The sequence below is a fragment of the Paenibacillus lautus NBRC 15380 genome (assembly GCF_004000945.1).
Classification (GTDB): domain Bacteria; phylum Bacillota; class Bacilli; order Paenibacillales; family Paenibacillaceae; genus Paenibacillus_AQ; species Paenibacillus_AQ lautus.
Map to the genome: position 1 here is coordinate 288,358 of NZ_BIMF01000004.1, position 57,671 is coordinate 346,028.

Sequence of the window (57,671 nt, forward strand, 5' to 3'; positions counted from 1 at the left end):
TTCCCGCGTGTTCTCAAAATAAGTATCGCCTGTAACAAACACAAAATGTACGCCCGGCAGCTTCTGTATGAACGGCGCCATCCCGATCATCGCGTTATTGATCGCCTTGGCCCCCCGGCTTCCGCCGACGATCAGTACGACCTGACTGTCCATCGGAATGCCGAGCGTAGCAAATCCACGTTCACGATTGGCGGATAATACCGTTGTCGCACGTGGATTTCCTGTATATACCGTTCTTTTGGCCTTAGGAAAAGAAGACTCCGACCCCTCAAAGCTGACGGCAACCGTATCCGCATATCGACTGAGGAACTGGTTGGTGAGGCCCGGGATCGCATTCTGCTCATGAATCATGGTCGGTATTCCGAGCTTGGCCGCTGCATAAACCACCGGACCGCACACATAACCTCCGGTACCGATCACGACATCGGGTTTAAACTCCTTCAGGAGGGCCTTCGATCGCTTCACGCCTTTGAAAAAACGCATGATTGTCTTCACGTTATCCAGCGACAGCTTGCGCCGGAACCCCGTGATATCGATGCTCTCAAACGGCAGCTTCTCTTGGGGTACCAGCTTGCTTTCGAGACCCCACTGGCCTCCGATATATAAAAACTCCGTTTTCGGATCTTCCTTTTCACATTGTCTTGCAATGGCAACGGCGGGGTAAATATGCCCCCCCGTTCCGCCGCCGGTCAATACGACACGCATACCCTTCACCTCGCATAACGGGAAATATTTAATAGAATGCCCAGCGCCGTCAGCATCAGCGTCAGTGAGCTGCCTCCGTAACTGATGAGCGGCAGCGTAATCCCTGTCACCGGCATTAAACCGATAACGACACCGATATTGATAACGACCTGGATGGCGACCATGCCTACGATACCAACAGCCAGCAAACTTCCAAAACCATCGGATACGGTCATAGCCACCCTCATGCCCCGCCAAACCAAGGCAGCGAACAAGAGCAGGACAATCAAACCGCCAATGAACCCAAGCTCTTCGGCCAAGATCGAAAAAATAAAATCAGTCTGCGGTTCAGGTACATAAGCGTACTTCTGACGGCTCATGCCAAGTCCGAGTCCGCCAAGTCCGCCCGGCCCTATGGCATAGAGGGATTGGATGATCTGATAGCCTGCGCCAAGCGGATCGGACCATGGATCAAGAAATCCGGTTATCCGCTTCAGCCGGTAAGGGGCTGCCAGAATCAAGCCAATGAAACCGGCTACCCCGCCTAATGCGAGAAAGCCCAGATGCTTCATCTGTGCCCCTGCGGTAAATACGATCATCATCGCAGCTCCGAGCATAACGGCGCCCGTACCCAAATCAGGCTGCAGCATAATCAATCCGAAGGCCAGACCGATTAAACCAAGCGGCGGCAAAAGCCCCTTGGTAAAAGACGTAATATCATAATCTTGCTTACTAAGCCAGCGCGATAGAAACAGAATCATGCCCAGCTTCATAAACTCGGAGGGCTGAATGCCAAACGAGCTGATGCCGAGCCAGCTTCTGGCTCCGCCGCGAACAACGCCGACCCCTGGAATAAGTACGATAATCAGCATAAAAAAGCAGACCAGCAGTACAAGCTTGCTGTATTTCTTCCAAACGCGATAGTCGATCCTCGATGTGAAATACATGGCAGCAAGCCCCAGACAGGCAAAAAACAGCTGACGCTTTACAAAATAAAACTTATCGCCGTAGTCATGAAAGGCGAGGACGGATCCTGCACTGTATACCATGACGATTCCGATGGCCAGCAGGGCCAAAATACAGATAAGCAGCCACAGATCGGGCGCCTGGCGGTTCTTGTTCATGGAAAGGCCACCTCGTACATCCTTAGTAGGGGCTTATCCACCCCCCTACTTAAAGGTTATGCACCGCCTCTTTAAAAATGCGTCCTCGTACCTCATAGGAAGGAAACATATCCCAGCTCGCACATGCGGGAGACAGTAGAACAATATCCCCGCTCTCTGCCAGCCCGGCAGCCTTCTGGACAGCCGAGGTCAAAGTCGCGGCGGCGTCCTTTCCATTATCGACGAGGATGATGTCCTTTAATCCGGCTTTGGCTGCAGCATTCGCGATTTTCTCCTTGGTTTCGCCAAGAAGCACAACGGCTTTCACCCGTCCCTGCATGGAAGGAATCAATTCCTCGTAATCCGACCCACGATCAAGCCCGCCTGCGATTAATACGATAGGCTCCTTGAACGAAGTCAATGCCATGTGCGTCGCCTTGGAGTTCGTTGCCTTCGAGTTATTGTAATAGGATACGCCCTGAAGTTCAGCAACGTATTCCAGGCGGTGTTCAACGCCGCGGAAGCTGGACAAAGCTTCCTCCAGCTTATCGGGAGCAACGCCGGCCGCTATGGCGATCGCACAGGCTGCCAATGCATTCCCTACATTAAATCTTCCGGGCAGTCCGATGTTCTCCACACGGATGATCTCATGCGTAAACCCTTCGCCATCTGTATAAATCACGGTACGTCCTTGATCGTCTTCAATCGAGTCCTGAGCACCGGCAACATATGGCGGCATTACGTGAACCCCTTCACGAAGGCTCTCACTCATCGAAAAAGGCACGATGCGCGCCTTGATATACGGAACAAGGTTTCTGCACACGGGATCATCCCAATTGAGCACAGCGGTATCATCCGCAGTCTGGTTGGCGAACAGCTTGGCTTTGGATGCAACATAATCATCCATACCGCCATGGTAATCAAGATGCGTTTCCGCAATGTTGAGAAGGCAGGCAATGCGCGGCCTGAACTTCTCTGTTCCTTTTAACTGAAAGCTGCTCAGCTCAACGACCATCCAGTTGTTTTCAGTTGCTTCTGCTGCAGCCTCGGATAGAGGCGTGCCGATATTACCGGCTACAATCGGGGAAAGACCTGCGCTTTCCAGCATATTGCCTACCCAGGTTGTCGTCGTTGTTTTGCCATTCGAGCCCGTAATGCCGATCATCGGAGCTTCACACAGGTGATAGGCGATTTCAACTTCGGTCACGACAGGAATCTTAAGCTCAAGCGCCTTTTGGACAGGCGGGACGGAATACGGAATCCCGGGATTTTTGACAAGAAGCGTCACACCGGGATGAATAAGATCATCGGGATGTCCACCGCAAATAACAGAAATACCCAAAGCCTCGAGCTCCGAAGCTTCAGGACACTGTTCTCTTTCCTTTCTATCATTCACAATGACGGAGGCACCGGCTTGATGCAGCACTTTAGCTACCTGTACTCCGCTTTTGGCCAGTCCCAGTACGACGATATTCTTATCCCGATAATCATCTAGCTGCTTCATATGTTACAACCCCTTGTTGATATAAAGTCCGAGTCCCGCAAGTATCAGTCCCACGGCCCAAAATGTAAAGACGACGCGCCACTCCGACCACCCGGATAATTCATAATGGTGATGGATCGGGCTCATTTTGAATATTCGTTTGCCTCTGGTTTTGAAGGAGACCACCTGAAGCACAACGGATAACATCTCAATGACGAATACCCCGCCAATTATGAGGAACAGCAGCTCACTCTTGGTAACGATCGCAATGGCGCCAATAGCACCCCCGATTCCTAAAGACCCCGTGTCTCCCATGAACACCTTGGCAGGGTGAGCGTTAAATACCAGGAAACCGAGAACCGCACCGATCATCGCCGCTGCACAAAATGCCGCCGCGAACGAAGTAGACTGAATCGCCACAATGGCATAAGCGCCAAAGGCAATCGCGCTGACACCGGACAGAAGACCATCCACTCCATCGGTAAAATTGACCGCGTTGCTGATCGCAAGCATCATGACCACGATAAACGGATAATAGAACCAAGGCCCCCAATCAAAGGACCAATCCATCCCTGGAACGCTTATCGCCGTGCTATGCCCGTTGGAGATCAACAGCCAGCACATAATACCGGAAAACAGAAGCTGTCCAAACAGCTTCTGCCTGGCCGTGAGTCCTAATGATCTGCGAAATACGATCTTAATATAGTCGTCAAGAAAGCCGATCAAACCGAAACCGAGCGTCGCTACGATCATCACATAGAAATCAGTATCGACAGGAGAAAACTTAATATAAGTCAGTGTAAAAGCAAGCAAAATCACAACGCCGCCCATCGTTGGCGTTCCGGCTTTTTTCAAGTGGCTCTGCGGACCGTCACTCCTGACCTGCTGGCCGAACTTCATCCGCCGCAGCAGCGGAATGAGCAGCGGAGCCGATATCACCGCAAGCACAAACGCTACACCGATTGTCAATAACAGCAATTGAAAGTCCATCTGCTCACCCCCTCACTCCGTTGTTGCCGCCAGGCAGGGCCTTCAAGGCGTCAACCACGTGTTCCAGCCTCATGCCGCGCGAGGCTTTCACCAATACGATATCCTTCTCCGTTACCCGCTCCAGCAAGGCTTCGATCAGTTTCTCTTTATCCGTAAACGGAAACACAGCCCCTTCAGGGAAGCGATCTTTCGCTTTCTTTGCCGTGTGAAGCGACAATGGGCCGTAGGTGAACACAAAATCCGCATTGTCCGGAGATAAGTAATCTCCAATCTCGGCATGGAATTCCTCTTCCCGCTGACCAAGTTCCAGCATGTCCCCGAGAACGGCAATTCGTCGGTGGTAGCCTTTCATATCCCCAAGCACGTCCAATGCCGCCTTAACCGCGGTAGGACTGGAATTGTAAGCATCGTTCAGCACGGTGACCCCGAACGCAGTCTCCACGGCTTCGATCCGCATGCTCGACAGCTTCAGATTGGCTAACCCGCTGCGAATCGCTTCATCGCCGATTCCCAAATGGGCCGCTACAGCCATCGCTGCCAGCGCGTTGACTACATTATGACGGCCGAGAAGCGGCAGGCTGAAGCCTTCGCCCGCATGCCGGTTCGAAGTGAATATGATTCCTTTTGCATGGAACATGAGTCCCGTCGGATAATCGTCATTGGTTTCTTGATTGCCAAACGTAAACGTTCGCAGTCCTTCTGGCTTCACCGTAGTTTCTTCAGCAAGCACCTGACGGATCAACGGTTCGTCCCCGTGATAGATCAGTAAGCCGCCCGGCTTCATGCCGCTGATGATTTCAAGCTTGGCACGGGCGATTTCTTCACGTGAGCCGAGCTGAAGCATATGCGCTTCCCCCACGTTGGTAATCACCGTCATATCCGGACGCGCAATGGTCGAAAGCAGTTCAATCTCGTGACGTCCGCTCATGCCCATCTCAAGCACGATCATATCGGTATCTTCCTTCATCGCGAGTACGGTTAACGGAAGACCGATATGATTGTTGTAATTGCCTTGCGTCTTGTGAACTTTAAACGTGGTTTCAAGCAGTGCGGACACCATGTCCTTCACGGTGGTTTTCCCGTTACTGCCGGTAATGCCGATCACCTTTGCGCTGCTTTCGGACAAATAGGCGGCCGCAAGCGACTGGAGCGCCGTTAATGTATCCTCAACGAGAATGAGCGGCAGGTCGGGAATCGGTTGATGATCTCTCTGCCAGAGCACTGCGCCAGCTCCGCTGGCGAGCACGCTCTCCGCGAACTCGTGCCCGTCAAATTTCTCGCCAACAATCGGAACAAACAGATTTCCCGGCTGTATGGTTCGGGAGTCGGTACCGACCCCTTGAATGATAATGTTGTCATCTTGGTTACGTGAGAGCGTCCCGCCGCACATGTCGGCGATGCTCTTTAATGATTTATGGATCACTATTGTCTGCCCCTTATCGCGTCTTTGGCTACGATGCGGTCGTCAAAATCTAGCACTTCGCCCGCAATCAGCTGGTAGGTCTCATGACCTTTCCCCGCAATCAATACTACATCGCCCGGGCTTGCCATTTCAATAGCCTTTTCGATCGCTTTCCGGCGATCAACGATGAGCTTGTAGCTTTCTGTTGACACTCCGTCTTCAATCAAGCCGGCTTCGATATCCTTCAGGATCAAATCCGGGTCTTCAGTACGGGGATTATCGGAAGTCACGAATACAACATCGCTATATTTCGCAGCAATTTTACCCATGATCGGCCGTTTGGTCCGATCCCGATCACCGCCGCAGCCGAATACCGTAAGCACCCGGCCTTCAGCAAATTCATTAACGGTTCGCAGTACATTTTCGAGTCCGTCCGGCGTATGCGCATAATCCACGATCACGGCGTACGGCTGACCTTCATCCACGACCTCAACGCGGCCGTCAACTCCGGGTACGGACTCCAGGCTGTTCTTGATATCCTCGAGCGGGATTCCCTCAAGAAGCGCGGCAGCAATCGCCGCCATCGCGTTGTACACGTTGAATTTCCCTACCATTCGAATCGAAATATCCGCACTGCCGCGGAATGTATCCACATGGAACGAGGTGCCTTGAGCGGTGATCGAGATGTTGCTTGCCCGTATATCCGCATCGTCTCCCAAACCATAGGTAATCACTTCCGCCGCGGTCTGCTTGGCAAAATAAGCTGAAGCCTCATCATCCGCATTCAGGACGGCATATTTGCGCGACGATTCATCCTTGGCAAAAGCGTTGCCCAGCCGGGAGAAAAATAACCCTTTGGCCCCGCGGTATTCTTCCATCGTATGATGATAGTCCAGATGATCCTGCGTCAGGTTAGTGAATATAGCTGTCCGGAAATCCGTTCCCTTCACCCGCCCCTGTTCGAGCGCGTGCGAGGATACCTCCATTACGCAGCACTCGGTGCCTGCGTTCGCCATATCGTTCAGATAACGCTGGAGTTCCAGCGCCTCAGGCGTCGTTCTCGGCATCGGGAACGAACGGCCGTCGTATCTCATCTGAATGGTGCCGATCAACCCGGTCTTCAAACCGTAATCGTTCATGATTGACTCGATCAAATACGTTGTTGTGGTCTTGCCGTTCGTTCCGGTTACGCCGATCATCTTCATGCGGGAGCTTGGCTGATTAAAAAAGGCATTCGCCAAACCCGCCATCGCAAAGCGGCTGTCCTTCACAATGACTTGCGGAAGGTCTATCTCAAGCTTACGCTCAACGACCAAGGCCGCAGCGCCTTGGTCTGCGGCCTGGGCTGCAAACTGGTGTCCATCTACCGTATGGCCCGGCAGACAAATGAACAAATCCCCCGCCTTCACTTGTCTCGAGTCTGTTTCAATCCCCGTTATTTCAACATCTCCGGATCCCTCGATAACAGCAGCAGCCAATACGGATGATAATTGCTTCAATTTCATTTGTTATCCCTCTCTCTATATATCTGCACCATCCGTCCTCACTCGTGAATCGGATGATGCCTTAATGTTCGTGCTTGGATTCCTCCGGGTCTTCGCCCATATAAATCCGAATGGTGGACCCTCGCTCCACCCGGCTTCCCGGCTTCGGCGCCTGGGAAATGACCGTGTTGCCTGTTCCGGATTTGGCCAGCATGAAATTCATATTCAGGTCCTCATACAGATCCTGAACGGTCGCTCCGACCAGGTTCGGCACAGTCACGGTTGGCGTCTCGCCATATTTGTATTCACGGGCAAGCTGATCTTTACGCGGCGGGACATTCATGTAATGCAGCGCATCCTCCAGGATGTTCTGTACGATGGGAGCAGCCACGACTCCACCGAACTGAATGCCCTTCGGGTTATCTACCGCCGTGTACACCACAATCTCAGGATCATCGGCAGGTGCGAATCCGATAAAAGATACGATATGCTCGGTTGAGGAGTATCTGCCGTTAATAACCTTCTGGGCGGTACCCGTCTTCCCTCCGACACGATAACCGTCGATGAAGGCCGGGCGTCCGGTCCCTTTGGCAACGACGCTTTCGAGTGCCTCGCGAACTTGCTTGGACGTTTCCTCCGAGATCACTTGTCTGACAAGCTCCGGCTTGATTTCCTCGACCGTATCTCCCGTTTCTGGATTGACCCACGCCTTGGCCACATGCGGCTTAAACAATTTGCCGCCGTTAATGGCGGCGGATACTGCAGCAACCTGCTGGATCGGCGTAACCGATACCCCTTGCCCAAATGCCGTTGTCGCCAGTTCAACGGGACCGACGTTGTCGAGTTTGAACAGGATGCCATTCTCTTCCCCATTCAAATCGATGCCCGTCTTTGCCCCGAAGCCAAAATCGCGGATATACTGAAACAGGCTTTCCTTGCCCAGCTTCTGACCTAACGCCACGAAACCCGGGTTGCAGGAGTTCTGGACAACCTCCATGAAGGTCTGGCTGCCATGGCCGCCTTTTTTCCAGCAGCGCAGTCTCGCTCCACCGACCTCTACCGCTCCACTGTCAAAGAAGTGGTCGTTCTTCAGGTCAACCTTGTCCTCTTCAAGGGCAGCGGCAAGCGTAATAATCTTGAATGTCGAGCCTGGTTCATAGGTCATCCAGATCGGCAGGTTGCGGTTGTACGTCTCGGCTGAAAACTCCTGATAATTGGCAGGAGAATACCCTGGCCTGCTCGCCATTGCCAAAATCTCGCCAGTCTTGGGATTCATGGCGATCGACCAAGCCCCATTCGCCTGATACTTCACCATGGCCTGGTCAAGCTCCCGCTCCATAATGGACTGAATCGATTTATCGATCGTTAGCTCCAGATTCAGACCATCACGAGGCTCGACATACTTTTCCGAGGAGCCCGGCATGATTCTTCCGCCTGCATCGGACAGATAGGATATTCCGCCTTCGAAGCCTTTCAGCTTATCGTCATGCATGGCTTCCAAGCCGGTAAGTCCCTGGCTGTAGGCCCCCGTGAACCCCAAAATATGGGCTGCGAGATCGCCATAGGGATAATACCGTTTGTTATCCTCAGCAACAACGATACCCGGCAGCTTCAAATCACGAATTTCCTGAGCCAGCTCCATCGTAATTTTTCGTCCACCGGGATTTATCCGTTCCAACCTCGAACGTTTCGTAATGATTTTCTTGATATCGGCTTTGTCCATGCTGATTAGCCCAGCCAAGGTTTCGGCCGTATGGTCCGGATCTTTGATTTGTACGGGAATCGCCCAAATGGTCGGTGTCGTTATATTCGTAACCAATGCGGTTCCGTTACGATCCAAAATCTCACCACGCTGTGCCGCAAACGGAATGTCGCGGCGCCAGAGATCCTCCGCCTTCGCCGACAACTCCGCGCCTTTCCCAATCTGCACATAAGCCAGTCTGATAATCAGTGCTGAGAACAGCAGGAGCAGCAGCAGCAGGCTCCAGAGCAGCCTTCTCCGCTGCGATACCTTGGATACTTTCACCTAAGCTTCCCTCCCTGTTTGAACCCGAAAGCTCATGATATGCGTTCTTCACATGAGTATTCGGGACAAACCCGGGTTAGAACAAGCTATTCCCCTTCTGTCTTGCCTTGTCCTTGGTCGGTTGCATCGGCATCGTTATCGGCAGTTCCTTCCGACTCTTTTCCACCGGTTTCTTCCCCGTTCGCATTTTCGTTTCCAACGGAGGAAGTTTCATCAGAACTGCTGCTTCCCGTTATCAACTCTTGAGCCGATTTGAGCGTTAACTGCACGATTCGTTGACCATTCTCCTTGGCTTCCAACTGCGAAACAACGTAGCCCTCACCCTGAACATTAACCTTTACTTTCATCAAAGTGAGCACTTCCATGGCGTCCCTGAGCGATTCACCCTCTAAATTCGGGATTTTCATCGTCGGGCTATCCTCTGTAAGAAGGTAGATCCTTTGACCTGCACTAATGATCGCATTGGCAGGCGGGTATTGCTCCTTCACCGTGTTTCCGTTGCCCAAGGTCTCAAACGCCACTCCATCCTTCAGCAGCTTGGCTTTTACTTCACTCAGCTTCAACCCCGTAAAATCTGGTGCTTTCAGGGAATCCGTCAGCGTTGTTCCTGATTTCGTTTTTTCCTTATCCTGCTTTGCATTCGATTTGGGAACACCCCAATAATTCAATGTTTTGGAGACGATCTCTTTGAATATAGGCGCTGCCAGCGTACCGCCGCCCTTTTCCACGTTCGGTTCGTCGATAATGACCAGCACGGCTATTTTCGGATTCTCGACGGGAGCGTACCCAATGAATGAAACCACTTGTTTCGAACGGTCTTTATATCCGCCTCCGGATTTTATAGCGGTACCCGTTTTGCCGGCAACACGATAGCCGTCAATATATGCTAGCTTACCTGTACCATTTAATTGGTCGGCTACAACCTGCTCAAGGTAAGTCCCGGTTTCTCTTGCTGCTTCAGGAGAAATGACCTGACGCACGACTTCCGGCTCGATTTTCTCAACCTTGCCGGTGTTAGGGTCCTCAATCTGCTTGACCATATGAGGCTTCATGAGCTTGCCTCCGTTGGCCACTGCCGAAATCGCAGCAATCTGTTGAATAGGCGTTACGGATACGGCGTAACCGTAGGTCATGGTCGAAATATCTGAATCATAAGTCATGTTCACGCTGCCTAGAATTTCCCCCGGTAGGTCAATTTCCGTTTTCTGCGTAAATCCAAATTCACGAATATAGTTGGTAAATCGCTCCTTACCAAGCATTTCGTATCCCAATTTTACAAAAGCAACGTTACTTGACTTCTTCACGCCCTCCAAATAGGTGATAGGGCCCCACCCTACGCTGTTAATGTCCCGGTGGGTTCTTCCACCAGCTCTTATGGATCCGGATTGATAAATAGCACCCGGGTTAAACAGCTTCTCCTGAACTGCACTGGCCAGCGTTACAATTTTGAAAGTCGATCCCGGCTCATAAATGGACCGCACGGCATGATTGTTAAAATTCTTTTGATTCCATTTCGAATATGTATTGGGATCAAAAGTCGGCATATTGGCCATCCCCAGTATTTCCATCGTGTTCGGATCCGCTGCGATAACCGTCATACTGATTGGTTTATATTGGTTATACGTGTCGCGCATCGCTTCCTCGATATAATACTGGATTGTATCGTCTGTCGTCAGTACTAAATTTTTCCCATTTATTGCAGGCTGGTATAATTCATCCTCGCTGGGCAGCTTGACTCCCTTCTTGTCGCTCTTGTAAGAAGCGAATCCATCGGTACCCTTCAGCATCTCGTCATAATATTGCTCAATGCCTCCGATCCCCTTTCCTTGACGATCGGTATAACCCAGCATATGTGCAGCCAATGTCTCTTTGGGATAGAAGCGTTTCTGCTCGCGTTGAAAGCCGATGCCCGAATCGGGAACTTTGCCTGCGGCCTTCAATTTATCATTCAAGCTTTCGCTGAACGCTTTGACCTCTTCCATCTTCTCCTTGTCAATCTTCCATCCTTCATTGCGGACTTCCACGCCCTTAAGGTATTCCCCATCCTTGCCTTTGGCTTGAACCATTTCACGAAGCTTGTCCTCATCCTTGCCGAGAGTTTCGTGCAGTCCTTTAACGACCTCATTCTCCATGCCGTTAGCCTGAATGACCGCAGGATTCACAATAACCGTAAATGCAGGCGCATCCATGGCAAGAATATCGCCGTCCCGATCCGTGATCGTTCCTCGCGTGGCCGGAAGATCCTGTTTTCTCGACCATTTCGATAAAGCTTGTTCCTTCCAGAAGTCGTTATCGATGACCTGCAGCCAAAACACCCGACCAATCAATAAAGCAAAAAAGAGGGTTATACATCCCCCTATTAGCACGGTACGCAGTTTGATTTTTTTTATCATCGGTCAAAACCTCACACTTCAATCATTTTGTCCCGAGTCCGAATTCTGTGTCTCGGATGACCCCGAGACCGGTGATAGATGGATTGTATTATTGTCATCAATAGGGACATAGCCCAGCTCTTTCGCCTTGTCCAATATTTGCGTCTCCAGTGTTTGCTTTTCCACCTGAAGCTGATTGATATTCCGTTTAGCTTCGAGTGTCTTATTTTCCGTCGACTGGATCTGCCGGTTCAAATCATAGGAATGAACATGGCTCATGCCAATGACACCCATGACGGCAACCACAAACACCACGGACAACAAATACAACAGCTTTTCTTTTTGCGGAAGCTGGGAACGACGCTTGACGACTTTTGTCTTCTCAAGATAAGCGGACTGCTGCGTTTCCTTCTGTCTCTCCTGTACGGCTAAATTGCCGCGCGTGTAAGCCATGGCTGATTCTCCTTCTTCAGGGATTTTATGTTTCTACAGTTTCTCCGCAATCCGCAGTTTTGCCGAACGCGCCCTTGGATTACTCTCAATCTCTTCCGCCGATGGGATAAGCGGTTTGCGGTTAACCAGCTTCAGATCACCTTGGCCGCCTCCGCATACACACATCGGAAAATCTGGGGGGCACGTACACTTGGGAATATAGCTGTTAAAAATCTGTTTGCATATCCGGTCTTCGAGCGAGTGAAATGTGATAACCGAGACTCTTCCTCCTGGTGCAAGACATCTCACAGCTTGGTGAAGCGCGTCTTTGAATGCGCCTAGCTCATCATTTACCGCAATACGAAACGCTTGAAAGCTTCGTTTAGCTGGGTGGCCGCCCGTTCTCCGAGCTGCGGCCGGAATCCCTTCCTTAATCATTTCGACAAGCTCGCCGGTTGTCTGAATAGGACTCTGTGCCCTTCTTTCAACAATGACCTTGGCAATTCGCCTTGAAAATTTCTCTTCGCCGTATTCATACAATATTCGTGCGATTTCCTGTTCCGGCCATTCGTTTACAATTTTGGCTGCGGTAAGCTCAGCGGATTGATCCATCCGCATATCCAGCGGGGCATCGTGATTGTAACTAAACCCTCTCTCCCCTTCATCGAACTGCGGAGAGGATACGCCCAAATCGAACAGTATACCGTCAACTAGCGGCTGCCCGTTCTCGTCAACCTCCACTTCGTTTCGGAGCACCTCCTCCAAATCACGAAAATTGGTTTTGACAAGAGTGATCCGGTCCACATACGGCTTCATGACTTCCCGGGCGTTATTCAATGCCCAATCGTCCTGATCCAATGCGATTAACCGGCCTTTCGAACTTAGTTGGGAAGCAATAAGCGAGCTGTGCCCTGCTCCCCCGAGCGTACAGTCAACATATATACCGTCTGGTTTAATGCGCAGCCCTTCTGTCGCTTCTTGCTTAAGCACTGTGATGTGATGGAACAAAGCTGCAGCCCTCCATTGTGTCTCATTCATGATTTTAAGTGTAACTTGTCCATTTCAATACGATGTTCCTACGCTTGTCATAAATCAAAATCAAAGTCTACCAGCTTCTCAGCAATGTCGTTGAATGCTTCCTCCGACTGCTGGTAGTAATTCTGCCACTGCTCCTTGCTCCAGATCTCCACTCGGCTCGATACGCCGATGACGACGCATTCCTTCTCGAGCTTGGCGAACTCGCGCAAATTGCCCGGCAAATTTACCCTTCCCTGTTTATCCCATTCACATTCCGTCGCCCCGGAGAAAAAAAACCGTGTGAATGCGCGTGCATCCGACTTCATGAGCGGCAGGGATTTGAGCTTCTGTTCCATGATGGCCCATTCATCTTTGGGGTATACAAAGAGGCAATTGTCCAATCCGCGGGTTACGATAAACGAGGTGCCCAGGAGGTCACGAAACTTCGCAGGGATAATGATTCTCCCCTTATCGTCGATGCTATGTTGAAACTCCCCCATGAACATCAGGCACTCCACCCCTTAACCCCGATTCCCCACTTTGTACCACTTTCCACCACTTTAGGATAATAGATTCGGCGTCAAGAATCAAATACCTTCTAACGAGCAGTTGTTTTTTTGGAACTTTCTCTCAGAACAATCGCATAAAAAACCTCCTTTTCATCCCGCTCGGAGATGGAAAGGAGGTTTGGAAATGATCTAAAGCTGCTGCTGTTTAGTGCTGTGCCCAGCTGTCCAAGTATGACTTCTGTTCAGCGCTCAGGCTGTCGATGGTAATACCTAGACTTTCCAGCTTGTATAAGGCAACCTGTTCATCCAATTCGTAAGGAACATTTACTACGCGGTTACCGATGCTCTTGTACTGATCATTCACGTGTTTGAGCGACAAGGCCTGAAGCGCAAACGTCATATCCATAATCTCTGCCGGATGGCCGTCACCTGCCGCCAGATTCACCAAACGACCTTCGGCAAGCAAATAAATCTTACGGCCATCTTTCAGATGATATTCTTCGATATTGCGCCGAACTGTCCGAACCGATTGAGAGCGTTCTGATAAATCCGGTTTATTGACTTCCACATCGAAGTGACCGGCATTGGATAAAATGGCACCGTCCTTCATGACATCAAAGTCTTCCCCGCTGATGACATCGCGGTTACCCGTGACGGTCACAAAGAAGTCGCCCAATTTGGCTGCTTCGCGCATTGGCATAACGCGGAAGCCGTCCATATAAGCCTCAACGGCCTTAATCGCATCAATCTCGGTCACAATGACGTTGGCTCCAAGACCTTTGGCACGCATGGCCACGCCCTTACCGCACCAGCCATACCCTACGACAACGACAGTCTTGCCTGCAACCACCAGGTTTGTCGTCCGGTTAATCCCGTCCCAGACCGATTGTCCTGTACCGTAACGGTTATCGAATAAGTATTTGCAGTATGCATCATTCACGGCAACCATTGGGAATTTCAGAGACCCTTCTTTCTCCAAAGATTTCAGACGCAGGATGCCTGTCGTTGTCTCTTCCGCTCCGCCTCGAATTCCTTCAAGCAGATCCGTACGCTCAGAGTGAAGGATCGTTACGAGATCCCCGCCATCGTCGATGATCAGATCCGGTCTGGTCTCCAGTGTTGAAATGAGGTGCTGCTTGTATTCCTCAGGATCCGGGTTATACTTGGCAAACACCGTGATCCCGTCTTCCACCAATGCGGCACATACATCGTCTTGAGTGGACAACGGGTTACTGCCCGTAATCGTCACTTCGGCTCCGCCAGCCTGAATGACTTTCGCCAGATATGCGGTTTTGGCTTCCAGATGCAAGGAGATGGCGACTTTCAACCCTTTGAATGGCTGTTCTTTCTCGAATTGTTCACGCACCCGGTTCAATACCGGCATATGCGCCTGGACCCAATCAATTTTCAGATGACCTTCCGGTGCCAGTTTCAAGTCGGTAATATTGCTGGTTTGTATTGATGATGAGCTCATTTAACAGCCTCCTATGATCTGATGATTGAATTCCTGATCGTTATACGTAAACGACCCTGTGAATGCCCGAAGCAACGTATGGGATTTCCATCAGGCGATCCACCAGATTCAATCCATAACGATTCATGTATTCCAGGATGTTGTACACCCTCTCCTGAGGTTTCCCTTCCGGCAGCAGTGTCTGTTCAATGCGCTTCCACTGTGCCAGTGCGGCCTCATGCTGCTGTTCCAAGGCATTCCGGGATTTACTTAACAGGTAATCCATCTGCTCCAATATTTTATCTTTATTGGTTAGACCTAATTTTAACAGTCCACTTTGCATTTTGCCAAGATCTTCTATTAAAGGCTGATACAATGCTTCAAATTGTTCCCGGGTTTGACTGAATCGTTCTTCCAGATTCAACTCATCCTTGCTGGCAAGCCAAGCCTCACGCTTTTCAGACAAGCGAAGCTGAACATCCTCGAAGGACAATCCGTATTTCTCCATAAGCTTATGGACAGTTCCATCTACGATGGAGAATGACATTCTCGGGATGATCAACGGCATCTGCAAACCCAAGTCGGAAAATGCATAGCGTGTAATCGCCCAATAGGAAATCTCGCCTGGACCGAGTATCGTCCCCAGCACAGGCAGCAGCGAATCCTGCATGATCGGACGGGTCAGCACATTGTTGCTAAATCGTTCAGGATGCTGATGCAAATCCCGAAGCAGTTCTTCTTCCGTCAGCTTAACGATGCCTTTCCGGTCTGAGAATACATGTCCTTCTCGGTAAAGCAGCAAGCGTCTGCCTTCATGCAAGTAGAACAAGTTGGCCCCATTCTCCGATACATCAGCCTGGACTTCGTAACCCAGTCCCGCGATATCCCTTGCCGCCTGATGGTACGAAAGTCCCAGGGTTTCGTTGCGGGTAATCAGCGATTCGAATATGGGCACTTCCAACGCCCGAAGTCCCGGGTCGGCGGAATCCAGGAGTATTAGCCCATATTTGCCGAACATACAGCTGATTAGTTTAGCGAATGCCTCGCTGAGCCAAGCCGAACCGTGAAGCGATTCCTTCGCGATTTTCAGCAGATCGGCCTTATATTCGCTGTCTGCCAACTGAGTCTGGAGTGCTGTCAGCATCGCATTCCAATCTTCCTCAGCAACGTCAGTATAACTAACCGACGTCCTGAGTCCGTCCTTGGCATCAAGTTTGATCTTGGACAGCTGCTGATCCTGACTCAGGAAGTACGTATGGTTGACTTCATCCCAATCATGATCCTCCCCGGCGATCCAAAATACAGGCACGACAGGACGATTCAAGCGCTCTTCCGCTTCGCGGGCCGCTTGAATGACGGTAATTGCTTTATATATGACAAGCAGTGGTCCGGTGAACAAACCGCTTTGTTGTCCACCAACCATGGTAACCGTTCCTGGCTGCTCCAGAAGTTGAAGGGATTTATGTACAGCGGGATGATCATTGTGTTTCTGATTGTACGTTCGAAGACAATCTGCCAGCGCTTTACGCTGAATTCGCTTGTCTTCCGAAAGATCCAGCCATTGTACCCGCTCTGCATAGCTGTGCTCGCCGCGGTAATCTTCACCGTAGAACCCGCTTACCCGGTCGAAATGATGAATATAATCCTGAGCGAGACGCGAAGCGAGGGATAATGGTTCCGGAACGATATTCATGAGGTATGCCTCCTATTCTACGTCGCAACCAAATCTAGATTGTGCATGGAATTTAATTTTTTCTATATCATTTTGCCTTTCTTGATTGTACCGAATGTTGGCATTCTGCGTCAAAGGAAAAGAATAGCCGCCGGCACGATGCCAGCGGCTATTCTTGAAGCAGCTTCCTCATATTGAGGTTCGTTTATTCAAGCGTAGGCTTTTGCAACCCAGTGTCCTTTGGACACTTCGACCAATTCCGAATCCTTCACGTCCAGTTGAACCGTTCCGTCTTCGCCTTTGGCAGCCGAGATCGGCCCCTGCGTATCGTCTTCCAGCTTGAGACGCTTTTTGTTAGCCTCAATTTCCGGATCCGGAATCGGAATCGCGGACAGCAGGGTTTTGGTGTAAGGATGGATCGGATTCGCATACAGCTCTTCACTGTCTGCCAGCTCCACCATTTTGCCCAAGTACATAACCGCTACCCGGTCACTGATATGCTTGACCATGGACAGGTCATGCGCAATGAAGAGATAGGTCAGGCCAAGACGATCCTGCAAATCCTTGAGCAGGTTGACCACCTGCGCCTGAATCGAAACGTCAAGCGCCGAGATCGGCTCGTCACATATGATAAATTTAGGGTTTACCGCAAGAGCACGTGCAATCCCGATCCGTTGACGCTGACCGCCCGAGAATTCATGAGGGTAACGTGTGGAGTGGTCACTATTCAAGCCGACCATATCCAGCAGTTCCTCAATCCGCTTCTTGCGTTCAGCCCGGCTGCCGGCCATTCCGTGAATATCCAAAGCTTCTCCGATAATATCCGACACCGTGAATCTTGGATTCAGCGAGGCATACGGATCCTGGAAGATCATCTGCATATCGCGGCGCATCGCCTTCATCTTGCCCGGAGACAGCTTGTATATATCCGTTCCGTTAAAATTAACGCTGCCAGCCGTAGGTTCATAGAGACGGAGAATCGTCCGTCCTGCTGTTGATTTACCACAACCCGACTCTCCCACCATGCCAAGCGTTTCGCCTTCACGAATATAGAAGTTCAGATCGTCAACCGCTTTAAGAACCTGGCCTTTGCCTACGTTGAAATACTTCTTCAGGCCCTTTACCTCAATCAAGTGGTTATCCTTCATGAACCTTGCGCCTCCTTCGCCATCGGATGCAGATTCCAGCAGCGCGCCATGTGCGTGTCACTAAACTCTGTTGCGCCCGGATCCACCCGTTCACAAATTCGCATAGCTTCATCACAGCGGGCGGCGAACGGACAGCCTACAGGCGGTTTAATAAGGTCCGGAGGTGTTCCGATAATCGGAATCAGCGGTTCGTCTTTCTTCTGATCCAGACGCGGCATGGAACGAAGCAATCCTTTGGTGTAAGGATGCTGCGGATTTTTGAAAATCTCCCATTTCGTTCCCGTTTCCACCACTTCACCTGCATACATCACGATGACACGGTCACACATGCCGGCAACAACGCCGAGATCATGCGTGATCAGAATAATCGAGGTGCCCAAGCGTTCCTGCATTTCCTTCATAACATCCATAATCTGTGCCTGAATGGTCACGTCGAGTGCTGTCGTCGGTTCGTCCGCAATCAGCAGGGTCGGCTTACATGCAAGCGCAATGGCAATCATCGCACGCTGCCGCATACCGCCGGAGAACTCATGCGGATACTGATTGAAGCGCTCCTCCGCATTTTTGATACCTACCAGCTTCAGCATTTCAATGGCGTGCTTTTTGGCTTCGGAGAAAGACATCCCCTGGTGCTTGATCAGCACCTCCGTGATTTGTTTACCTATTCTAATGGTCGGATTCAGCGACGTCATCGGATCCTGAAAAATCATCCCAATATCCTTACCGCGAATCGCTTCCATCTGTTTATTCGTTTTTTTGAGAAGGTCTTGTCCTTGGAAAATGACCTCACCCTTTTTTATTTCTGAGGGCGGGGACGGAATCAATCGCATAATGGTCTGGGCGGTAACACTTTTACCGCTTCCGGACTCACCGACGATGGCAACCGTCTCCCCCTTGCCGACTTCAAAATTCATGCCGCGGACTGCCTTTACTTCACCGCCGCGAACACGAAACGATACGTTGAGGTCCTTCACCTGCAAGATCGGTTCCATACCTTCCCACCTCCTATTTTTTCAATTTCGGATCAAGGGCATCACGCAATCCATCACCGAAAATGTTAAATGCTAACATCGTCAAGCTGATAAATAGAGCAGGGAACAACATCCGCCATGGATAGTACATCCATCCGGACAGGGCATCATTAATCATGGAGCCCCATGAAGCAACCGGTGCTTGAACTCCAAGACCAAGGAAGCTCAGGAAAGCCTCGGCAAAGATCGCACTTGGAACCGACAGGGTCAATGTAACGATAATCGGCCCCATTGCATTCGGAATCAAATGCCGGAACAATAGACGCGCAGTTCCCGCACCCATCGAACGTGAAGCGAGGACATATTCTCTGCTCTTAAGCTGCATAATCTCGCCCCGCACAATCCAGGACATGTTAATCCACCCGGTGATGGTTAAGGCGAGTATGATCGTTCCTAAACTTGGTTCAAATACAACCAGCAGCAAAATTGTAACGAGCAGATAAGGAATGGAATACAAAATTTCTGCAAACTTATTCATGAACTCATCGACACGGCCACCGAAATAACCCATGATGCCGCCATATATTACACCAATCATCAAGTCAATCGCAGCTGCTGCAAGACCAACGGTCAAGGAAATCCGAGCTCCCATCCAGGTACGTACAAAAACGTCGCGGCCCAGATCGTCGGTTCCAAACCAATGTTCTGATGAAGGCGGCATATTCGTATTCATCAAATCATTCGTTTCATAATCATAGTTAGAGATCATCGGGCCGATAATGGCCATGATGACAATCAGAATCATAATAACCAAGCCCGTCATAGCAAGCTTGTTCTTGCGCAATCTTTCCCAGGAATCTCTCCAGGAGGACAAACTTTCACGCTGTATTACCTCGGATTGTTTCTCATCAGGACCAATCTTCTGAAAATCTTCAGGCTTCAAGTTGAGTGCCGCAGGATGAGGCATACGTTGTTCTTTCTCCATGTCTACCTCTCCTTTCCGCCGGTCAATTTAATGCGTGGATCCACAAATACATACACGATATCTGTAACGAAACGCGCCAGCATCAGCAAGATGCCGTAGAATATGGTAATCCCCATAATGACTGTATAATCGCGGTTTGTGATACTTTCAACGAACTGCTTGCCAATGCCGCCAATACCGAAGATCTGTTCAATAACGACCGAACCGGTAATGATGTTCGCTGTCATTGGGCCGACGTACGTTACGACCGGCAAGATGCCGTTACGGATAACGTGACGGAACATAATGGCGAACCAGTTAAGGCCCTTGGCCTTCGCCGTCTTGATATAATCCGAATGCAGTACTTCCAGCATGCTGGATCGCGTTAATCGCGCGATAAATGCAATCGGTTGAGCAGATAGGGCCATTACAGGAAGCACATAGTCAAGCGGTCCTTCAAAACCCATAACATTGAAAATGCCCGCTTTCTCTGCGAGAACGAATTGCAACAATGACGCGAGTACAAAACTCGGTACTGCGATGCCGAGAACCGAGATAATCATGGCGATGTTGTCAATCAGCTTGCGGTGATACAGAGCTGCAAGCATCCCCAGCAGGACACCCACGATAACGGATACTACGATCGCGATAAGACCCAATCGGAGTGAAGGGCCAAATGTATCAACAATAATATCAGTGACGGATTGCCCCTGTTTCTTCATAGACAAACCAAAGTCACCCTGAACGATATTGCCCAAGTATTTCGTATATTGCTGAAATACCGGTTTATCTAAATCATACTGCTCCATCAGCCTCGCCAAAATTTCAGGCGATGGCTTTTTCTCTCCCATAAACGGATCGCCCGGTATGGCTTTCATAAGAAAAAAAGTGGCTGAGATCAGTATGAACAACGATACAAGCATATAAAAAAACTTACTCGCCACATACCTCAGCATTTCGCTAGCCTCCTGATCAGTTGTTCTAAACCAAGCCGTCTATATAATTGTATTATTCTAGAACGGACCTGGCATCCCTTAACTTTCACCAACGGACACAAGATTTGGAAACCTTGTGCTCATACAAAAAAATCGGGATATATATGAGGTTTAAATGCCCCACATATATATCCCGAACCGTAACCTTTTATAAATGGCTTACAAAAGACTACTCGATATATGCACGTGTGAAATCGATATCACCCTTATAATCCAGATGAAGGTTCTTCACCCATGGTTTAACCAGGGACACGCTAGAGTAATAGTAGATCGGCATTACAACTTGGTTGTCTTCAACGAGAATTTTCTCAGCTTTGGACATCAGCTCCATGCGTTTAGCGTTATCGCTGGTTGCATAAGCATCCTTCACAAGTTTGTCATATTCTTCGTTCTTGAAGCCAGTATCGTTGTTACCGCCGTTGGATGTCCACATATCGATATAAGTCATCGGGTCGTTATAGTCTGCTCCCCAACCGGAACGGGCAATTTGATAGTTCAAATCCGTACGGTTCTTCAGGAATACGCCCCACTCTTGGTTTTGTACCTTCACAGTAACGCCGAGGTTATTCTTCCACATATCTGCAATAGCAAGCGCAATTTTCTTGTGGTTGTCATCAGAGTTATGGATTAGAGTAACTTCCGGTAATGTGGTATAGCCTTTTTCCTTCATACCTTGCTCGAGCAGTTTCTTAGCTTCTTCAAGATTTTCATCGAAGTAAGTATCCGCTACCTCTTTACGGTACTCGTCGGACTCACCCTTGATACCAGGAGGAACAAATCCAAAGGCAGGAAGCTGTCCACCTTGTGTGATTTTCTCTACAATCGCCTTACGATCAATCGCCATGGCGAATGCTTTACGGATGTTCACATTGTCAAACGGTTCTTGAGTTGTGTTAAAGATATAGAAATACGTCGATGAAATACCTTTGATCATCAGTTCATCGCCCAATTCCTTCTTGATCGCATTCAGCTGATCCGTCGGAATATTTCCTGTTGGATGTCCTGCATAATCCAATTCATCGTTACGGTAGCTTGAAAGTTCCGTTGCAGAGCTGTTCACGATACTCATTTGAACTTTTTCAAGTTTGATTGCATCCTTATCCCAATATTGGTCGTTCTTCACAAGCTCGATCTTTTGACCTTTGGTCATTTGTGAAACTTTGAACGGACCATTACCGATCAATGTATCCGGTTTGGTTGCCCAAGAAGCATTACCTTCAACGGAGCTGTGAATCGGGAAGTAGGTTTGGAATGACATCAAGCTGAGGAAGTATGGCGTTGGGTTTGCCAGCGTAACTTCGAGCGTATAATCATCGGTTGCTTTTACGCCGACTTCATTAGCGTCTTTGATCTCTCCAAGATTGTAAGCTTCAGCATTTTTGATGTAATAGAGCTGATACGCATATGGTGATGCAGGAGTAAAGTTCGGATCAAGTACGCGTTTCCATGCATACTCAAAATCTTTTGCCGTTACTGCATCGCCGTTACTCCATTTGGCATCTTTGCGAAGGGTGAAGACATATTTCAATCCATCTTCAGAAACCTTCCATTTTTCGGCTACGCCAGGCTCTTCAGAACCATCTGCACCCTTGCGAACCAAACCTTCAAATACAGCACTGATTACCGTATTCGACGTATTATCCTGAGCCAAGCCCGGATCCAATGTAGGAGGGTCGGAAGCAAGGTTCATCCGGAAGACTTGCTCTTTAGGCTTGTCCGCCGTTCCGCCGTTATTGGCGCCTTCGTTCTTGTCAGCTCCACACGCTGCCAAAACTGAGCTGAAAGCAAGAATTAGCGTCATGAGAAGCAGTAATTTCTTTTGTTTCTTCATCTTGCGGTATCCCCCTCATAGATTTTAGGTATATGCTTATCGATTATACAACCAGTGGTCAAAAAAATCCAGAAATCAATAAATTGAAAAATCTGCCTGACCCAATGATCAAACAGATTTATCATATAATTCTAGTTATTAGATTGTTCTTACATCATCTTAATTATGTAGGAGAGGATGCCAAAAAATGTGAATATGATGTACCCGAAGCTCATGCTGACAAACCCGAGACGCCACACGGCGCGCAGCAGCCTTTTACCGTTAACCTTGCCTTTCCAGCGGTTCTGCGCACTGCCGATCAGCCCCGCTGCAATGAGCAGCATGAGGAGAATGAGATAGAAACCGAATTTGGACTGGAATATATTATTAAACAAGGCGGAGACCGAAAACAGCATAAAAAATGTGGTGACATCCATGGCCAGCTCCAGCGCTTGCTTTCGATTTTTATTTCTTTGCAAGACAATGAAATAAACCAGTAAAAACGGAATGAACGGAAAAAGACTTAATGTATGAAACAGCCCCTGCAAGAAACCCATGCTAAGACCCCCTATGTATTCATCCCCTCGATGAGCTGCGTTATCAGCTCGTGTGTTGGCACTGAAACGCCATATTTTTGACCCAGACGGACAATACTGCCGTTAATCCAGGCAACTTCCGTCGTTCTGCCGTCCATTGCATCCTTAAGCATGGAAGACGTGTTACCTGAAGTCGATTGGCAGACGGATACAATCCATTCCCACAGCCCGCTTCCATAAGGAATTCCACCCGCGTCATATACGGCGATCCCTTCATTATATAACTGCTTCATAAGCCTGACTCGTTCAGGGGAAGATAACAGCTCTCCGTTAGGAATCCGCCACAATGCAGTCAAAGGATTAATGACTGCGTTCATCAGCAGTTTGCGATAAATCATCTCATCCATTTCATTCGACAAAAAAGCTTCAAATCCTGCTCTATTCAGCTGTATAACAAGCTCAATTTCATGATCTTCTTTAGAGAAAGCATCTAATGGGCTCCCGGCGGGCATCATTTTGCCGATTGTCGTCGTTCCCTGACCAGCGTGCAAAACGGAGACGCTGCTTGTACGCTTGGCCCCTTCCGTAGTAATGGCTGCGTAGATCGTCCACATCGGCAGCAGGCCTTGAAGCCGCTCCAAATGGCCTGTACCGTTCTGAAAACATAGGAGTCTGCGGTGATCTTGCCCAAATAGAGCCAGCATCTCCGTTGCCATCTCTTCGATCCCTTGCTGCTTCAACATGAGGAAAAGATAATCCGCATCCGCCGCGCCACCCGACTCGGAAAAGGTTGACCATGAGCAGACCGAAAAAGTATGGGCGTCAACGACCTGGTGCTGACCAGTGTCTTCGATGGTTATGCCGGAAGCCCGAAGCTTGTCCGCCTGCTCCTCGCTGCGGCACCATAACGTGACACGGCAGCCTGATGCCGCAAGTTTGCCCGCATATAATAACCCCAATGAGCCAGCTCCGATAATATGGATATTCATGATAATCCCCCATTATTGTAATCGAACACGAAGTACTAGTCCTAGTATATATCAGAATAATCTCCTATACGCACAAATAACCCGCCAAAGCGCATGAAATGCACTAATGCGGGTTACGGCTAGAGCAAGATAACCTTTACCTATTCAATTCGTTCCAGATTACCGTTTGCGTCCATTTTGAAGCGCGTCTTCAGTTCCTCGTCTTCTTCATTTAAGAAAGCAAGCCTGCGTGCCCGATCCATAATCTGAATCAGTGCCTTATAATCGTCATTGACCACATGATAGTCCGTTTTCACTTCGCTGACTTCCTTCAATAACCGTTGATTCTCACTGCGGAGCCTTGAAAGCTCTTCCTCTTTTTCACGCAAATTCTTCTCGAGCAATTTATACTGACGTGAACTTTCCTGAAGCCCGCCCTTCCACTGCCGAAGGAAACGGATAACGGCATCGATGGACAGTGTCTCTTCACTTGCACCATCATTCTTATAGACATCGTGCTCCAGTTCCTGAGCAGCCAAGCCGGCAACCTGCGGTCCGCTTACCGAAGGCTGTTTTTTATAATAACTTCTCTTTTGACGCTGAGATTTCGCCAAGCTGATGGCATCCTCATATTTCTTGCGAACACAGCTATTCCAACGAAATCCACAAGCTGCCGATGTCCGGCCGATTCTTTCTCCCACTTCCTCAAAGGCAGCCAATTGGGTGCTGCCCTCACGAATATGACGAAGGGTCACCTCCGCCAATATCAGGTCGTCCTCTGCACTCCATGCATCCTGTCTCACTGCTGACATACCATAAAACCCTCCTAACGACATCCTAAAATAACCGTCTTCAATACCGTAAATCGGCTGCTGAATAGGGTATAAAAACTGCTTAATTCATTTCTATGCCTCTCATAGAGTTCATAGAATCTATTTGATACTAAAATGTATTTCCATTTTGATTACAGATCATACTCTTACGAAGGGAAAAGGGAAGATTCGTCCAAATTTATTCACGAATTCAATGTCTTGTTTGTGGTTAATAATAAAAAATAAAGGGTTTTCTTGAGTTAGGCGTTTACACGTTTTTCCCATAACGCTATAATGTTCATAGCAGCATTATGTGCGTACATACGAGAGGAGGATATAATCGTGGCACGGATGTTTCGAGTCCTTGGCTTTTTTACCCTGACCATCGGGTTGATGGCCTTTGCCGGAGATCATATTGAAATGGCACTGCTTTTCTTCCTGCAGACTGCATTTTTCGTGATCCTGGGATATTTGAAATTCACGGAGAGAACCTATATTCTTCTCTTCTGGGCTTATATGATCGTGACCTTCACAGGCTTTAGCTATTGGACGGTCTTCATTATGGGCAAACCACTCTAATAGGTAAACCATGCAAGCGATGCTTGAAATCCGCCGGCTCAACTTGGACAAACTGAGGAACGCTGGTGGTTTTTCCTTGCAATTAGAGAACGAGAGTACTTAAAAGAGCGATCAGGTGCTTTAGCTGCCGGATCGCTTTTTTAATGCCTAAAGGTTGATAATTGAGTCGTATACGTCATATATTGGTTAAAATGAAGGGACAAACAGCGGTTGGATTCCTTTCGACTAACAACCATTCAAGGAGGACTCCCGTTTGAATGTACGAGTAAAAAAACCTCTCCTCCCGGTCATGCTGTGTATAACCCTGTTGTTCTGCTTCATAGGGACGCCCGCTTCCGTATATTCCGAGCAGGAACTAAGCCCGGTTATGCCTGATTCGGAAGAGGCGCGCAAACTTCTGGAGGACAGCCTCTCCATCGTGGAGATTGATCATGAAATCGAACGGATAACCAAACGCATCGCCGAATTGCAGCTTCTCCAGAGCGAACTGCAAATCAAAATTCAGGACATGGGCTTGCGTATCGAAGACCGCCGCGATCGGGCGGGAGCTGTTCTTCGGTCTTATTACATGGGTGAACGGGATCATTTATTCTTCATGCTGTTGTCTGCAAAAGACGTAGCCGGTTTTTTCCGGATCATGGACTTTTACGATATTATCATTCAAAACGACCGGGATACCCTTGCGGTATATAACAATCAGTACCGCTCACTTGCCTCCGCTCAGGCTGAAGCGGAACGCAATACAGCTCAGCTCGCCGAAGTGAAGGACAGCCTTGTCAAGCAGCGTGAACGGGTGCTGGCGCTTGAACAGCAGGTTAACGGAGCACTGACAGCCAGCGGTAACCCGGATGCTATGAAGAAGTTGATTGAGGAATTCACCCTCTACTGGGAGAACGTGGGGCTGTACGAAGTAAAGCGTCACTTCCAGGCTCTGGCTAGCGCCATGGAAAATCTGCCGCAATTCGTCCAAGGAAGCAAGAATATGCTGAAGACAAACGGCAAGGAGTACACCATCGATATCCATGAGGATGATCTCAACGCATTTTTAAGATCCGAAGATGAAATCTTTAACAGCTTTGCTTTCCATTTTGACGATGGAAAAGTAATAGCTTCAGGTGAGAGCGGAAATCTATCGCTGCTGATTGAAGGAAAATACACCGTGATTAACGAACCGGAGAATGCCATCATGTTTCAAGTCGACAAACTTGTCTTCAATCGACTGGAATTGCCTGACACCACACGCAAGGCGCTGCAGGAAGAATTCGACATGAACTTTTATCCTAAGCAGTTGGTGTCTTTCTTAAAAGCAACGCAGGTCTCCAGCCAAGAACAACGATTAGTGGTCAAAATGGAGCTGGATTTATAGAAAAAAGCTGCCCCTCGCTGGGCAGCTTTTTCTTTCATGGTTGAGCAGGCTTGTACAATTCTCTATATTCTTCTATCGTGATTTCGCCATGCAGCAATCGATTCGCTGCTTCGCTGTACGTTTGAAAGCCTTCCGAATCGCCGAAATCCAAAGCTGCCGGCTCATTTCGAGAGAGCAGCACTTGGGCTGGAACGGCCGCTTTTTGCCAAATGCCCCGGTCGCTTAGGTTGGTACCCGTGACATACAACTCAGAAATAACGGGAAGCGTTCCTGTCGCTCTGCTCCATTCACGCTGCATTTCTTTGCCAGTCATATACGTAATCCATTTCATGGCAAGCGACGATGATTCCGTGTGTGCTGCTACCGCAAAACTTCGGGTTCGGACAACGGGCGTATCCAGTTGCGCCTTCCCCATCGCCAATGCAAGCGACACTCCATCGGTGTCTTGATCTGAAAAGCTCGAATACGGCTCGATGACCACAGCTGCTTCCGCCTTACTGGAGGTGGTCGACGCTTGGCCGTTATCCTCTGCATCCGTCGCGTCTTGCACGGATTCTGCCCGTGTTCCATGGTTGCGAATCAGCATATCAAGCACCTCATGATCCGGCTTGGAGGGATCACCTTCGAGCAAATGAACCGCCGCACCGAACGCGTAAGGATCATTCCAATCAAATGAGAGGATAGGGCTTACCTTATTCAGCTTCAAATACTCCTGCCATGCCTGACGGCTCTCCGGCACTTTAAATGGTTCGCCGTCCTTCCCCTTGGTCTTCCAGGTCATAATATAGGGGTCTATATCAAACGGCATTCCCCATTGATATCCGTTCCACTGCAGCGGTGGCAGAAGGCCATTTAAGATGTCTTCGCCCGGCATCGTGCCCTGGGAAGAATCAACGGGCAATAAGCATCCATTCATTGCAAGCGCTTTAATAAAGTGTGAATCCGTTAATACAATATCAGGTCCTTCACCAAGAGACATCTCGAGCAGAAACGACTCTTTGTGTGCATCACTGATCACCAGAGGCGTAATTTCAATCTCAGCACCGGTCTCTTCCATAAAACGCTCATTAAGAGCTTTTAGTTGTCTCAGTTCATCCGGGTTTAACTGAACACCGACCTTGATCGGACCCAGATCGGTCTCCGGTACCTCCGGCCTTTGCAACGGAGGATTAGGTTCATCCCCCGGTGGCTCTCGTCTAGTATGGTGAGTGAAGTCAAAGCTGGGAGATAAACTGGATAAAGACAACAGTAAAATGGCAAACAAGAACCAATACTTCTTCCGCTTCATATCCCATCTTCACTCCTTCAATAGTCGCATGTCCTTATTTTACCAAACTTCTAGTGCTCTTGTCCTATCTTTTTTGTTAATAATCTAGTCCAGATTTTACTAATAACGATAGGAAGGAAAAAAGACTGTCCTATGAATCTTGAACAGTCTTTATCCTGCAAGTTATTTTGCCGTAATCATTTCTCGGGAAATATATGATTATAACAAGTCTGCAGCCAGCTGAGCCAGCTTGGATCGTTCCCCTTTTGTCAGCGTAATATGCCCGCTGAGATTTTCTTGCTTGAAGCGTTCAACCACATAGGTCAACCCATTGCTCACAGCATCCAGGTAGGGATGGTCAATCTGCTCCGGGTCTCCCATCAGGATCACCTTACTCCCTTCTCCCGCCCGGGATACAATCGTCTTAACCTCATGACGGGATAAGTTTTGCGCCTCATCCACAATGATGAACTGACCTGGTATCGAGCGGCCCCGGATATAAGTCAGTGCTTCCACCTGGATGCTGCCGAGTCCCATCAATATTTTATCGATATCACCCGATTTTTTGGTGTCGAACAAATACTCCAGATTGTCATATATCGGCTGCATCCATGGTCTTAATTTCTCTTCCTTTTCGCCAGGTAAATAACCGATATCCTTCCCCATCGGAACAACCGGACGCGCAATCAGCAGTTTTTTGTATTTATGCTCATCCTCCACCTTGGAGAGGCCTGCTGCCAACGCCAACAAGGTTTTTCCCGTTCCGGCTTTCCCGGTAATGGTGACAAGCGGAATATCGTCATTCAGAAGAAGCTCAATCGCCATACGCTGTTGGGCGTTACGGGCGCTGATGCCCCATACAGGTTCGTTGCTTAAATGGAGGGGCTCCAATCTGGTTGCGTCCTCATTCACATGAAGGAGAGCTGACTTTCCTGACCCCATCTCATCCTTCAGAATAACAAATTCATGCGGATAAAGCGGATAAGACAATTGAAGAGGTTTAATCGGCAAGTAACGATAGCTGTAGAATTCATCGATCACCGATGGATGTACCTTTAATGTAGAGAATCCAGGATACAATTCACTTGGATCGGCTGTACGGTCCGATAAATAATCCTGTGTTGTGAGTCCGAGCACATCCGCTTTAATTCGAACAAGCATATCCTTGCTGACCAGAACGACGAGGCTTCCGTCCTCCTTCGGCTCCTCCTCCAATTTATAATTTAACGCGACAGCCAAAATTCGGTTGTCGTTGGATGCTTCGCTAAATAACTCCTGTACCTTGACGAAGCTGCGATGATTAAGCTCAACCTTCAATGTCCCGCCATTCTCCAGAAGAACCCCGTCATGAAGATGACCATGTTCTCTTAACCCATCGAGCAATCGGGAGACCGTTCGGGCGTTGCGGCCGATTTCATCAGCATTTCGCTTCTTTGAGTCAATCTCTTCAAGAACCACCGCAGGAATGATGACTTCATGCTCCTCGAATGCATAGATCGACTGAGGATCATGCAGCAATACGTTCGTATCCAGCACAAATATTTTTTTCATCTTATCCCTCCACTGCTTCTTCATCAGGTACACACATAAACCTTTCCGTCCCGGACATAATAAGCGTAGCGACTGGAGTAATTTAGTGAACTCTACTACGAAAGGACAGATCAATCCATGAGAGCTGCTCTATCCATAATACTAGCGGTGTTGTTGCTCGCAGGCTGCGGGACCGCCAATCAGAATGCATCACCCTCTCCTCGTAATCAAACCAATGGAACTACTGCTAACAATGTTCCCAACATGAATGGGAACAGAGGTTATACCACTAACAATGCAGACGGTTGGGCTCCGGATAACACGAATACGGGACGAGTCGGCAACGCAAATGATAACAACGGACAAGTTGACGCTACAACCGCAAATCACCTAAAATCACTAGCCGAGAGTGTGCCCGGCGTAAAAAACGCGAACTGTGTTGTCATGGGAAATACGGCTGTTGTTGGACTTAATGTAGATGGAAATTTAGATCGGGCAGAAGTCGGAACCATTAAATACACAGTCGCGGAAGCCCTTCAATCCGATCCGGCAGGTGCCAATGCACTTGTTACGGCTGATTTAGACGTTACAAACCGGATTGCCGATCTTGGCCGGCATATTCAGGAAGGAAACCCCATTTCAGGACTTGCCAGTGAACTCGCTGACATCGTGGGCCGCATCATTCCTCAGTTGCCTAAAGATGTAACACCTCGAGATCGTAATGCACAAGATAACGGTGCACAAACGGTAAAACCGAATAACCGAAGCAACGCACCAGCCAATCCACACCATAATAAATAGACCCATGTTGAGCGTAAACCCGCCTATAAGCGGAAGACAAATCCGGTCATAACCCGAGTTTGTCCGTCACCCATCTCCAAATTTCATACAAAAAAAGCCCAGTGAAGCTCACTGGGCTTTTTTTAAGGTCATAACAACGCCACTAGCGAGCATTTCTGCTTCGTCAGAGACATGACCCCTATCATATTCAGAGTTTTGTTGTCTGTTCGGTGTGAAATTGACACCCATGTCGAATGAACACGCCTGAGAAGACATGGAATCAGAAGGATGACATTTGAAAGGCTCCCATCCCCAAATGGAATCTGCTCGCACAAATGCATGGGCAAGGTAATCCGTCTGCCGATTACAGATCAATGGGTGTGTCGTATGCATCATAAGGTAGGACATGCCTTCGGCCTCCTGTACAATGATCTCCATCTGATACATTGTATTATAGCATACAATAAAACTTGCCTTCAATTGTCACGGAGTTGTTGCAGAATCCGCTTCTGTCCCCTGCCCGCCAGCGTTATGCTTGCCGGCAAGCTCGTCTTGCAGCGCTTGTTTGGCTGCATTGAGTTCATTGTCGTCAATGTAAACGTTAGGGCTTCTCCACTCACCGGTAATCGGCATAAATTTAACGTCTTCTTTTCCAATATCGTAATATGTCTTCAGAATATTGCGGATCTGTTCCTGTTCAAAATCGGTTGTCATGTTGTCACTAACCGCGTCCAGTGCATTACCCACTTTAGTTACGCCGCCGAAAGACTTCATTTTATCGAGCAGGGAGTGTAGTACCTCACTCTGACGAGCATTGCGATCAAAGTCATTGGATTCCTTCGTCTTCGGCGTACAGTTTCTAGATTTGCGGTAACGGACATAATCCAGCGCTTTCTTGCCATCCAGCTTCTGAGGACCCGCCGTAAGGTTGATATCCGTTCCGTCCGCAGAATCGCGATAACACATATTGTATTGAACGTTAACATCCACTCCGCCGAAGGTGTCCACTACGTCACGGAATCCCTGGAAATCGATAACCGTTACATAGTCGATATTAACGCCAAGATACTTGCTCATCATGACTTTCATTTCTTCTTCAGCCGAAATGCCGCTTCCCGGTTCCTTTTTCTCGGCAGCATTGTAAGCCGCTTTAAATCTTGGGTAATAAGCGTTCAGTTTCGTCGCTTTATATCCTTCGAGTTCAATCAGCGTATCCCGCGGCAAAGATACCAGCGTCGACGTATTGGTTTCCGGGTGCATGGAGGCGACCATGACCACGTCCGTCAGATAAGTCCCCGTCTCCGGACGATGATCCGTTCCCAAGAGAAGCACCGTAATTGGTTTTTCCTTAGCGGATTGCCCTGGAGCTACAGGTTTGTCGATCCCGCTTTTTTCAATGACCTCATTGCCCTTGATGTACAAATATCCGGCATAACCTGCTGCAGCCAGAACTGCAATTAACAAGACGATAAGAATAAGTTTAAAAAATGATTTCCATACGCTTTTTTTCTTTTTTGGAACTGGCTGTTTCTTGCCCTTCCCCCCACTTTTGGCTCTCGGAGGGAGATTGGTATGAGTAGGATTCATATCATAACACCTGATTTCATTCAAATTAGATGAATGTCCGATAAACGCTTCAAATTTCGAAGCATTTACCGGACCATGGTTGACTTCTCTCTCTTATAAACGATGGGGACTGACAAAAAGTTGCCGTATTGTTGTTACCTGAGTTGCTAAAATTCTACAAAGCTTATGACTTCGGCTCGGCTTGAGCCTTCTTCTTCTGACGATCTTCAACAAAATATCGAATACGCACCATCAGCATCAATGCCACAGCTACTAACAAGCACTGGATAATCGGCAGCTTATCAATCTGAAACACAAGCAGTATCGCCGAACCCAAGGCCATCAAGATATACAGGAGAATCTCCTTCAACAGAGGGAGCTTCTGCTTCACCCGGAATACCTTGTTGTAAACGTAGGTGATCAGCACAAAAATCACGATATAAGAGATGAGTGGGTGCGCGGCAAACCATTCTTGCATGATAGGTTCACTCCTTTTGGACAAGTAGATCTCTATCTATTATAGATTTGCTTGCGCCATTTTACGATGTTTTTCTGCACGTTCGCGCTCACTCTTGTTCAAAATCTTCTTGCGAAGACGAACGGACTTCGGCGTAATCTCACAATACTCGTCATCGTTCAAGTATTCCAGTGCTTGCTCCAGTGAGAAAATAACCGGTGTTTTCAATTTAACCGTGTCGTCCTTCGTTGCCGAACGAACGTTGGTCAATTGCTTTTCTTTACAAATATTAACGACGATATCGTTATCGCGGGTATGCTCCCCGACGATCATGCCTTCATAAATCTCAGTCCCCGGTTCCAGGAACAGGGTTCCGCGGTCTTCCACCGACATCATGCCATAGAACGTTGAAGATCCGTTCTCCGTGGAAACCAGCACGCCTTGGTGACGTCCACCCACTTGACCGCCGATAAGCGGACCGTAGCTGTCGAATGCGTGGTTCATAATACCATAACCGCGTGTCAGAGTCAGGAAATGGGTACGGTAACCGATAAGTCCGCGAGCAGGAATCAGGAATTCCAAACGCACTTGTCCATTTCCGTTATTCACCATGTTCACCATTTCAGCCTTGCGTGTTCCGAGGCTTTCCATAACAGAACCCATGCTTTCTTCTGGTACATCGATCATAAGACGTTCGATCGGCTCCATTTTGACGCCATCAATTTCTCTAACGATAACTTCCGGCTTGGATACTTGAAGCTCATAGCCTTCACGACGCATATTCTCAATCAAAATACTGAGGTGAAGCTCACCGCGTCCCGATACGATATAAGCATCAGGGCTGTCCGTCTCATCCACTCTCAAACTTACGTCTGTTTCCAGTTCTTTGAAGAGACGGTCACGCAGCTTACGGGATGTTACCCATTTGCCTTCGCGCCCGGCAAAAGGACTGTTGTTAACAAGGAACGTCATTTGCAGGGTTGGTTCGTCAATTTTAAGGACAGGGAGTGCCTCCGGATGCTGTGGATCCGCAATGGTCTCTCCAATGTTGATGTCTTTGATCCCTGCGATAGCCACGATGTCGCCGGCGCCTGCTTCGGCAACCTCGATCCGCTTCAGTCCCTGGAAGCCGAACAGCTTCTCGATACGGGCATTCTTGGTGGAGCCGTCACGAAGCATAACGGTTACCGGTTGGCCTTGCTTAATAACACCGCGGTTCACGCGGCCGACGGCGATACGGCCCAGATATTCATTGTAATCCATCAAGGTAACGAGGAACTGGAGAGGCTCGTCCACTTTCTCAGTAGGGGAAGGGATATGGTCAATAATGGTTTCATAAAGAGCAAGCATGTTATCATCTTGCTTCTCTGGATCCATGCTTGAAGTACCGTTTAAGGCTGATGCATATACAACGGGGAAGTCCAATTGGTCGTCATTCGCTCCAAGCTCAATGAACAGATCAAGCACTTCATCGATCACTTCTGCTGGGCGGGCGGCCGGACGGTCAATCTTGTTCACAACGACGATTGGAGTCAAGTTATGTGCAAGAGCTTTACCAAGAACAAACTTGGTCTGAGGCATACATCCTTCATAAGCGTCAACAACGAGCAGAACGCCGTCGACCATTTTCATAATACGCTCAACTTCACCACCGAAATCGGCGTGTCCAGGTGTATCCACAATGTTAATCAAGAAATCTTTATACGTAATAGCCGTATTCTTGGCTAGGATGGTAATTCCGCGTTCGCGCTCCAAATCATTGGAGTCCATCGCGCGTTCCTGCAGTGTCTCATGCTCCCGGAAAATACCGGACTGCTGCAGCAGTTGGTCTACAAGTGTTGTTTTGCCATGGTCAACGTGAGCAATGATGGCAATGTTGCGAATCTGATCTCTTGATTGCATAAATATATCTCAAATCCCTTCTGTTCGAATGAGCCACAAAGAAAGCGCCGGACGACATGCCGACGCTTCAACATACATCCTATAATATAGGTAAACGAGCGGGAAAATCAAGTCTTTTCAGAAAACTTCCAGCAACTTTTACCTCTTATCAACTACCAACCTCTGCTCCATTTATTATTGCGCCCGGAACGATTGCGGCCGAAGATCATCCAAATGCCCGCTGCGATCAAGATCAGGGCAATAATGTAGAACGCCCCAGTCTCCAGCCAGGTAAAGATGAAAATCAAAACGGAAAGCACCGTCAGTCCAAGCGCAACCGGCAGAACTGCGCCAGGTCGCGGGCTCTCGTACAGATAATATTCATACAAGCCGACAGCCACGCCAAGAATCAAGACAGGCCATAAAGAAGCCATCAGTCCCCATCCCCCAATATTACATATGAAGAACAGAAGGCCATATACCGTCAGAATTCCGCCTGGAATGAGAATTGCAGCAGAGGCACGGCGACCAAAAAACATGATATGCAAAAAAATACCCGGCAGCAGCAGGACGAGCGGCCATAACGTTCTTCCCAGAAATCCAAACACACCAAGCTTACCGAGCAAAATAACAACTCCAGCAACAACGATGAAAATACCCAGCGCCAAATCTTTTCTGGAGGACATTTGATCACCCTCTCTTCAATATATGTATCACCAAAAATAGCGGTTTCTAAAAGAAGCAGTTACGTTAATTTTAGCCCAAACCGACAAAAAAAACCATATCCCGAGCTTGTTCCACTTGAAATAACCTTGGCCCGTCCCATATACCCGCATGAACCCAACAAAAAATGGACGACTGCACGAAACAGTCATCCATCTTTTCCTACGCACTCCCTTACGCCAATGGGTTGTTTAATAAAATCCCGTTACGTGCCGGGCCGTCTTACTGTCTGTAATCCGCCAATGAAAACGACAGCCCCTGCAATGACAATCGGCAGCAGACTGTGCGCATATGGCATCCAGTAAGCCAGAATCAGCCCTACGCGGGAATCCTGTATGAGCATTTCGCCTGCTGTAAAAGCTAGAATACCGGCACCTATGTAAAGCAGCACGGGAAACTTGTGAAGCAGGCTGGAGATCATCCCGCTTCCCCATACAACGATGGGAATGCTTAATAATATTCCGATGACAATCAAAGCGAGATCGCCTTTTGCCAGCCCCGCAATGGCCAAGACATTATCCAGGCTCATCACGAAATCAGCAATCAATATCGTATTGACTGCGGCCCATATCGTTGAAGCTTTGGCCAAGTTTGCATGGTCATGCTCCTTTTGCATCATGAGTTTGACTGCGATCCAGATCAACAGCAAGGCGCCGCCAGCCTGCAAAAATGGAATTTTCAGCAGCAAAACCGCCAAAAAAGTCAGAATACACCGTAAAAGAACAGCCCCTGCAGTCCCGATCCAGACCGCCCGTCTGCGGTGTATTTCGGGAAGGTCTTTGCTGGCCATCGCGATGACCAGGGCATTGTCGCCACTGAGTACAAGATTGATCATCAATATCTGTCCCAACAAAAAAATCGTCTCCACCAGAACAACACCCCCACTCTACACATATGTGGTAATTGTCCAGGCTATGCTTGCACATCGGGAAAAATAGGCCTATAATAAATCCACTTTGTTTAAGTGGTGGAACCGTATTCTAAGAGGAGTGACATTCATGGAAACCACAGCCGCTGAATTTTTTCTCGCATTAATCAACATTGTATTTTTGGATCTGATCTTGGCCGGGGATAATGCCATCGTGATCGGTCTTGCAGCACGCAATCTTCCGAAGGAAACCCAGAAAAAAGCAATTATCTACGGTACGGCCGGAGCTGTTATTCTTCGTATCATTGCCACCATCCTCGTTGTCTGGCTGCTTAACATCCCGTGGCTGCTGCTTGTGGGAGGAGTACTCCTGATTGGCATTGCCTACAAGCTGATGACCGACGACAATGAAGACCACGGCAATATAAAGGCCGGCAAAAGCCTCGGTGCTGCCATTCGTACCATCATTGTAGCTGACGCTGCTATGGGTCTTGATAATGTCATTGCCGTCGCCGGCGCAGCCAAACACAATATGATCCTTGTAACACTGGGCCTGCTTATCAGCGTACCTATCGTGGTATGGGGCAGCACTCTGTTTATCAAACTGATCAACCGTTTCCCATGGATTATCTATGTAGGCTCTGCGGTTCTTGCGTACACAGCGTCCTCCATGATTACCGAGGAGAAGCATTTTCTAGGATATTTCGAAGCGCACCAGATTATAAAATATCTGTTCATTGCTGCCATCATTATCGGTGTGCTGACTGCAGGACATCTGAAAAAAAGATCCGCTGGACGCCGTCATTCATCCAGCCAGTCATAATTTAAATCCATGAGCACAACAAAACACCCCAAGGCTTCCGAGAAGCCTTGGGGTGTTTTAAGTTAGGAGATCATCGAACGGTGCACATTCGTTCGCTTCGCCGCAACATAATGTTGACCTTCGTTCGATACTCGATTAAAACCAGTCTTCGTTTACCACGGGCTCCGCATGCTTCTCGCCAAGCTCACCGATTGTACTATCCGGGGTTATGATCACGGTCTCCGTACCTTCAATCGCTGCCTGGATCCGTGCAGGAAGCTCCGTAATGGAAGCCTCCACCTTCTCGATGATCTTCAAATTCGGATTCGTGGTGGGCGATTTAGGCACAAACAACGTACAGCAATCCTCATACGGCAAAATCGATGTCTCGAATGTGCCGATGTCCATCGCGATATTGATGATGTCGTTCTTATCCATCATGACGAGCGGCCGCAGCAGCGGCAGCTCGGTGGCTCTGCCGATCACATTCATGCTCGGCAGCGTCTGACTGGCGACTTGTCCGAGACTGTCCCCCGTCACGATCGCCAATGCCCCTTCCCGCTCAGCAAGCGAGGAAGCAATCCGTAACATCGCTCTGCGCATAAACGTAATGATCAGATTATCCTGGCCGATGCCGACAAATGAAGTCTGTACATCGGTAAACGGAACGAGGTGCAGCTTGATTTTGCCCGTGTAGCCTGATAACAGCCTTGTTAACTCCATTACCTTTTCCTTCGCTAGTTGGCTGGTGTAAGGGAAGCTGTAGAAGTGTACACACTCAATTTCAAGCCCTCTGCGCATAGCCGACCAGCCCGCTACAGGACTGTCAATCCCGCCCGAGAGGAGCAGCATTGCCTTCCCATTCGTACCAATCGGGTACCCGCCGGCGCCGGGAATCACTTCATAATAGAGATACGTCTCGTTCTCCCGAATTTCCACACGAAGCTCCATATCGGGCTGCTTTACCTTTACTTTAAGCTGGGGATAGGTTCGCAGCAATGGCGATCCAACTAAATGGTTCATCTCCTGCGAGGAGTGAGGGAATTGTTTCCACACCCTTCTCGCGTTGACTTTGAAGGTCGACGGGTCTGCTAGTTCCTTCTGTCCCACAAAATCAACCGCTGTTTCGATAATGCGGTCAAGTTCGGAAGGACATACGCGAACTGGACTGATGGACACAAGGCCAAATACTTTTTTAAGGACATGGATCAGAGCCTCGGGAGACTCCCCGTTAAGCTCGACGTACAAGCGGCCGTACTCCTTAACGATTTTCGCTCCCGGAAACGGTCTTAGCACGCTTCGAATATGATTCAATACCGATCTCTCGAATCGGTTGCGGTTTTTGCCTTTTAGGGTAAATTCGCCAAAGCGAAGCAGCAGTTTATCGTAAGTCATCATTTCCGGTTACCCTCTCTTTCTATAATGGGACGCAGGTTCCCGCAAACTTTAGCCAAGACTTCGACTAGTCGCGCTGCATCGCCCAGCTGATGCTCTTTGCCAAGACTGATACGAAGTCCAGAGGATGCAACGTTCATGTCCTTCCCCATCGCTAACAGGACCCGGCTCGGTTCGCTTAATTTAGAGGAGCAAGCGGATTTGGTCGATACGAGCATCCCCATCTCTTCCAGAGCATGGACCATCACCTCGGGTTTTAATCCCGGATACGAAAAATGGATGATATGTGGTGCAGTCTGCTCGCTGCTGTTTAAGACCAACCCCGGAATTTTTTCGATGCCCTGAAGCAGAAGCTCCCTTAATTCCGTCATCCTTGCATAAAACTCGGGCTGACGTTCTCTGGATAATCGCATGGCCTTCGACATCGCTACCGCTCCGGCAACATTCTCCGTTCCTGCCCGGTGCCCATTCTCCTGCGATCCGCCCGATACCAACGGGAACAACTGCACGCCTTGCTTGACGTACAGCACGCCCATTCCTCTCGGACCGTTGAATTTATGTGCAGACAGGCTGTATAAGTCGGCCTGCCACTGGGAAAGTGTCGCCGGCAGCTTGCCAAATCCCTGTACGCCATCGATATGCAGCAGCGTTCTTGAATTTCGCTCCTTGACGATACGCCCCACTTCAGTCAGCGGCTGAACGGTCCCCGTCTCATTATTGACATGCATGATGCTGACGAGCACGGTATCTTTGCGCACAGCTTCCGTCAGGGCAGTCAGATCCACCACGCCGGCGGCATCAACCGGCAGATAGGTCACTTCCCATCCGAGTGTTTCCAGCTGCTTGCAGCATTCATATACGGAAGGATGCTCTGTCCCCGTTGTGATGATATGCCGGCCCCGGCTGCTGTACTGCATCGCAGCCCCTTTTATCGCCATGTTGTTGCCTTCGGTTGCCCCGGATGTGAATACGATCTCCGTCGGCTGAACGTCCAGCGCGGCTGCACACACCTCTCTTGCCTTTTTCAGCAGTTTAGCGGCAGCTTCGCCTGAACGATGAAGTGCTGACGGATTAGCATAATGCATCTTCATCACTTCCGCCATCGTGTCCACTACTTCATCATAGGGAGGGGTCGTTGCAGCGTGGTCCCAATATATCAAGGTAATTTCCCCTTTCCATCATACGCATCGCACGTTGTAAAACTTATTATTCCAGACCTTTATATTTACACAAAAAGACCAAACGGTAAAGCCGCACTCCATCTTTAGATCGGACAAAGTGGCGTTTATCGTTTGATCCTCTATCAGGTTACTATTGATCCCCATGCGGGTTTTATAAAGTGTATTTGGATTGTGCATTCATGACTTTACCAATGTATGCTTGGGTTTCCTCGGGTAATTCATGTGCAACGGACATCAGCTCTTCATCACTGGAGACACCCAAATTCGCGATACGGGTTGGACCAGCATTATACGCTGCGAGTACCATAGCCATTTCTCCGCCAAACCGCTGAATCAGATTGGACAGATATTTAGTACCGCCTTCGATGTTCTGAGCCGGATCAAAAGGGTTGCTTACCCCAAGTCCCCTTGCTGTTCCGTCCATCAGCTGCATCAGCCCCTTGGCTCCCGCGGAGGACACCGCATTCGGATTAAAGGAAGATTCCGCATCAATGACCGCTTTGATCAGCGATACCGGCACTCCGTATCGTTCCCCGGCCGCCGTAATTAAATCCTCAAAGGTCGTTGGCTTTGTTGCCCCCGTGTCATGCATGGCCCCCTCGATTGGTAAAGACGAAGCGGACTCATCCACAGCACCCAGCTGCTGCCATAACAGTCCATCCTTAAAGGTTACGCCAGGCGCAAGCTGTGTAATCGAACGTTCAACCGGCTTGGAGGCGGAATCTTCGGTAAGCAGGCTGCTTAGCACATTGACAAATCCGGTTGCCGACTCGGTGGAATTCGTATTCATCTGTGGTATATCCGTCATTTGCTTCCATGATATCGGATCTATTTGCATCGTTTAACTCACTTTCTGCAGCAAAATTTCAAACTTGTCCTTTATTTTATCATGGAACTGGAACAATCTGCTATACCTATTCGGCAAAAAAAATAAGCGAATCAACCGTTCTGACTAGTTGACCCGCCCATATTTTCATCATTACAAAATGAATTATCTACTGAAAGGAATCAAGATAAAATAACTGAGCGTTGCCAATATGCCGAGTCCGATCGACCACGCGCCTGTCGTTCTGCTGCCTTTGCTGTAAGCGTAATATCCAACAACGGCTGCGATTGGCCCCAGAATTACCGACCACATGAACAACGAGGCAATGCCTAATACCAAGCCCACATATCCGACGGTGCGACCCGTAGACACGTCTGCCTTATCCTCGTCTACTCTTCGTGCAGAGGCACCCATAGGGGGAGCAACCTCGGTTGCATATTCTTCACGGTGATCTTTGCGCGGGAAGTCTACCCTGTTTCGCTTGCCTTCAACAACCTTCATTTTATGCTTGCGGTGTTTTTTATCCATAAACTAGCTTCCTCCATTTCCATCATCCTAAAGTGCCCAGCACCCGGACTTTATCCGGCTTATCTCCCGTCAGCCCTTCGGCTTGAAGGTCAAACAGCAGGTCTCGGAAGACTTGTCAGCAACATCCTGATGGTCGTCTACATAAGGCTCTGCTCCATACTCTTCATTGAGTTTCACATTCGCATGACGGTCAATTTCAATCATAATCATCTCCGCATGACATAAGTTCTGTTCTCCCCAGTAATGGCAATTGCTGACACTGCACTTCACTAATGGTTTGGCTTCGTTGGCCATTTTAGCATCACCTCGTCAACATTTTTTCCTTAGTTTACTGCCGGTATGCACAAGAACGATTGTCAGTTGGTGCCTAAGGAGCGAAACGAAAAAAGAGATGCCAATGGTTGGCATCTCTTACGTATTCCTTTATATGCTAGGCGTGGCTTTTCTCTGATTGCATCCGGCGTTCCGTTAAATAATCGCTTTCGTAGTAAGCAAGATCATCACGGAGCTCTTCATAAATCTTGGTAATGTTCATAATGACATCACGGGCAGGACGAACCGGCTTCTTCCGGAAACGAATCGCATCCTGTCCAGTATAGGCGTAACGACCATCTTCGGAATAACTTTCATTTTTGGGATAGAAAAAACTGTTAACACAGCGGTGATACAAATTATACAAAGCCTTCTCGGCAAAATCGATATCAAAATTAGGGCGACGCTGTACAACACCTAGCTTCTCATAGGAAACTTCAGAAAATACAAGCAAATGGCGAACATCCGACAGAAATCCTTTGTAAAAATGATCGGTTTCCTCGTCCTGTTCCGTTACCAATTGGGATAAAGCATGTTCATTCAAAAACGTTTCCATAATCGAAATAGCAGATTTCAACTTTTCTCTGGACTCTGAGCATAATTTCTGAAGATTGTCTGCTGGCATTACGATAGATCCCCCTTAAATGGTCGTGACCCTACAGGTTATACAGCCTGACGGTCGTTATAATATGTACTATCCTAACACAAATTTTGGGATAACGAAATCCCTATCATGAATACACTTACAAGGTTATTTTTAGCACATTTCATTTTGCGCATTCACATCCGTTTTCCTCACGAATTGAACGCATAAAAAGGATTCACTCTTCCCACGCTAAGACTACTTAAATCATGAAATGCGGCGAGGAGGAAAATTTGTGAAATCTCGTACTCTGTGGAGCATCCTAGGTGCAGCGTCAGTTCTTGGCGCGCTTCTGATCTTACTGTTCATCCCCGGTTCGAAACAGCCGGCTCCAACGGCTGAACCAACACAGCCTTTAAGGCCCCAGCAGGAGAACAAGGCCAAGCACTTTACCATGTTAAGCGATATCCATGCAACGGATCAACTAAACCGTCTTGATGCAAAAGGTCACCTGCGGAAGATGCTGAACAATAACTCTTTGCGCAGCCCGGGTCAAATAAAAGCTTATACGCAAAAAGAACAAAAGCTGCACAAGCATTTTCAGCAAGTACGGTGGTATAACCTTAAACAAAACAAAATGACGGATATCCAGGGTCTGCTTCCCAAAATGAACAAAAAAGATAAAAATCTGATTACGCATCATTTTCAAATGGCGCAGCAGAAGCTGAAACGGGGAAAAACTTATGATTCACCCAAGTTCAATGTCGCGGGACAGCCTTATTTTGTAGTTGCCGAGCCGTCAAAGGATGGTAAATATGGCGCGGCCGCATTGGTTAATCAAGGCGTACTGCATGAAGTAAGCAATCACCAGAAGCGGAATCTTCGCTTAATTCCGTACCCGAAGGAAGGAAAATTTCAGGTCGAATCCATTCATGCGGATACCCTCTCCGACATCACCGTCAAAACCGGACATGATAATGAAAAAGCCAGTCACTTTTACGAAAATGAAATTGTGGTGTCCTTTCAAAATGAGCCGTCAAAGCAGCAGCTCCTCGATATCTCTAAGGAAATATCGTGTGAAACTCCAAGGAAACTTGGCTATGCCTATGTTTTTCGTTCCAAGGATATGGATTACCTTAAACTCCGCTCCTATTTCCAGCAGAAGTGGAAAACCAAATATACCGAGCCTCACTATATCTATTTAACCAATGACCGCCCCCCTCAATCCAGGGTAAACTCGGATTCCTTACCGGATGGAGCCAACGCGCAGGTCAATATCCCGAATGATTTGCTGTTTTCTCAATATCAATGGAATTTGCCCGTCATTGAGACGAACCGGGGCTGGGATCTGTCCAAAGGCAGTGAAGATGTGATCATTGCAGTCGTGGATACGGGAGTGGATCTTCAGCATTCCGATTTGGATGGGCAGTTGGTGGAAGGGTACAACATCGTAGAGAAAGACAAAGAGCCGCTGGATGATGTGGGCCACGGGACGCATGTAGCCGGGATCATCGGTGCCCTTGTTAACAACGGTGAAGGCGTTGCGGGAGTTAGCTGGTACAACAAAATCATGCCGGTCAAGGCGCTTGACGGATCCGGATCCGGAACAACCTATGCCGTCGCGGAAGGCATTATTTGGGCCACGGATCACGGAGCCAAGGTGATCAATATGAGTCTCGGCAACTATGCGGACTCCCAGTTCCTGCATGATGCCGTGAAATATGCCTATGATCGCGACGTTGTCCTTGTTGCCGCCTCGGGCAATGACAACACGGAGCGCCCCGGTTATCCTGCCGCCTATCCGGAGGTGCTGGCCGTCGCCGCAACGGACTCCAATCAGAAGCGGGCGGAATATTCCAATTACGGCGACTATATTGATGTGGCTGCTCCAGGGACCAATATCGCGAGCACCTTTCCAGGCAATCAATACGCGGCACTATCTGGAACCTCCATGGCCAGCCCCCACGCAGCCGCCATGGCGGGTCTCATTCGTTCCCTTAACCCTGAACTGACCAATCAGGAAGTCATGGACGTCATGATAAACCAAGCAGTCGATCTTGGGGATAAAGGAAAAGATAAATATTACGGTCATGGTCAGATTGATATTTTCCAATCCTTGAAGGCGGTTGGATCCCCCGACGTCCCTCTCCAGATGTGGCCAGGTCAAACGCTGCAGAATCTGGAGAAGGAGCTTCGCAAGTTAAACGGCTCAGGCTCAAACGAATAAAATTCACGAAATAAAGCAGCTTTCGCCTCCAGCGTTAGCTGCTTTATTCATAATCGGAGGCAAAGAGCCGTTACATTTATTTCTTCCGGCGGGAACGGCCAGTACGTACTGCAGCTTTCTTCGAACGCTTGCCGGATACCGTAACTCCGCCATAGCCTCCAGGGCCCTCTACAACTTCTTCTTCGCTGTAAGTGTACAGATGTTTTTCTACCGGTACGCAGTGAATCTTATCCACCACTTTTATCGGATGAATAACAGGCACGATTTGCGGTACATAATGGTCTCTAACAACAACGATCGGTTCGCATACAATCGGTGACACAGGAGGACATGGGTTTTCGTTATGACAAGACATGTTTTTTGCATCTCCTTTCCCTTGATGATTATAGCTTATTATCCCGGGGGCTATTTGGTATGGACTATTATCCTTAAAGGGCAGATGAACTACCAATATTTTCACGAAACCATAAGAAAAACGTCTATCGACGTACTTACTCAGAAGACAGACCGCGGTTAGAGGAAGTTTTTCTTGCGATATCAGGAAGACCCAAGCTTCGAAGTTTATACTTTCTGATATCTTGAAAAAACGCGCATTTCCTTTACACACCTGACGAGGAATGTAAAGAAAATGCGCGTTTGTACCATTGCGGTATCCGTAAAGCAATATGTTGTTCAGTTGGGAAAGCTTTCCGTAAGCCGGGTTCTGTGCTCTTCGTGGTCATAGCGGGAACTACCCTGCCACCATGAGCGACAATCATCTATCTAGGCCGATCATTACTAATCGACTCAAGCGACCAACCCGGACGCGCCTCGGGCTAAGGCTGTCTCCTCGAAGGAGACTGCGTCCCATTAGGTCTTGCTCCAGGTGGGGTTTACCAGGAACGAAGTCACCAGCGTTCCTCGGGGTCTCTTACACCTCGGTTCCATCCTTGCCTGTGCCGCCCTAAGGCAGCCATCGGCGGTCCATTTCTGTGGCACTATCCTTCAACTCGCGCTGACTGGACGTTATCCAGCACCCTGCCCTATGGAGCCCGGACTTTCCTCTCGCGGCTTGGACGCCGCCAGCGATTGTCTGTCAAACTTTCCGGACAACATTATATATTATACAGTGGTTTGAAGCGGTACACAACCCATTAAACATTAACAATAGCTGATTAATTTCCCAGCACGGATGCGATACTCTTCCTGGCCAACGGTGTCAAAAAGAGACCTCTTTTCCTTGCCTCACAATTCTGTTCTTCAAACGAACTGGAACGGCTCTGTATTGATACGGGAAGCAACCACCCGGGTTTCGTACTTATGTTCCTGCAGCTTCTGCTCCATCCACTCGGCAACTTTGACCTTCATGATCTTCTCGGCATTATGACCCGGATCAATGATCGTAAGTCCTGCTGCGAGCGCATCCTGTGCCGTATGATAATCCACATCTCCCGTTACCAGCACATCAGCCCCACGGAACAGTGCTTTCATCATGTAGCGTCCTCCGGAACCCCCTATGACGGCCGCCTTGCGGATGGTGCGGTCGAGTTCTCCCACGACACGAACATGAGGGACCTCCAGCTTCTCTTTTACCACGTCTACCAGCTCAGCCAACGTCTTAGGCTCTTTTAACTTGCCAACCCGGCCAAGACCAAGGGATCTCCCCTTTAGGTCCATGGCATACAGATCATAAGCAACCTCTTCATAAGGATGTGCCTTTAGCATCGCCTGGATCACTTTATTTCGGATGGCATGAGGAACAATCGTCTCGATTCGAACCTCATTTGCACGTTCCATCTTGCCTTCCTGACCTTGAAAAGGATTACTGCCTTCTCGCGGGACAAAGGTGCCAAAGCCCTCGATGTTGAAGCTGCAGTGGCTGTAATTTCCGATCCAGCCTGCACCGGCGCCGAGCACGGCATCCAGCACCTCTTGATGATGGCTCTTCGGAACAAATACCACCAGCTTGGACAGCTGTTCATTATGCATGTCATGAATAGGCGACGTATTCTCGATTCCCAAGGCCTCCGCCATCCAATCGTTCATCCCGCCTTCGGTTACGTCCAGATTGGTATGACTTATATATACCGCAATGTCGTGTTTGATCAGCTTTTCGTATACCTTGCCCATCGGCGTATCCGTCTGCAGTTGTTTCAGCGGACGGTATATAATCGCATGATGGGCGATAATCAGGTCAGCCCCAAGCTCAATGGCTTCATCCACCACTTCATCATTAACATCCAATGCAATCAGCACCGTTCGAATGTCCTTTTGCAATGTTCCAAGCTGGAGTCCGATCCGGTCATCGGGTTCGGCCACGTGCTTCGGGGCCAATTGCTCCATATATTGAATTACGGTTTGTCCTTTGGCAAGCATGCCAGCACCTCCTGAATAAACTCGATATCCGATCGAATCTCACTCGCCTTATCGGCGGCCGTGGTGAGATCTGAACGCGAAAGCGATTGAAGAATATACCCCATCTTCTCCATCTCCGACTTCCATTTCTCACTGAAAACCGGATTTGGGGACTGCGTCAGCCAAGGTCCCATACGGAAAAGCCAGTCCGTAGATAACCGGACACCGCCACCAATCGCCCTTTCCGTGTAAACCTGCTCATTCGTCAGGTCTGTTGTTTGCGTAGGCTCGGCGACCAGCACTTCGTAAATTTTGCCGTCTTCCTCCAGGATCATTTCCTCGATCAGCACCCAGCCATGGGAATACAGCCATCTACGCAAGATATCTTCTCCCACATTCGGCTGCAGGACCAGCCTGCGGACGCCTGCCAGCTTATCGATGCCGCGGTCCAAAATCGCTGCAATCAAACTGCCGCCCATACCGGCAATCGTAATGACGTCGGCCTCACCGGCTGAGAGTACGTTCAAACCGTCTCCTCTTCGCACGCTGATGACATCCGTCATCCCTGATTCGATGACCTGTTTGATAGCAGCATCATACGGGCCGGGATTGACTTCACCGGCGATCGCTTGAATTGCAGCCCCGCTCTCTACGGCAGCCACAGGCAGCAGGGCATGGTCGGAACCGATATCTGCAAGTCGGCTGCCGCGCGGAATCTTCTCCAGTATTTGTGTTAATCTTCTTGATAATTTCACGGTTGACACACCTTACCATTCCATATTTTCGTCCAAATCACGACCTATTCCTTACCCTAACAGAGACGATACCAAACTGCAAACCGGGAAATCCGGTGAAAATAAGTTATGCCTCGTCATTTGCAATGGGTCCGAAAAAGAGCTAAAATAAAGACCAATAAAACAAATGCAGGAAGAAATTCCATAACCAAGAAACTTATACATGCCATGCATGAATTCGAAAAAAAGGACCTGCTGCGATTACTGCAGAAGGTCCGTGGATTAAGCTATTCGAGGAAATCCTTTAACCGCTTGCTGCGGCTCGGGTGACGAAGCTTACGGAGCGCTTTCGCTTCAATCTGTCGAATCCGTTCGCGTGTAACACCGAACACTTTGCCGACCTCTTCCAGTGTTCTCGTGCGGCCATCATCGAGTCCGAAACGAAGACGAAGTACGTTCTCCTCGCGCTCAGTCAGCGTATCCAGCACATCTTCGAGCTGTTCCTTCAGAAGCTCGTAAGCAGCCGCATCGGCAGGAGCGAGTGCTTCCTGATCCTCGATGAAATCTCCGAGATGGGAATCATCTTCCTCACCGATCGGCGTTTCCAGCGAAACGGGCTCCTGAGCAATCTTCATAATCTCCCGGACTTTCTCAACACTGAGTTCCATCTCGGCAGCAATTTCCTCCGGCGAAGGCTCACGTCCGAGCTCCTGGAGAAGCTGTCTGGATACACGAATCAGTTTGTTGATGGTCTCCACCATATGCACAGGAATTCGGATGGTACGGGCCTGGTCAGCAATAGCGCGCGTGATTGCTTGGCGAATCCACCAGGTCGCATACGTACTGAATTTGAAACCCTTTTTGTAATCGAACTTCTCCACGGCTTTGATCAAACCCATGTTGCCCTCCTGAATCAAATCCAGGAACAGCATTCCTCGTCCGACATAACGCTTCGCGATACTTACAACGAGACGCAGGTTGGCTTCGGCCAGACGGCGCTTGGCTTCCTCATCCCCCTGTTCAATCCGGTTGGCAAGTTCAATCTCATCATCAGCTGACAACAGCGGAACCCGGCCAATTTCCTTCAGATACATCCGTACCGGGTCGTTAATCTTGATCCCTGGAGGCAGTGAAAGATCGTCGTCAAACCCAAAATCCTCATTATCATGGGATTCGGAATCTCCCGATTGCCGGTGGGTACCCTCTTCGTCATTCTCATTTACCACATCGATACCCAGGTCGGCCAGCTGCTCGTAGAACTCTTCCATCTGCTCCGTGTCCTGATCAAATGGCGATAATTTCTCCATAATGTCTTTATAGCTTAATACGGATCTCTTTTTACCCTGTTCAATCAACTGATCCTTGACTTGATCCAGCGTAAATTCCGTTTCTAGTTCAGTATGCTGATCATTCGCCATCATTCGACTCCCTCCTCCCTAGAAACAGCAATGTGCGGGGCTTCATTGTCTTTCTAGGGCGATAATCTCACTTGCAATTTGCGCGGCTCGCAAAAAATCACCTGAGCGCTCCGCTTTTATCATTTCTTCTTTTTTCTGGTCGATCTCTCTCTGCTGCGGAAATTTCAGCACCTCACGTATGCAATCATCGAGCACTTGAACATTCCACTCGGCTGGTGCTTCCATCATCATGATCGAGCTGACCGTCATTTCCAAACGATCGTCGTGGAGCGATGACATGAAACGGCTGATATCCGGAGATTTACCCTGTGCGTAAAAAGCATATAGATAAGCAGCAATTGCCGCATGATCTTCAATATTAAACGCTTCTCCCAGGCGATCGCCTACGTATCGCGCGGCCTCCGCATCCTGCAGCATCAGCGACAGCAGCCGCCGCTCTGCGGCATGGTAAGCAGGCAGAAGTACCGGGGCGGGCTGGCGCCCTTTTTTATGCCTACCATTATTCCACCTTTTTTCCTTATTATCCCCATCACCCATCTTTTTTTGCATCGATTGCCGAAGCAGATTGCAATCCTGCTTAAGACTCTCGTAGGAAAGATGGAGCTCGGAGGACAATTCCCTCAAGTAAACTTCTCGTTCAGTCGAGGAATTCAGTACGGCGATAATGGGCAGTGCCTCTTTGGCGTACGCAATCTTACCATCTTCTTCTAGCAGTATATGGTTTTTCTTCAGATATATAAGTTTAAATTTTGTTGTTGAAACAGCTGTTTCTACTACATGCCTGAAACGCTCGGCACCGAATTTGCGGATGTAATCATCCGGATCCATTCCTTCGTTCACCAAAGCGATTCGTACCCTGAGACCAACGCCTTCCAGCATTGGAATGACTTTTAACGCAGCAGCCATACCGGCTTTATCACCGTCATAGACAACAACAACTTCTTCAGCCACCGATTTCATGATTGCCACTTGGTTTTCCGTTAGAGAGGTCCCCATGGTTGCCACACCGTTGTGAAGTCCCGCTTCCCATGACGAAATTACATCGCCGTAACCTTCGAATAACAGAATTTGACGCAATTTGCGTATGGATGTCTTCGCCTGGTGCAGGTTGTACAATGTGCGGCTCTTATTAAATAGAAGTGTCTCCGGGGAATTCAGGTACTTCGGTTGACCGTCCCCCAGTATTCTGCCAGCAAACGCGATGACCTTCCCGCTGCGGTCATGTATCGGAAACATGATTCGTCCGCGAAAACGGTCGAGATAGCCTTCTTGTTCATGTCTTGCGGATAATAAACCGCCCTTTTCCATCTCTTTCAAGTCAAAGGATCGCTTCGTCAGGAACTGAACGAGCGTGTCCCAACGATCTGGCGCATAACCGATTTGGAACTGGTCAATCATTTTGTCGCTCATTCCGCGGGATCGTAAATACTTCATGGCTTCCGTACCATGCTCCGTATTCTTCAACAGAAAATGGTACAGCTTGGCGCTAAGCTCATAGGCTTCATTCAAACGTTCTTTTTCCGGATTACGAGGAATTACGGGAACTCCTTGACCTTCCGGTAACGAGATATCATTCTCTTCTGCCATTGTCTTGACGGCTTCGGGAAAAGAAAATCCTTCGATTTCCATTCTAAATTTAATGGCGTTTCCGCCCTTACCGCAGCCATAGCAGTAAAAGATTTGGCGTTCCGGTGTAACCGTAAAGGAAGGAGTTTTCTCTGAGTGAAACGGGCACAAGCCCTTCAGGTATTTCCCCTGTTTGGTAAGATGCACGTATTTGCTGACCGTGTCCACAATATCGCTTTTGGCCAGTACTTCCTCAATGACATCATCCGGAATATTACCTTGTCCGGTACTCATCCAAACCACCTTCATCTCTTTTGGCACGTAAATAGTATTCGCTACGGGTGGACATTCTCCTGCAATTCATGCAAAAGTTTTGTCAGTTTATGTTGAAAAAAACTCCGGTCTTCGTCAAGCAGCTTTTTGGGCCCTTTGCCATACTTTCCTTGCTTCCTCGCCTTCGCCTGATGGTGACGGGAATCCAGCATGAAATCGATATCCGTATTATGAAAAATACGACCGCGAAAGGATATCACGTGGCATGATTTGGCAAGCGCAAGTGCAGCCAGTCCATAATCCTGCGTCACCACGATATCCCCCCTGGATATGTGGTTAGCGATGTAGAGGTCCGCACTTTGATCACTCCGATCCACCTGGATCGTTGTAACCCCTTCTTCTGCCTGCTGCAGATGATCATAGGAAGAAACAAGCAGTACCGGCACACGAAATGTACGAGCTGTCTCTGCGATTTCCTTCTTGACTGGACATGCATCACCGTCAACCACGATCGAAATGGAGTTGCTTTCGTTCATTCGCATCACCGGCTCTTATCTTTAATCTTGGATTCATCTTTATGCTGTATATTATTATATACGTCTTTGGCAGATTAAAATCCTTCTTCTTAAATAAACAATGACCCTGCCCTTGCTTGATTCAGGCCGTTCATAGCGAAAGCGCCATCCCGTGCATAACCGCGGGCTGTCGCTTTCACTGAACAATGCATTATAACATTAGTAAAATCATGCTGTCACTACTACCACACCAATTTCGTGAAATCGGCGTATCGCTTCAAATCTCCATCGATGCCGGAGAGCAGTGCGAGACGATTGGCCCGAACCGCTTCGTCCTCCGCCATGACCATAACGGAGTCGAAGAACCCGGTAATCGGTTCTTTGAGTCCACCCAGCAAGGACAATGAACGTTCGCCGTCAGCGGCTTCCAGCGCGGCATGGTAATCTTCGCGAATCGCGTTCCAAGCTTCATAAAGCTTGCCTTCTTCCGTTTCCGTGAACAGTTCAGGATTGACAGCAGCCTTGCCGGCCTTGGCCGCCAAATTGCTGACCCGGTTGAAGGATTCTACCGTTGTTTTGAAATCCTGGACATGATCCACAGCATTCATCAGCGCATGTCCGCGGGACACAACCGACACCACATGATCAAATCCAGCGGTAATGACGGCATCCACCACATCATAACGCTGATCTTCGGACAGAAGCTTCTTCACGCGAAGTCCGAAGAACTCTTTGAGGTCCTTGCGGATTTCGTCCGTCGAGCGCTTCAAAACGCGAATGTTCTCGTGAACCTCCAGGGCCACACCGAAGACATCCGATAGCGTCACCGGGAGTTTGTGCTCCAGGATGATCTGAACGATGCCCGCCGCCTGACGGCGCAGTGCATAAGGATCCTGGGAGCCTGTCGGAATGATGCCGATGGAGAAGCATCCCACGATCGTGTCGATTTTATCCGCGATACTTACGATGGATCCCACCGAGGTGGAAGGCACCGCGTCACCGGCGAAGCGAGGCTGGTAATGCTCAAACACCGCTTTGGCCACCGGCTCCTTCTCACCGGCTTTTCTTGCATAATCCTCTCCCATAACACCCTGCAATTCAGGGAATTCATAAACCATCTGGGTCACCAGATCGAATTTGCAAATATCGGCTGCACGGCTTACAGAATCTGCTTCGTCAGCCGAAATGCTAAGCTTCGCTGACAACTGATCGGAAATCCGGCGGATTCTGCGGACTTTATCGCCGATGGTCCCCAGCTCCTCATGGAAAACGATGCTCTCCAGCTTCGATAAAGCGTCTTTGATCTGAAGCTTCTGATCTTCCTGATAGAAGAATTTCGCGTCCGACAAACGAGCCCGCAGCACCTTTTCATTCCCTCTTGCGATAACGTCCAGGGAACGGCTGTCCCCGCTGCGCACGGTTACGAAGAACGGAAGCAATTGTCCCTGCTTATCCAGCACAGGGAAATACCGCTGATGCTCACGCATTGAAGTAATCAATACTTCCTGCGGAATATGAAGGAATGAGGAGTCGAATGCTCCGTACAGCACGGTTGGGGTCTCAACCAGGAACAATACCTCTTCGAGCAAATCATCCTTGATGGCGATATTCCAATCTTTCTCTTGGGCCAATGCCTGGATCTGCGACACAATCATCTCTTGGCGTTCATTCACATCCACGATGACATGCTGTTCGCGCAATACGTCGCGGTATGCCGATGCCTCTGGAATAACGGCTTCTCCGCCAAGGAAACGGTGTCCACGGGTCACGTTACCGGCCTTCACGCCCGTAATTTCCAGATCAATCGTCTCACTGCCGAGCAAAGCGACCATCCACTTAATCGGACGGACGAATTTAAATTCGTGCGCCCCCCAGCGCATATTTTTCGGGAAGGTCATCGAAGTCAAAATACCAAGAAGTCCTTCGGACAGGATCGACTTCGTATCCACGCCGACGCTGTTCTTCGTCACATAGATATACTCTACCCCGCCGAGCTCCTTGAACGTAAAACTCTCGGGATCCACGCCCTGGCTTTTTGCAAAACCAAGCGCAGCCTTGCTCCACTGTCCGCTATCATCCAATGCGATCTTGCGGGATGGCCCTTTCACTTCCTCGCTGACGTCCTCTTGTTTATCCGCAACGTTCTGTACCCATACCGCCAAGCGGCGCGGCGTAGCATATGCCGTTACTTCTCCATGTCCGATTCTGGAAGCATCCAGCCATTTGACCAATTTATCCTGAAGCTGTTCCATCGCGGCGCGCAGAAATCTCGCCGGGACCTCTTCCAGACCGATTTCAAACAATAAATCCTTAGACATGGTCTGCGCCCCCTTTCTTAATCAGCGGGAAGCCCAGCTTCTCGCGCTCCTCCAAATACGTAGCTGCAACCTGACGAGCCAGGTTTCGCACGCGCATAATGTATCCCGTTCTCTCCGTTACACTGATCGCCCCTCTGGCATCGAGCAGGTTAAACGTGTGGGAGCATTTTAAAACATAGTCGTATGCCGGGAATACCAAACTTTGGTTCATTGCTTTGTTCGCTTCTTCTTCATACATGTTAAACAGCGTAAACAGCATCTTAACGTCGGACACCTCAAAGGTGTACTTCGAATGCTCGAATTCCGGCTGATGGAATACATCTCCGTAGGTGATGCCGTCTACCCACTCCAGATCGAACACATTCTCTTTATCCTGGATATAGGATGCAAGACGCTCCATACCATAGGTAATCTCTACAGCGACTGGGCTTGCGTCAATGCCGCCAACCTGCTGGAAGTACGTAAACTGCGTAATTTCCATACCATCCAGCCATACTTCCCAGCCTAGGCCCCATGCACCAAGCGTCGGCGCTTCCCAATTGTCCTCAACAAAACGGATGTCATGATCGAGCGGATTAATGCCAAGACGCTTCAAGCTCTCCAAATACAGCTCTTGAATATTGTCCGGTGAAGGTTTCAAAATAACCTGAAATTGGTGATGCTGATAGAGACGGTTCGGGTTCTCTCCATAGCGGCCGTCAGCAGGGCGACGGGAAGGCTCTACATAAGCTACGTTCCAAGGCTCGGGTCCGATCGAACGCAAATACGTCATCGGGTTCATCGTACCGGCACCTTTTTCCGTGTCGTACGGCTGCACGATGATGCAATTCTGTTCCGCCCAAAATTGCTGCAGCGTCAAAATCATCTGCTGGAAGTTCATGATTTTAGCTCCTTTACATTCTTTTTCAAATTCTTTCCACCATACTTTTCCATTCTCTGTACAACAAAAAGCTCTCGCCCTACGCCTGTTGTACAGACATAGGGACGAGAGCTGTAGCTTCCCGCGGTTCCACCCTACTTGGTCCTGCTGATTCGCCGACACAATTCAGTCTTCAGCGATAAGCAAAACCCACTTTATCGTTTCACCATGCTCCCGGGTGCCCTGTTCATGAATATCTCCCACCAGGCTTCCACCGCCCCCGGCTCGCTATTTCGCGGATGATCATTCACTACTTTCCCGTTCAATGCATGTCAGTATTCAAAAAACTAATAAACTGATAAATATAATACCTCATTCTATATCTTACGTCAAATATTGTACTTGTCCATTTGGTCCAAAAAGTTTTGCGATTTCAGACGCAGCCCAAGCTGCATATCCATTAAGGCCCGCATGACTTTTTTGAGCTCGGCCTTGGTTTCGTCCTTCACATCCACATTGCCCAGCCGTCTTAAATCCAGCCGTCCAAACAGGCGCAGCAGCTTCAGAGTTCTGGGCGAGATCGCCATTGCCGGCGGATCCAGATGTTTGCAGTAACGGCACAGTACCCCGCCTAACCGGGGGCTCACCAACATATCCTCGTCTTTTCTGGGCTGATTGCACGATATGCACACATCCAGCTCCGGCCCGTACCCTGCAGTCTGCAAAATTTTCATCTCGTACAGATTGATGATAATTTGAGGATCCTTATCCTCCTGAAGCGCCTCTATACAGGCTTTGAGCTGATGAAACCAAAAAGCGCCCGTCTCCTCATCCTGCAGCACCCGATCCAAGAGCTCGCAGGCATAAGAAGCATAGGCCGCTTTCACAAGATCCTCCCTGAGCCCGTGGTGAGACTCCATGATCTCACCGGCATTCAAGTTGCCGAGCCCCGTACCATTTCGGAAGAAAACATACTCTCCATAGGTAAATAGCTGTGTCAGAGCAGCATGTCGGCTTTTCACCTTCTTTGCTCCTCTGACCAGCACGCCTACCTTGCCCGATTCTTTGGTGCAAAGTGTAATGATTTTGTTCCCTTCACCGTAGTCCATGCTGCGGATGACAATCCCTTCCGCCCGATATAGCATGCGCTTTCCCCCAACCATTCCTGGAACAACCAATAATTACTCGTCTTCTTCATGCGGGGCCGCCTCATCTTCAACGGATGCAGCTGTAAGAACCGACTCACCCTCGGTTTCCTTATACAGCAAATACGCATCGACATCTCCAGTCATCGCAAAATACTTCCACGAAAAATCTCGCATTCGTATTCATCCTCTCTTCGGAAATGACGTTTCGCATCTACGAAAATTAGGATGTGCGCCTAGAGCAGATTTATGAAATGCAATTGTTGGCAGGCGGCGCCATGTATGATTTGCCTCCGATTTGCACTGCGGCTTTTATTACTCCCCGCGGTGAAATCCGAGATCGCGAAGAACGCGTTCTTGATTGCGCCAATCTTTTTTAACTTTAACCCAGAGCTCCAAGAAAATCTTGGACCCGAGCAGCCTTTGAATATCCTGACGGGCTTGTCTGCCAACTTCTTTTAGCAGAGCACCCTGCTTGCCGATAATGATACCCTTCTGGGAGTCGCGCTCAACAAAAATAACGGCTGAAATATATACGGTTCCGTTCTCCTCCACCCGCATATCCTCAATGGTAACCGCTATGGAATGGGGAATTTCCTCTCTTGTCATGTGCAAAATTTTCTCGCGAATCAGCTCTGCGCACACGAACTGCTCCGGATGATCCGTCACCTGGTCTTCAGGATAATACTGCGGGCCAGGAGGCAAATACTTTTGTATCTGTTCAAGCAGCGTGTCAACATTGCTGCCGAGCTTCGCGGAAATCGGGACGATCTCTGCAAAATCATGCAGCTTCCGATACTGCTCAATCAGAGGCAGCAGCGCGGGCGGCTCAATCTTGTCGATTTTATTCATCACCAAGATGATCGGAGTCTTGATCTTCTGCAGCTGCTCGGCGATGTAACGGTCTCCCCCGCCGATGCCCTCCGAAGCGTCTACCAGAAATAAGGCGGCTTCCACTTCGCCCAGCGTGCTCAAAGCAGTCTGATTCATGTAATCCCCGAGCTTGGATTGACGCTTATGAATCCCCGGCGTATCCAGAAAAACCACTTGGGAATCGTTGGTCGTATATACGCCATGAATTTTATTTCTTGTTGTTTGCGGTTTGTCCGACATGATGGCAATCTTCTGACCGATCACCTGATTCATCAGCGTTGATTTTCCTACGTTCGGTCTCCCGATAATAGCCACAAACCCGGACTTAAATTGTTTTTTTTGCATACCATTCCTCCGCTACTGTTCCTGTATCTACGTGTTGTGTAAACCTTGATTTGATCCTATTCATTTGCAGACTTACTGCTTGTTTAAATCCCATGGACCGAACGCTCCCGGCAGCAGTTCGCTGACGGTCGTCTCCTTGATGTCACCCTTCATATTGCCCATGATCACCAACATATCCGGCTTGCACAGCTCCACCAGCACTTGCCGGCATACCCCGCATGGCGTGCACGGGCCGTCCGTATCGGCAACAATGGCAATCGCTTGGAAGCTCCCTGCTTCATGTCCGTCGGCAATCGCACGGAACAATGCGGTGCGCTCAGCACAATTGGTAGGACCGTATGCGGCATTCTCTACATTACAGCCAAGATGTACCTCTCCGCGCGAATCGAGCAGGGCTGCTCCCACACCAAATTTTGAATAGGGTATGTATGCCCGCGTACGTGCTTTAATCGCTTCCTGCATTAACAATCCTGCTTCCATGTCTAGTTCCTCCTATTTATTCAACTTGTCATTGATTGTATCCATTCCCATACCGGTTCATAGAAGACCAGAATGCCGATCACGACGGCAAACACCGCTGCAACTAACGCTGCACCGGCTGCTGTATCCTTAGCCACCCGAGCTAAAACATGTTCTTCTGGCGAGATCAGATCGATAATGGCCTCTACCGCAGTATTTACCAGCTCCGCGATAAATACGAGGGCAATCGCCAATACCAAAAATAACCAACCCACTCGGTCCAATTGCAGCAAAGCTGCTGCGATGAATACAATCAAGGCAGCAGCAATGTGGATTTTCATATTGCGTTCCGTTTGTACAGCCGTCAAGATGCCCCGTATCGCGCACCCAAATGCCCTGTATAACGATTGTCTGTGCGGCTTCACTATCTTGTCAATCCTACTTCTGCAAGTACAGCCTCCTGCTTACCCATCATTTCCGCTTCGCTCGCCTCATCTTGATGATCATATCCGAGCAAATGTAGAAATCCGTGAACAAACAGAAAACCGAGTTCCCGTTCCAACGAATGGCCGTATTCTTCGCTTTGCAGCTTGGCCCGAGGAACCGAGATAATGATATCACCCAGAACATCCGGCACGCTCTCCAGTTCTTCTCCCTCTTCCAGCTCATAAATGATCTCGAGCTCATCGTTCGTAATTTCATTCATCGCAAAGGAGAGAACGTCGGTCGGACGATCGATTCCCCGGTACTCCCGGTTCAATTCATGGATCTGTTCATCATCGACAAAGGTCAGATCCACCTCTCCATCGGTTACTCCTTCAGCCTCTCCGGCCTTCTGAAGAATCACTTCAAGCAGGGCGATCAATTCCTCGCTAATCTGAAAATCCTCTTGTTCATTATTCCATGCCAGCTGCAGGCTCATTCTTATACGCTCCTTCTCTGTTCCTCACTCGTTGCGGATGTCTCGGAAGCAGTCGATATATCGCCATTTGGGGCGGACGGCTTGGGACGCTTCACATCTTCCGGGTATTCGATCCGGGAATGGAAAATCCCCATCACCGTCTCCTTTAACGTCTTCGCGATAATATCCAATTCCTTCATCGTTAAATCGCAATCATTAAACTGATGGT

General features: G+C 49.0%; 54 protein-coding genes and 1 other RNA gene (2 of these 55 only partly in view). 5 read left to right on the forward strand and 50 right to left on the reverse strand.

Going from position 1 to position 57,671, the window contains the following annotated elements; all coding sequences use genetic code 11:
* From murG to PLA01S_RS10605, 21 genes are all read right to left on the reverse strand, one after another.
* On the reverse strand, positions 1-705 hold the 5' portion of the coding sequence (gene murG / locus PLA01S_RS10505) for an undecaprenyldiphospho-muramoylpentapeptide beta-N-acetylglucosaminyltransferase (RefSeq protein WP_127592017.1). The gene continues 405 nt to the left of window position 1, outside the view; 705 of the gene's 1,110 nt are visible here — the first part of the coding sequence; the start codon lies at positions 703-705; its stop codon lies beyond the left edge, outside the window.
* A gap of 5 nt (positions 706-710) precedes the next feature.
* Positions 711-1,808, reverse strand: coding sequence for a stage V sporulation protein E (spoVE, locus tag PLA01S_RS10510; RefSeq protein ID WP_127592019.1), 1,098 nt, complete (start codon positions 1,806-1,808; stop codon positions 711-713).
* A gap of 49 nt (positions 1,809-1,857) precedes the next feature.
* Positions 1,858-3,291 (reverse strand): UDP-N-acetylmuramoyl-L-alanine--D-glutamate ligase, encoded by a 1,434-nt coding sequence (murD, locus tag PLA01S_RS10515; RefSeq protein WP_127592020.1) that lies wholly within the window; start codon positions 3,289-3,291, stop codon positions 1,858-1,860.
* Positions 3,292-3,294: 3 nt separating this feature from the next.
* Entirely contained in the window at positions 3,295-4,260 is a 966-nt protein-coding gene (gene mraY, locus PLA01S_RS10520) for a phospho-N-acetylmuramoyl-pentapeptide-transferase (RefSeq protein ID WP_100535956.1), read from the reverse strand.
* Between the two features lie 4 nt (positions 4,261-4,264).
* On the reverse strand, positions 4,265-5,683 hold the full coding sequence (locus PLA01S_RS10525) for a UDP-N-acetylmuramoyl-tripeptide--D-alanyl-D-alanine ligase (RefSeq protein ID WP_127592022.1): 1,419 nt from the start codon (positions 5,681-5,683) through the stop codon (positions 4,265-4,267).
* Entirely contained in the window at positions 5,683-7,167 is a 1,485-nt protein-coding gene (locus PLA01S_RS10530) for a UDP-N-acetylmuramoyl-L-alanyl-D-glutamate--2,6-diaminopimelate ligase (protein WP_127592024.1), read from the reverse strand. The genes PLA01S_RS10525 and PLA01S_RS10530 overlap by 1 nt, the downstream gene beginning before the upstream one ends.
* 61 nt (positions 7,168-7,228) lie before the next feature.
* Positions 7,229-9,172, reverse strand: coding sequence for a stage V sporulation protein D (locus PLA01S_RS10535; protein ID WP_127592026.1), 1,944 nt, complete (start codon positions 9,170-9,172; stop codon positions 7,229-7,231).
* An 86-nt stretch (positions 9,173-9,258) separates the two neighbouring features.
* Positions 9,259-11,565: a penicillin-binding transpeptidase domain-containing protein gene (locus PLA01S_RS10540; protein ID WP_127592028.1), complete on the reverse strand. Its 2,307-nt coding sequence runs from the start codon at positions 11,563-11,565 to the stop codon at positions 9,259-9,261.
* 18 nt (positions 11,566-11,583) lie between these two features.
* On the reverse strand, positions 11,584-11,997 hold the full coding sequence (locus tag PLA01S_RS10545; RefSeq protein WP_071222979.1) for a cell division protein FtsL: 414 nt from the start codon (positions 11,995-11,997) through the stop codon (positions 11,584-11,586).
* A gap of 33 nt (positions 11,998-12,030) precedes the next feature.
* Positions 12,031-12,984, reverse strand: a complete 954-nt coding sequence (gene rsmH / locus PLA01S_RS10550; protein WP_127592030.1) for a 16S rRNA (cytosine(1402)-N(4))-methyltransferase RsmH — start codon at positions 12,982-12,984, stop codon at positions 12,031-12,033.
* Between the two features lie 77 nt (positions 12,985-13,061).
* The gene (gene mraZ / locus PLA01S_RS10555) at positions 13,062-13,499 is read right to left on the reverse strand and encodes a division/cell wall cluster transcriptional repressor MraZ (protein WP_009590832.1); all 438 of its coding nucleotides are present in this window, start codon (positions 13,497-13,499) and stop codon (positions 13,062-13,064) included.
* A gap of 208 nt (positions 13,500-13,707) precedes the next feature.
* Entirely contained in the window at positions 13,708-14,976 is a 1,269-nt protein-coding gene (locus PLA01S_RS10560) for an adenosylhomocysteinase (protein WP_127592032.1), read from the reverse strand.
* Positions 14,977-15,016: 40 nt separating this feature from the next.
* Positions 15,017-16,648 carry a bacillithiol biosynthesis cysteine-adding enzyme BshC gene (gene bshC / locus PLA01S_RS10565; protein ID WP_127592034.1) on the reverse strand — a complete coding sequence of 544 codons (1,632 nt, stop codon included), beginning with the start codon at positions 16,646-16,648 and terminating at the stop codon, positions 15,017-15,019.
* Between the two features lie 188 nt (positions 16,649-16,836).
* Positions 16,837-17,775, reverse strand: a complete 939-nt coding sequence (locus tag PLA01S_RS10570; protein WP_100535947.1) for an ABC transporter ATP-binding protein — start codon at positions 17,773-17,775, stop codon at positions 16,837-16,839.
* Positions 17,772-18,767: an ABC transporter ATP-binding protein gene (locus PLA01S_RS10575; protein WP_076320625.1), complete on the reverse strand. Its 996-nt coding sequence runs from the start codon at positions 18,765-18,767 to the stop codon at positions 17,772-17,774. The genes PLA01S_RS10570 and PLA01S_RS10575 overlap by 4 nt, the downstream gene beginning before the upstream one ends.
* 13 nt (positions 18,768-18,780) lie before the next feature.
* Positions 18,781-19,731, reverse strand: a complete 951-nt coding sequence (locus tag PLA01S_RS10580; protein WP_127592036.1) for an ABC transporter permease — start codon at positions 19,729-19,731, stop codon at positions 18,781-18,783.
* A 2-nt stretch (positions 19,732-19,733) separates the two neighbouring features.
* Positions 19,734-20,666, reverse strand: coding sequence for an ABC transporter permease (locus PLA01S_RS10585; RefSeq protein WP_100535945.1), 933 nt, complete (start codon positions 20,664-20,666; stop codon positions 19,734-19,736).
* A 208-nt stretch (positions 20,667-20,874) separates the two neighbouring features.
* Positions 20,875-22,536 carry a peptide ABC transporter substrate-binding protein gene (locus PLA01S_RS10590; protein ID WP_127592038.1) on the reverse strand — a complete coding sequence of 554 codons (1,662 nt, stop codon included), beginning with the start codon at positions 22,534-22,536 and terminating at the stop codon, positions 20,875-20,877.
* A 149-nt stretch (positions 22,537-22,685) separates the two neighbouring features.
* Positions 22,686-23,072: a DUF3397 domain-containing protein gene (locus PLA01S_RS10595; protein ID WP_127592040.1), complete on the reverse strand. Its 387-nt coding sequence runs from the start codon at positions 23,070-23,072 to the stop codon at positions 22,686-22,688.
* Between the two features lie 11 nt (positions 23,073-23,083).
* Positions 23,084-24,040, reverse strand: coding sequence for a ketopantoate reductase family protein (locus tag PLA01S_RS10600; protein ID WP_127592042.1), 957 nt, complete (start codon positions 24,038-24,040; stop codon positions 23,084-23,086).
* A 140-nt stretch (positions 24,041-24,180) separates the two neighbouring features.
* On the reverse strand, positions 24,181-24,831 hold the full coding sequence (locus tag PLA01S_RS10605; RefSeq protein ID WP_100535941.1) for an RsfA family transcriptional regulator: 651 nt from the start codon (positions 24,829-24,831) through the stop codon (positions 24,181-24,183).
* Positions 24,832-25,173: 342 nt separating this feature from the next.
* Here PLA01S_RS10605 and PLA01S_RS10610 point away from each other — a divergent pair, with 342 nt between their 5' ends.
* Together PLA01S_RS10610 and PLA01S_RS10615 are read left to right on the forward strand one after the other, a co-directional pair.
* Complete coding sequence (locus PLA01S_RS10610; protein WP_006209059.1) at positions 25,174-25,410, forward strand: DUF2626 domain-containing protein; 237 nt, start codon at positions 25,174-25,176, stop codon at positions 25,408-25,410.
* A gap of 253 nt (positions 25,411-25,663) precedes the next feature.
* Positions 25,664-26,776, forward strand: a complete 1,113-nt coding sequence (locus PLA01S_RS10615) for a coiled-coil domain-containing protein (protein ID WP_127592044.1) — start codon at positions 25,664-25,666, stop codon at positions 26,774-26,776.
* A 34-nt stretch (positions 26,777-26,810) separates the two neighbouring features.
* Here the strand turns inward: PLA01S_RS10615 and PLA01S_RS10620 are convergent, their stop codons facing one another.
* Positions 26,811-28,064 (reverse strand): extracellular solute-binding protein, encoded by a 1,254-nt coding sequence (locus tag PLA01S_RS10620; RefSeq protein ID WP_127592045.1) that lies wholly within the window; start codon positions 28,062-28,064, stop codon positions 26,811-26,813.
* Between the two features lie 198 nt (positions 28,065-28,262).
* Entirely contained in the window at positions 28,263-29,594 is a 1,332-nt protein-coding gene (locus PLA01S_RS10625; RefSeq protein WP_127592048.1) for a PhoH family protein, read from the reverse strand.
* 117 nt (positions 29,595-29,711) lie between these two features.
* On the opposite strand from PLA01S_RS10625, the gene PLA01S_RS10630 reads away from it, so the two are divergent.
* Positions 29,712-30,374 carry a YhcN/YlaJ family sporulation lipoprotein gene (locus PLA01S_RS10630; protein ID WP_127592050.1) on the forward strand — a complete coding sequence of 221 codons (663 nt, stop codon included), beginning with the start codon at positions 29,712-29,714 and terminating at the stop codon, positions 30,372-30,374.
* 462 nt (positions 30,375-30,836) lie between these two features.
* Here the strand turns inward: PLA01S_RS10630 and PLA01S_RS10635 are convergent, their stop codons facing one another.
* The 5 genes from PLA01S_RS10635 to PLA01S_RS10655 form a co-directional block, all read right to left on the reverse strand.
* The gene (locus PLA01S_RS10635; protein ID WP_127592052.1) at positions 30,837-31,940 is read right to left on the reverse strand and encodes an LCP family protein; all 1,104 of its coding nucleotides are present in this window, start codon (positions 31,938-31,940) and stop codon (positions 30,837-30,839) included.
* Between the two features lie 163 nt (positions 31,941-32,103).
* Positions 32,104-32,397, reverse strand: a complete 294-nt coding sequence (locus tag PLA01S_RS10640) for a YlaH-like family protein (protein WP_100535934.1) — start codon at positions 32,395-32,397, stop codon at positions 32,104-32,106.
* A 39-nt stretch (positions 32,398-32,436) separates the two neighbouring features.
* Entirely contained in the window at positions 32,437-34,278 is a 1,842-nt protein-coding gene (typA, locus tag PLA01S_RS10645; RefSeq protein ID WP_071222960.1) for a translational GTPase TypA, read from the reverse strand.
* Positions 34,279-34,430: 152 nt separating this feature from the next.
* Complete coding sequence (locus PLA01S_RS10650) at positions 34,431-34,943, reverse strand: hypothetical protein (protein WP_127592054.1); 513 nt, start codon at positions 34,941-34,943, stop codon at positions 34,431-34,433.
* A 242-nt stretch (positions 34,944-35,185) separates the two neighbouring features.
* Complete coding sequence (locus PLA01S_RS10655; RefSeq protein WP_127592056.1) at positions 35,186-35,848, reverse strand: TerC family protein; 663 nt, start codon at positions 35,846-35,848, stop codon at positions 35,186-35,188.
* Between the two features lie 130 nt (positions 35,849-35,978).
* Between PLA01S_RS10655 and PLA01S_RS10660 the strand changes: the two genes are divergently transcribed.
* A complete protein-coding gene (locus PLA01S_RS10660; RefSeq protein ID WP_127592058.1) occupies positions 35,979-36,671 on the forward strand; it encodes a TerC family protein in 693 nt (230 codons plus the stop codon).
* 135 nt (positions 36,672-36,806) lie between these two features.
* Here PLA01S_RS10660 and thiI read toward each other — a convergent pair whose 3' ends face one another.
* The 6 genes from thiI to PLA01S_RS10690 all read right to left on the reverse strand — a co-directional run bounded on the left by thiI (position 36,807) and on the right by PLA01S_RS10690 (position 41,517).
* Positions 36,807-38,045, reverse strand: a complete 1,239-nt coding sequence (gene thiI, locus PLA01S_RS10665) for a tRNA uracil 4-sulfurtransferase ThiI (protein ID WP_127592234.1) — start codon at positions 38,043-38,045, stop codon at positions 36,807-36,809.
* Complete coding sequence (locus PLA01S_RS10670) at positions 38,045-39,205, reverse strand: cysteine desulfurase family protein (protein ID WP_127592060.1); 1,161 nt, start codon at positions 39,203-39,205, stop codon at positions 38,045-38,047. The genes thiI and PLA01S_RS10670 overlap by 1 nt, the downstream gene beginning before the upstream one ends.
* Positions 39,206-39,377: 172 nt before the next feature.
* Positions 39,378-40,064, reverse strand: coding sequence for a lytic transglycosylase domain-containing protein (locus PLA01S_RS10675; RefSeq protein WP_127592062.1), 687 nt, complete (start codon positions 40,062-40,064; stop codon positions 39,378-39,380).
* A gap of 153 nt (positions 40,065-40,217) precedes the next feature.
* Complete coding sequence (locus PLA01S_RS10680) at positions 40,218-40,580, reverse strand: hypothetical protein (protein ID WP_127592064.1); 363 nt, start codon at positions 40,578-40,580, stop codon at positions 40,218-40,220.
* Between the two features lie 69 nt (positions 40,581-40,649).
* A complete protein-coding gene (locus tag PLA01S_RS10685; RefSeq protein ID WP_006209042.1) occupies positions 40,650-40,874 on the reverse strand; it encodes a DUF1540 domain-containing protein in 225 nt (74 codons plus the stop codon).
* 136 nt (positions 40,875-41,010) lie between these two features.
* Positions 41,011-41,517, reverse strand: coding sequence for a YpuI family protein (locus tag PLA01S_RS10690; RefSeq protein WP_127592066.1), 507 nt, complete (start codon positions 41,515-41,517; stop codon positions 41,011-41,013).
* Between the two features lie 253 nt (positions 41,518-41,770).
* On the opposite strand from PLA01S_RS10690, the gene PLA01S_RS10695 reads away from it, so the two are divergent.
* The gene (locus PLA01S_RS10695; RefSeq protein WP_127592068.1) at positions 41,771-43,702 is read left to right on the forward strand and encodes a S8 family peptidase; all 1,932 of its coding nucleotides are present in this window, start codon (positions 41,771-41,773) and stop codon (positions 43,700-43,702) included.
* A 76-nt stretch (positions 43,703-43,778) separates the two neighbouring features.
* On the opposite strand, the gene PLA01S_RS10700 is transcribed toward PLA01S_RS10695, so the two are convergent.
* The 16 genes from PLA01S_RS10700 to PLA01S_RS10775 all read right to left on the reverse strand — a co-directional run.
* Positions 43,779-44,057 (reverse strand): hypothetical protein, encoded by a 279-nt coding sequence (locus PLA01S_RS10700; protein WP_127592070.1) that lies wholly within the window; start codon positions 44,055-44,057, stop codon positions 43,779-43,781.
* A gap of 322 nt (positions 44,058-44,379) precedes the next feature.
* An RNA gene (gene rnpB, locus PLA01S_RS10705) (RNase P RNA component class A) lies at positions 44,380-44,786 on the reverse strand.
* Between the two features lie 155 nt (positions 44,787-44,941).
* Entirely contained in the window at positions 44,942-46,057 is a 1,116-nt protein-coding gene (locus PLA01S_RS10710) for a Nif3-like dinuclear metal center hexameric protein (RefSeq protein ID WP_100535924.1), read from the reverse strand.
* Positions 46,033-46,791 carry a tRNA (adenine(22)-N(1))-methyltransferase gene (locus PLA01S_RS10715; RefSeq protein WP_127592072.1) on the reverse strand — a complete coding sequence of 253 codons (759 nt, stop codon included), beginning with the start codon at positions 46,789-46,791 and terminating at the stop codon, positions 46,033-46,035. Before PLA01S_RS10715 ends, PLA01S_RS10710 begins: the two co-directional genes overlap by 25 nt.
* Positions 46,792-47,057: 266 nt before the next feature.
* Positions 47,058-48,188, reverse strand: a complete 1,131-nt coding sequence (gene rpoD / locus PLA01S_RS10720) for an RNA polymerase sigma factor RpoD (RefSeq protein ID WP_076321292.1) — start codon at positions 48,186-48,188, stop codon at positions 47,058-47,060.
* 42 nt (positions 48,189-48,230) lie between these two features.
* A complete protein-coding gene (gene dnaG / locus PLA01S_RS10725; RefSeq protein ID WP_127592074.1) occupies positions 48,231-50,048 on the reverse strand; it encodes a DNA primase in 1,818 nt (605 codons plus the stop codon).
* Between the two features lie 41 nt (positions 50,049-50,089).
* The gene (locus PLA01S_RS10730) at positions 50,090-50,569 is read right to left on the reverse strand and encodes a YaiI/YqxD family protein (RefSeq protein ID WP_127592076.1); all 480 of its coding nucleotides are present in this window, start codon (positions 50,567-50,569) and stop codon (positions 50,090-50,092) included.
* 215 nt (positions 50,570-50,784) lie between these two features.
* The gene (gene glyS / locus PLA01S_RS10735) at positions 50,785-52,860 is read right to left on the reverse strand and encodes a glycine--tRNA ligase subunit beta (protein ID WP_127592078.1); all 2,076 of its coding nucleotides are present in this window, start codon (positions 52,858-52,860) and stop codon (positions 50,785-50,787) included.
* A complete protein-coding gene (glyQ, locus tag PLA01S_RS10740; RefSeq protein ID WP_127592080.1) occupies positions 52,853-53,740 on the reverse strand; it encodes a glycine--tRNA ligase subunit alpha in 888 nt (295 codons plus the stop codon). Before glyQ ends, glyS begins: the two co-directional genes overlap by 8 nt.
* A gap of 368 nt (positions 53,741-54,108) precedes the next feature.
* Positions 54,109-54,864, reverse strand: a complete 756-nt coding sequence (gene recO, locus PLA01S_RS10745) for a DNA repair protein RecO (protein WP_127592082.1) — start codon at positions 54,862-54,864, stop codon at positions 54,109-54,111.
* A gap of 36 nt (positions 54,865-54,900) precedes the next feature.
* On the reverse strand, positions 54,901-55,041 hold the full coding sequence (locus tag PLA01S_RS10750; protein WP_074961956.1) for a YqzL family protein: 141 nt from the start codon (positions 55,039-55,041) through the stop codon (positions 54,901-54,903).
* A 138-nt stretch (positions 55,042-55,179) separates the two neighbouring features.
* The gene (gene era, locus PLA01S_RS10755; RefSeq protein WP_100535917.1) at positions 55,180-56,082 is read right to left on the reverse strand and encodes a GTPase Era; all 903 of its coding nucleotides are present in this window, start codon (positions 56,080-56,082) and stop codon (positions 55,180-55,182) included.
* 72 nt (positions 56,083-56,154) lie between these two features.
* Positions 56,155-56,562, reverse strand: a complete 408-nt coding sequence (gene cdd, locus PLA01S_RS10760; RefSeq protein WP_127592084.1) for a cytidine deaminase — start codon at positions 56,560-56,562, stop codon at positions 56,155-56,157.
* Between the two features lie 20 nt (positions 56,563-56,582).
* Positions 56,583-56,966 (reverse strand): diacylglycerol kinase family protein, encoded by a 384-nt coding sequence (locus PLA01S_RS10765; RefSeq protein ID WP_127592086.1) that lies wholly within the window; start codon positions 56,964-56,966, stop codon positions 56,583-56,585.
* Positions 56,966-57,463, reverse strand: a complete 498-nt coding sequence (gene ybeY, locus PLA01S_RS10770; protein ID WP_100535915.1) for an rRNA maturation RNase YbeY — start codon at positions 57,461-57,463, stop codon at positions 56,966-56,968. The genes PLA01S_RS10765 and ybeY overlap by 1 nt, the downstream gene beginning before the upstream one ends.
* A 2-nt stretch (positions 57,464-57,465) precedes the next feature.
* On the reverse strand, positions 57,466-57,671 hold the end of the coding sequence (locus PLA01S_RS10775; protein ID WP_127592088.1) for an HD family phosphohydrolase. It continues 2,095 nt past the right edge of the window; only the last 206 of its 2,301 coding nucleotides appear in the window; its start codon lies beyond the right edge, outside the window; the stop codon is at positions 57,466-57,468.

Bases quoted from the DNA above. Each gene is read 5' to 3' on its own strand.
- spoVE (WP_127592019.1), bottom strand. From the start codon at position 1,808: ATGAACAAGAACCGCCAGGCGCCCGATCTGTGGCTGCTTATCTGTATT.
- murD (WP_127592020.1), bottom strand. From the start codon at position 3,291: ATGAAGCAGCTAGATGATTATCGGGATAAGAATATCGTCGTACTGGGA.
- mraY (WP_100535956.1), bottom strand. From the start codon at position 4,260: ATGGACTTTCAATTGCTGTTATTGACAATCGGTGTAGCGTTTGTGCTT.
- PLA01S_RS10530 (WP_127592024.1), bottom strand. From the start codon at position 7,167: ATGAAATTGAAGCAATTATCATCCGTATTGGCTGCTGCTGTTATCGAG.
- PLA01S_RS10540 (WP_127592028.1), bottom strand. From the start codon at position 11,565: ATGATAAAAAAAATCAAACTGCGTACCGTGCTAATAGGGGGATGTATA.
- PLA01S_RS10545 (WP_071222979.1), bottom strand. From the start codon at position 11,997: ATGGCTTACACGCGCGGCAATTTAGCCGTACAGGAGAGACAGAAGGAA.
- mraZ (WP_009590832.1), bottom strand. From the start codon at position 13,499: ATGTTCATGGGGGAGTTTCAACATAGCATCGACGATAAGGGGAGAATC.
- PLA01S_RS10560 (WP_127592032.1), bottom strand. From the start codon at position 14,976: ATGAGCTCATCATCAATACAAACCAGCAATATTACCGACTTGAAACTG.
- bshC (WP_127592034.1), bottom strand. From the start codon at position 16,648: ATGAATATCGTTCCGGAACCATTATCCCTCGCTTCGCGTCTCGCTCAG.
- PLA01S_RS10570 (WP_100535947.1), bottom strand. From the start codon at position 17,775: ATGAAGGATAACCACTTGATTGAGGTAAAGGGCCTGAAGAAGTATTTC.
- PLA01S_RS10575 (WP_076320625.1), bottom strand. From the start codon at position 18,767: ATGGAACCGATCTTGCAGGTGAAGGACCTCAACGTATCGTTTCGTGTT.
- PLA01S_RS10580 (WP_127592036.1), bottom strand. From the start codon at position 19,731: ATGGAGAAAGAACAACGTATGCCTCATCCTGCGGCACTCAACTTGAAG.
- PLA01S_RS10585 (WP_100535945.1), bottom strand. From the start codon at position 20,666: ATGCTGAGGTATGTGGCGAGTAAGTTTTTTTATATGCTTGTATCGTTG.
- PLA01S_RS10590 (WP_127592038.1), bottom strand. From the start codon at position 22,536: ATGAAGAAACAAAAGAAATTACTGCTTCTCATGACGCTAATTCTTGCT.
- PLA01S_RS10595 (WP_127592040.1), bottom strand. From the start codon at position 23,072: ATGGGTTTCTTGCAGGGGCTGTTTCATACATTAAGTCTTTTTCCGTTC.
- PLA01S_RS10600 (WP_127592042.1), bottom strand. From the start codon at position 24,040: ATGAATATCCATATTATCGGAGCTGGCTCATTGGGGTTATTATATGCG.
- PLA01S_RS10605 (WP_100535941.1), bottom strand. From the start codon at position 24,831: ATGTCAGCAGTGAGACAGGATGCATGGAGTGCAGAGGACGACCTGATA.
- PLA01S_RS10620 (WP_127592045.1), bottom strand. From the start codon at position 28,064: ATGAAGCGGAAGAAGTATTGGTTCTTGTTTGCCATTTTACTGTTGTCT.
- PLA01S_RS10625 (WP_127592048.1), bottom strand. From the start codon at position 29,594: ATGAAAAAAATATTTGTGCTGGATACGAACGTATTGCTGCATGATCCT.
- PLA01S_RS10630 (WP_127592050.1), top strand. From the start codon at position 29,712: ATGAGAGCTGCTCTATCCATAATACTAGCGGTGTTGTTGCTCGCAGGC.
- PLA01S_RS10635 (WP_127592052.1), bottom strand. From the start codon at position 31,940: ATGAATCCTACTCATACCAATCTCCCTCCGAGAGCCAAAAGTGGGGGG.
- PLA01S_RS10640 (WP_100535934.1), bottom strand. From the start codon at position 32,397: ATGCAAGAATGGTTTGCCGCGCACCCACTCATCTCTTATATCGTGATT.
- typA (WP_071222960.1), bottom strand. From the start codon at position 34,278: ATGCAATCAAGAGATCAGATTCGCAACATTGCCATCATTGCTCACGTT.
- PLA01S_RS10650 (WP_127592054.1), bottom strand. From the start codon at position 34,943: ATGTCCTCCAGAAAAGATTTGGCGCTGGGTATTTTCATCGTTGTTGCT.
- PLA01S_RS10660 (WP_127592058.1), top strand. From the start codon at position 35,979: ATGGAAACCACAGCCGCTGAATTTTTTCTCGCATTAATCAACATTGTA.
- thiI (WP_127592234.1), bottom strand. From the start codon at position 38,045: ATGACTTACGATAAACTGCTGCTTCGCTTTGGCGAATTTACCCTAAAA.
- PLA01S_RS10675 (WP_127592062.1), bottom strand. From the start codon at position 40,064: ATGCAAATAGATCCGATATCATGGAAGCAAATGACGGATATACCACAG.
- PLA01S_RS10680 (WP_127592064.1), bottom strand. From the start codon at position 40,580: ATGGATAAAAAACACCGCAAGCATAAAATGAAGGTTGTTGAAGGCAAG.
- PLA01S_RS10685 (WP_006209042.1), bottom strand. From the start codon at position 40,874: ATGGCCAACGAAGCCAAACCATTAGTGAAGTGCAGTGTCAGCAATTGC.
- PLA01S_RS10690 (WP_127592066.1), bottom strand. From the start codon at position 41,517: ATGCCAGCAGACAATCTTCAGAAATTATGCTCAGAGTCCAGAGAAAAG.
- PLA01S_RS10700 (WP_127592070.1), bottom strand. From the start codon at position 44,057: ATGTCTTGTCATAACGAAAACCCATGTCCTCCTGTGTCACCGATTGTA.
- PLA01S_RS10710 (WP_100535924.1), bottom strand. From the start codon at position 46,057: ATGCTTGCCAAAGGACAAACCGTAATTCAATATATGGAGCAATTGGCC.
- rpoD (WP_076321292.1), bottom strand. From the start codon at position 48,188: ATGGCGAATGATCAGCATACTGAACTAGAAACGGAATTTACGCTGGAT.
- dnaG (WP_127592074.1), bottom strand. From the start codon at position 50,048: ATGAGTACCGGACAAGGTAATATTCCGGATGATGTCATTGAGGAAGTA.
- PLA01S_RS10730 (WP_127592076.1), bottom strand. From the start codon at position 50,569: ATGCGAATGAACGAAAGCAACTCCATTTCGATCGTGGTTGACGGTGAT.
- glyS (WP_127592078.1), bottom strand. From the start codon at position 52,860: ATGTCTAAGGATTTATTGTTTGAAATCGGTCTGGAAGAGGTCCCGGCG.
- glyQ (WP_127592080.1), bottom strand. From the start codon at position 53,740: ATGAACTTCCAGCAGATGATTTTGACGCTGCAGCAATTTTGGGCGGAA.
- recO (WP_127592082.1), bottom strand. From the start codon at position 54,864: ATGCTATATCGGGCGGAAGGGATTGTCATCCGCAGCATGGACTACGGT.
- PLA01S_RS10750 (WP_074961956.1), bottom strand. From the start codon at position 55,041: ATGCGAGATTTTTCGTGGAAGTATTTTGCGATGACTGGAGATGTCGAT.
- era (WP_100535917.1), bottom strand. From the start codon at position 56,082: ATGCAAAAAAAACAATTTAAGTCCGGGTTTGTGGCTATTATCGGGAGA.
- cdd (WP_127592084.1), bottom strand. From the start codon at position 56,562: ATGGAAGCAGGATTGTTAATGCAGGAAGCGATTAAAGCACGTACGCGG.
- ybeY (WP_100535915.1), bottom strand. From the start codon at position 57,463: ATGAGCCTGCAGCTGGCATGGAATAATGAACAAGAGGATTTTCAGATT.